Annotated in this window: 40 protein-coding genes, 1 tRNA gene and 12 pseudogenes (1 of these 53 only partly in view); 17 read left to right on the forward strand and 36 right to left on the reverse strand. The window is 49.9% G+C overall.

Annotated elements, in window-relative coordinates; genetic code table 11:
• The 4 genes in view from JCM16496_RS03640 to JCM16496_RS21350 are tightly spaced (at most 28 nt apart) and all read left to right on the forward strand, a layout consistent with a single transcriptional unit that may run on beyond the window.
• Positions 1-467 carry the end of a sedoheptulokinase gene (locus JCM16496_RS03640; protein ID WP_244440223.1) on the forward strand. The gene continues 556 nt to the left of window position 1, outside the view, so the window shows 467 of its 1,023 coding nt (coding positions 557-1,023); its start codon lies beyond the left edge, outside the window; it ends in the stop codon at positions 465-467.
• Between the two features lie 28 nt (positions 468-495).
• Positions 496-756, forward strand: a complete 261-nt coding sequence (locus JCM16496_RS23410) for a hypothetical protein (protein ID WP_244440224.1) — start codon at positions 496-498, stop codon at positions 754-756.
• A 6-nt stretch (positions 757-762) separates the two neighbouring features.
• Positions 763-2,091: a glycoside hydrolase family protein gene (locus JCM16496_RS21345; RefSeq protein WP_128809429.1), complete on the forward strand. Its 1,329-nt coding sequence runs from the start codon at positions 763-765 to the stop codon at positions 2,089-2,091.
• The gene (locus tag JCM16496_RS21350) at positions 2,067-2,834 is read left to right on the forward strand and encodes a glycoside hydrolase family protein (protein WP_128809430.1); all 768 of its coding nucleotides are present in this window, start codon (positions 2,067-2,069) and stop codon (positions 2,832-2,834) included. The genes JCM16496_RS21345 and JCM16496_RS21350 overlap by 25 nt, the downstream gene beginning before the upstream one ends.
• 80 nt (positions 2,835-2,914) lie before the next feature.
• On the opposite strand, the gene JCM16496_RS03650 is transcribed toward JCM16496_RS21350, so the two are convergent.
• The 8 genes from JCM16496_RS03650 to JCM16496_RS03685 form a co-directional block, all read right to left on the reverse strand.
• Positions 2,915-4,015 carry a GntR family transcriptional regulator gene (locus tag JCM16496_RS03650; protein ID WP_025832379.1) on the reverse strand — a complete coding sequence of 367 codons (1,101 nt, stop codon included), beginning with the start codon at positions 4,013-4,015 and terminating at the stop codon, positions 2,915-2,917.
• Between the two features lie 56 nt (positions 4,016-4,071).
• Positions 4,072-4,422, reverse strand: coding sequence for a type II toxin-antitoxin system RelE/ParE family toxin (locus JCM16496_RS03655; protein ID WP_025832381.1), 351 nt, complete (start codon positions 4,420-4,422; stop codon positions 4,072-4,074).
• Positions 4,412-4,681 (reverse strand): hypothetical protein, encoded by a 270-nt coding sequence (locus JCM16496_RS03660; protein ID WP_128809431.1) that lies wholly within the window; start codon positions 4,679-4,681, stop codon positions 4,412-4,414. Before JCM16496_RS03660 ends, JCM16496_RS03655 begins: the two co-directional genes overlap by 11 nt.
• Positions 4,682-4,871: 190 nt before the next feature.
• A complete protein-coding gene (locus JCM16496_RS03665) occupies positions 4,872-5,414 on the reverse strand; it encodes a hypothetical protein (protein ID WP_025832385.1) in 543 nt (180 codons plus the stop codon).
• A gap of 75 nt (positions 5,415-5,489) precedes the next feature.
• Positions 5,490-5,813: a helix-turn-helix domain-containing protein gene (locus JCM16496_RS23035; RefSeq protein WP_209441601.1), complete on the reverse strand. Its 324-nt coding sequence runs from the start codon at positions 5,811-5,813 to the stop codon at positions 5,490-5,492.
• Positions 5,814-6,405: 592 nt separating this feature from the next.
• Positions 6,406-6,840, reverse strand: a complete 435-nt coding sequence (locus tag JCM16496_RS03675) for a DUF6078 family protein (protein WP_025832389.1) — start codon at positions 6,838-6,840, stop codon at positions 6,406-6,408.
• Positions 6,841-6,952: 112 nt separating this feature from the next.
• Complete coding sequence (locus tag JCM16496_RS03680; protein WP_025832391.1) at positions 6,953-8,089, reverse strand: hypothetical protein; 1,137 nt, start codon at positions 8,087-8,089, stop codon at positions 6,953-6,955.
• 149 nt (positions 8,090-8,238) lie between these two features.
• Positions 8,239-9,219 carry a calcium/sodium antiporter gene (locus JCM16496_RS03685; RefSeq protein ID WP_025832393.1) on the reverse strand — a complete coding sequence of 327 codons (981 nt, stop codon included), beginning with the start codon at positions 9,217-9,219 and terminating at the stop codon, positions 8,239-8,241.
• A gap of 164 nt (positions 9,220-9,383) precedes the next feature.
• On the opposite strand from JCM16496_RS03685, the gene JCM16496_RS03690 reads away from it, so the two are divergent.
• Positions 9,384-11,189, forward strand: a complete 1,806-nt coding sequence (locus JCM16496_RS03690; protein WP_025832394.1) for a mechanosensitive ion channel family protein — start codon at positions 9,384-9,386, stop codon at positions 11,187-11,189.
• Between the two features lie 110 nt (positions 11,190-11,299).
• On the opposite strand, the pseudogene JCM16496_RS25210 reads toward JCM16496_RS03690, so the two are convergent.
• The 3 genes and pseudogenes from JCM16496_RS25210 to JCM16496_RS03700 form a co-directional block, all read right to left on the reverse strand.
• Positions 11,300-11,470, reverse strand: a pseudogene (locus JCM16496_RS25210) (WD40-like domain containing protein); the annotation flags it as partial.
• 178 nt (positions 11,471-11,648) lie between these two features.
• Entirely contained in the window at positions 11,649-12,581 is a 933-nt protein-coding gene (locus JCM16496_RS03695) for a metallophosphoesterase (protein WP_025832396.1), read from the reverse strand.
• 57 nt (positions 12,582-12,638) lie between these two features.
• Positions 12,639-15,407 carry a TonB-dependent receptor gene (locus JCM16496_RS03700; protein ID WP_025832398.1) on the reverse strand — a complete coding sequence of 923 codons (2,769 nt, stop codon included), beginning with the start codon at positions 15,405-15,407 and terminating at the stop codon, positions 12,639-12,641.
• Positions 15,408-15,609: 202 nt separating this feature from the next.
• On the opposite strand from JCM16496_RS03700, the gene JCM16496_RS03705 reads away from it, so the two are divergent.
• Positions 15,610-16,959: an ATP-binding protein gene (locus JCM16496_RS03705; protein WP_025832399.1), complete on the forward strand. Its 1,350-nt coding sequence runs from the start codon at positions 15,610-15,612 to the stop codon at positions 16,957-16,959.
• Between the two features lie 130 nt (positions 16,960-17,089).
• Here JCM16496_RS03705 and JCM16496_RS03710 read toward each other — a convergent pair.
• From JCM16496_RS03710 to bamJ (JCM16496_RS03750), 9 genes and pseudogenes are all read right to left on the reverse strand, one after another.
• Positions 17,090-18,336 (reverse strand): annotated as a pseudogene (locus JCM16496_RS03710) (THUMP-like domain-containing protein).
• A 201-nt stretch (positions 18,337-18,537) separates the two neighbouring features.
• Entirely contained in the window at positions 18,538-19,305 is a 768-nt protein-coding gene (locus JCM16496_RS03715) for a M15 family metallopeptidase (protein ID WP_025832400.1), read from the reverse strand.
• 1 nt (position 19,306) lies between these two features.
• Complete coding sequence (locus JCM16496_RS03720; RefSeq protein ID WP_025832401.1) at positions 19,307-20,458, reverse strand: zinc metalloprotease; 1,152 nt, start codon at positions 20,456-20,458, stop codon at positions 19,307-19,309.
• Positions 20,459-20,597: 139 nt separating this feature from the next.
• Positions 20,598-20,726 (reverse strand): annotated as a pseudogene (locus tag JCM16496_RS03725) (Na+-translocating decarboxylase subunit beta); the annotation flags it as partial.
• 222 nt (positions 20,727-20,948) lie between these two features.
• Positions 20,949-21,022, reverse strand: a tRNA-Ile gene (locus tag JCM16496_RS03730).
• A 92-nt stretch (positions 21,023-21,114) separates the two neighbouring features.
• Positions 21,115-21,426 carry a DUF4491 family protein gene (locus tag JCM16496_RS03735; protein ID WP_005830847.1) on the reverse strand — a complete coding sequence of 104 codons (312 nt, stop codon included), beginning with the start codon at positions 21,424-21,426 and terminating at the stop codon, positions 21,115-21,117.
• Between the two features lie 9 nt (positions 21,427-21,435).
• The gene (locus JCM16496_RS03740; protein WP_005830846.1) at positions 21,436-21,900 is read right to left on the reverse strand and encodes an Lrp/AsnC family transcriptional regulator; all 465 of its coding nucleotides are present in this window, start codon (positions 21,898-21,900) and stop codon (positions 21,436-21,438) included.
• Positions 21,901-22,130: 230 nt separating this feature from the next.
• Positions 22,131-22,997, reverse strand: a complete 867-nt coding sequence (bamJ, locus tag JCM16496_RS03745; RefSeq protein WP_025832406.1) for a BamJ family beta-barrel-assembly machinery protein — start codon at positions 22,995-22,997, stop codon at positions 22,131-22,133.
• 18 nt (positions 22,998-23,015) lie between these two features.
• Positions 23,016-23,609, reverse strand: a complete 594-nt coding sequence (gene bamJ / locus JCM16496_RS03750) for a BamJ family beta-barrel-assembly machinery protein (RefSeq protein ID WP_005830842.1) — start codon at positions 23,607-23,609, stop codon at positions 23,016-23,018.
• 182 nt (positions 23,610-23,791) lie between these two features.
• Here bamJ (JCM16496_RS03750) and JCM16496_RS03755 point away from each other — a divergent pair, with 182 nt between their 5' ends.
• Positions 23,792-24,508 carry an SIR2 family NAD-dependent protein deacylase gene (locus JCM16496_RS03755; protein WP_025832408.1) on the forward strand — a complete coding sequence of 239 codons (717 nt, stop codon included), beginning with the start codon at positions 23,792-23,794 and terminating at the stop codon, positions 24,506-24,508.
• 265 nt (positions 24,509-24,773) lie between these two features.
• Here the strand turns inward: JCM16496_RS03755 and JCM16496_RS03760 are convergent, their stop codons facing one another.
• The 4 genes and pseudogenes from JCM16496_RS03760 to JCM16496_RS03775 all read right to left on the reverse strand — a co-directional run bounded on the left by JCM16496_RS03760 (position 24,774) and on the right by JCM16496_RS03775 (position 28,349).
• Entirely contained in the window at positions 24,774-25,520 is a 747-nt protein-coding gene (locus JCM16496_RS03760) for a glycosyltransferase family 2 protein (protein WP_025832410.1), read from the reverse strand.
• Positions 25,513-26,778 carry a glycosyltransferase family 4 protein gene (locus JCM16496_RS03765; protein WP_025832412.1) on the reverse strand — a complete coding sequence of 422 codons (1,266 nt, stop codon included), beginning with the start codon at positions 26,776-26,778 and terminating at the stop codon, positions 25,513-25,515. Before JCM16496_RS03765 ends, JCM16496_RS03760 begins: the two co-directional genes overlap by 8 nt.
• Positions 26,775-27,353: an ORF6N domain-containing protein gene (locus tag JCM16496_RS03770; RefSeq protein WP_025832415.1), complete on the reverse strand. Its 579-nt coding sequence runs from the start codon at positions 27,351-27,353 to the stop codon at positions 26,775-26,777. The genes JCM16496_RS03765 and JCM16496_RS03770 overlap by 4 nt, the downstream gene beginning before the upstream one ends.
• An 83-nt stretch (positions 27,354-27,436) precedes the next feature.
• Positions 27,437-28,349, reverse strand: a pseudogene (locus JCM16496_RS03775) (glycosyltransferase).
• A gap of 31 nt (positions 28,350-28,380) precedes the next feature.
• Between JCM16496_RS03775 and JCM16496_RS23420 the strand changes: the two are divergent.
• Positions 28,381-28,575: a hypothetical protein gene (locus tag JCM16496_RS23420; RefSeq protein ID WP_244440226.1), complete on the forward strand. Its 195-nt coding sequence runs from the start codon at positions 28,381-28,383 to the stop codon at positions 28,573-28,575.
• 156 nt (positions 28,576-28,731) lie between these two features.
• Here JCM16496_RS23420 and JCM16496_RS23425 read toward each other — a convergent pair.
• The 4 genes and pseudogenes from JCM16496_RS23425 to metG form a co-directional block, all read right to left on the reverse strand.
• A pseudogene (locus tag JCM16496_RS23425) lies at positions 28,732-29,289 on the reverse strand (glycosyltransferase family 2 protein); the annotation flags it as partial.
• On the reverse strand, positions 29,286-30,209 hold the full coding sequence (locus JCM16496_RS03790; protein ID WP_025832419.1) for a beta-1,6-N-acetylglucosaminyltransferase: 924 nt from the start codon (positions 30,207-30,209) through the stop codon (positions 29,286-29,288). The gene JCM16496_RS03790 and the pseudogene JCM16496_RS23425, both read right to left, overlap by 4 nt.
• Positions 30,206-31,650, reverse strand: a pseudogene (gene wzx / locus JCM16496_RS03795) (O-glycosylation flippase). The gene JCM16496_RS03790 and the pseudogene wzx overlap by 4 nt, the downstream one beginning before the upstream one ends.
• Positions 31,651-31,742: 92 nt before the next feature.
• Positions 31,743-33,781, reverse strand: a pseudogene (gene metG / locus JCM16496_RS03800) (methionine--tRNA ligase).
• 166 nt (positions 33,782-33,947) lie between these two features.
• On the opposite strand from metG, the gene JCM16496_RS03805 reads away from it, so the two are divergent.
• Positions 33,948-34,799, forward strand: a complete 852-nt coding sequence (locus tag JCM16496_RS03805; RefSeq protein WP_005834354.1) for a PepSY-like domain-containing protein — start codon at positions 33,948-33,950, stop codon at positions 34,797-34,799.
• 208 nt (positions 34,800-35,007) lie between these two features.
• Here JCM16496_RS03805 and JCM16496_RS03810 read toward each other — a convergent pair.
• Positions 35,008-35,447 (reverse strand): annotated as a pseudogene (locus JCM16496_RS03810) (DUF6078 family protein).
• Positions 35,448-35,693: 246 nt separating this feature from the next.
• On the opposite strand from JCM16496_RS03810, the gene JCM16496_RS03815 reads away from it, so the two are divergent.
• The 3 genes from JCM16496_RS03815 to JCM16496_RS03825 all read left to right on the forward strand — a co-directional run bounded on the left by JCM16496_RS03815 (position 35,694) and on the right by JCM16496_RS03825 (position 38,730).
• The gene (locus tag JCM16496_RS03815) at positions 35,694-36,599 is read left to right on the forward strand and encodes a DUF6268 family outer membrane beta-barrel protein (RefSeq protein WP_025832421.1); all 906 of its coding nucleotides are present in this window, start codon (positions 35,694-35,696) and stop codon (positions 36,597-36,599) included.
• Positions 36,600-36,927: 328 nt separating this feature from the next.
• Positions 36,928-37,686 (forward strand): LytR/AlgR family response regulator transcription factor, encoded by a 759-nt coding sequence (locus tag JCM16496_RS03820; protein ID WP_025832423.1) that lies wholly within the window; start codon positions 36,928-36,930, stop codon positions 37,684-37,686.
• 24 nt (positions 37,687-37,710) lie between these two features.
• Positions 37,711-38,730, forward strand: coding sequence for a sensor histidine kinase (locus JCM16496_RS03825; protein ID WP_025832425.1), 1,020 nt, complete (start codon positions 37,711-37,713; stop codon positions 38,728-38,730).
• On the opposite strand, the gene JCM16496_RS03830 is transcribed toward JCM16496_RS03825, so the two are convergent.
• The gene (locus JCM16496_RS03830) at positions 38,717-39,649 is read right to left on the reverse strand and encodes an acyltransferase family protein (protein ID WP_025832427.1); all 933 of its coding nucleotides are present in this window, start codon (positions 39,647-39,649) and stop codon (positions 38,717-38,719) included. The genes JCM16496_RS03825 and JCM16496_RS03830 overlap by 14 nt on opposite strands.
• A gap of 168 nt (positions 39,650-39,817) precedes the next feature.
• On the opposite strand from JCM16496_RS03830, the gene JCM16496_RS23430 reads away from it, so the two are divergent.
• Positions 39,818-40,453, forward strand: coding sequence for a CoA-binding protein (locus tag JCM16496_RS23430; RefSeq protein ID WP_244440227.1), 636 nt, complete (start codon positions 39,818-39,820; stop codon positions 40,451-40,453).
• Complete coding sequence (locus JCM16496_RS24845) at positions 40,363-41,877, forward strand: acetate--CoA ligase family protein (RefSeq protein WP_369346651.1); 1,515 nt, start codon at positions 40,363-40,365, stop codon at positions 41,875-41,877. Before JCM16496_RS23430 ends, JCM16496_RS24845 begins: the two co-directional genes overlap by 91 nt.
• Positions 41,878-41,914: 37 nt before the next feature.
• Here JCM16496_RS24845 and JCM16496_RS03840 read toward each other — a convergent pair.
• The 4 genes and pseudogenes from JCM16496_RS03840 to xerD form a co-directional block, all read right to left on the reverse strand.
• Positions 41,915-43,452 (reverse strand): annotated as a pseudogene (locus tag JCM16496_RS03840) (YifB family Mg chelatase-like AAA ATPase).
• A gap of 37 nt (positions 43,453-43,489) precedes the next feature.
• A complete protein-coding gene (locus JCM16496_RS03845) occupies positions 43,490-44,563 on the reverse strand; it encodes a TlpA disulfide reductase family protein (protein ID WP_025832429.1) in 1,074 nt (357 codons plus the stop codon).
• A gap of 111 nt (positions 44,564-44,674) precedes the next feature.
• Positions 44,675-46,369 carry a tetratricopeptide repeat protein gene (locus tag JCM16496_RS03850; RefSeq protein WP_025832431.1) on the reverse strand — a complete coding sequence of 565 codons (1,695 nt, stop codon included), beginning with the start codon at positions 46,367-46,369 and terminating at the stop codon, positions 44,675-44,677.
• Between the two features lie 136 nt (positions 46,370-46,505).
• The gene (gene xerD / locus JCM16496_RS03855; protein WP_025832433.1) at positions 46,506-47,459 is read right to left on the reverse strand and encodes a site-specific tyrosine recombinase XerD; all 954 of its coding nucleotides are present in this window, start codon (positions 47,457-47,459) and stop codon (positions 46,506-46,508) included.
• 118 nt (positions 47,460-47,577) lie between these two features.
• On the opposite strand from xerD, the gene aroQ reads away from it, so the two are divergent.
• From aroQ to JCM16496_RS03870, 3 genes and pseudogenes are all read left to right on the forward strand, one after another.
• A complete protein-coding gene (gene aroQ, locus JCM16496_RS03860; protein ID WP_005834372.1) occupies positions 47,578-47,997 on the forward strand; it encodes a type II 3-dehydroquinate dehydratase in 420 nt (139 codons plus the stop codon).
• A gap of 20 nt (positions 47,998-48,017) precedes the next feature.
• Positions 48,018-49,472: pseudogene (gene pyk / locus JCM16496_RS03865) on the forward strand (pyruvate kinase).
• 146 nt (positions 49,473-49,618) lie between these two features.
• On the forward strand, positions 49,619-50,248 hold the full coding sequence (locus JCM16496_RS03870) for an O-methyltransferase (protein WP_025832435.1): 630 nt from the start codon (positions 49,619-49,621) through the stop codon (positions 50,246-50,248).
• 8 nt (positions 50,249-50,256) lie between these two features.
• Here the strand turns inward: JCM16496_RS03870 and JCM16496_RS03875 are convergent.
• Positions 50,257-51,491 (reverse strand): annotated as a pseudogene (locus JCM16496_RS03875) (FtsX-like permease family protein).
• Between the two features lie 79 nt (positions 51,492-51,570).
• A pseudogene (rbfA, locus tag JCM16496_RS03880) lies at positions 51,571-51,902 on the reverse strand (30S ribosome-binding factor RbfA).
• Positions 51,903-52,333: the final 431 nt, after the last annotated feature.

A 52,333-nucleotide genomic window follows, 5' to 3' on the forward strand; every position in this document is an offset into this window, starting at 1 on the left:
TCAAGTCATCTTTGTTCGACAGGCTCTGCATTGATGAATCGATATTGCCAACCGTTGTCGGATCAAAAACCGTGGTAGGGCATTACGATGATATTCCGGTTTGTGTATCTATCGGTGATAACCAGGCTGCTTTCTTAGGGTCGGTCAAGGACATCGACCGGTCGATACACATTACCATCGGAACCAGCAGCCAAATCTCCGTGTACTCTGATAAATATATCGAGATAGACGAACTGGATACACGGCCTTTTCCGGGCGGTGGCTATTTGCTGGTTGGGGCACCGCTTTGTGGCGGAATATCGTTTGTCATGTTGAAAGACTTTTTCGGAAAGACTTTGAAACTTTTAGCCGGGACAGAGGCGGATGATGAATATCTGTTCCAACGGATGACCTCTATGGCATATCAGGCAGATTCGGTAGAGAATATCAAAGTGGAAACTCTGTTTTGCGGCACTCGTTCCAACTAATAAACGGGGGAAGATAGAAGGTATCTCTTTGAATAATTTCACTCCGGAGAATTTAATCATTGGATTTGTTGATGGTGTATGCGATAGCTTGTACGACTATTTTGTCTTGATACCGGGCTCAATCAGTAAGGGGAAAACGAAATTGATAGGCTCCGGTAATGGTATAAAGAAGAATCGGCTGATGCAACATGCGCTTGAAGAGGTTTTCGAAAGGGAGCTAAGGCTATCTGACATAAAAGAAGAGGCTGCTTTCGGTGCTTGCTGCATGGCTATGAATAATAAAAAATAGGTTGATATGAAAAATACATTAGGTGTAATTACTTTGAATTTGCTGTTGGCCGGTTGTTTTTCTGCTTGCGGGAAACAACCGCAGGCCGCAGAAGAGAATGGAGCAAGAGTAGCGTTACTAAGCAACCATTGGGATACCAGCACGTCCAATCGAACGATAGCAGAATTGGATGACCGGAATTGGAGTGGCCCGTTACCTGCATTGGAGGATATTACGAAGGGTTTCTCTATCCGTTTCAATGCAGACTTCTCCATCCCGAACAGGGACAGGTGTCTTTTGCAAATCCCGGGAGTGCTGGATGTATGTTTGCGCCAGCACAATCCGCTGGATAGGGACAAGCAAAATTATCCGGCCTTTAAGATGGCCGATGGGTCGGTTCCTGTGTTGGAGGCTGTCATCTCACTCAAGACACCCATGGAGGGGAAAGTGGAAAAAATGCCGGTGGGCATTCCCTTGGCTATGTTGGAAAGCCCCTTGGGAAGGCACGACGTTCTATTGAATTTTACAGGAGCAAGATGGACGATGTATGTAGACGGGCAATTGCTCGATAATGATTTCCCTTTGGGGTATCCTTTGGCAGAACAAATGGACAAGTGGGAAATCAATCCGGATTTTGTCTCAAAGGCAGAGCTGGTTTATCCGGCGGTGGCTCCGGTCCGTAAAGAAGGAACGGCCCGGGGGGATGGGCCTCAAGTGCAATTCTGGACACCTGCCGGCCATAATACGTGGGTGGGCGATGTGGTCAGCCTTTATCATAAGGACACTTATCATCTGTTCTATTTGTACGACCGGCGCGGGCATCAGAGCAAACTGGGCAGGGGAGGGCACTACTTCGAACACTTGTCTACAAAAGACTTCAAGCATTGGACCGAGCACGAGGCTGCGGTTCCTGTCGAAGAGCAGTGGGAGACATTTGGAACCGGCACTCCTTTTGTCTACGATGACAAGCTTTGCATCAGTTATGGCTATCATACCACCCGTATCTATCCGAGGGAGCAGACTACGCTTCCCGAGCTTTACGAGTATTTGGACAAGAAGGGACATACGGGAGCGTTCGACAGGCATCAAATGAGGGGTGTTGCGGCAGGTGCCTCTTATTCTGTCAGCGAAGACGGGGTTCACTTTGCCAAAACCGGTGTGCTGTTTCATCCGTGCGAGAATCCGAGTATCTATGTAGACCCCGAAGGAAGGCTGAAGATGCTTGCCAACTATGGGGCGCAAGGCACGTGGGCGTCCGATTCGGTGAATGGTGGCTGGCATTGCCTGAACGAGAATTTCCCGTTGGGAGGAGACTGCACGTTCTTCTTCCATTGGGAGATTATGATTACATCATAGGCGGATTCACGAGGTTGTGGTCCAAGCGTGCGGAGCAGCCGGACAGTGCGTATAAGGATATGGTGGCATCGGGAGTGGATTTCTATAACGGCCTTTGTGTGCCTACCATTTCGAGGATATTCGATAATCGGTATGTGATGGCCGGCTGGATGTGGATGAAAGCGTGGGGAGGCCCGTTGGTGATTCATGAGTTGGTGCAACTGCCCGATGGAAGAATCGGCACGAAATGGATGGACGAACTGGTGCCGGTGACCCTGAATAGGAAGGTTGCTGTAGAGGCATCTTCTAATCAAGCACAGAATATTCCCTGCCGGTCTTTTTTGCTGACTTTTGATGTGAATCCGACGGCTGCCGACGGTCGGTTGTCTGTCTGCTTGTTGCCGTCGGCTGACAAGGCGCTGCAAGATGCTTGCGAATGGCGGTTGGACAATAAGCGCAGACGGGCGCAGTATTCGTTTGTAACCGCTCGGGCGGATTGCGATGAAAAGACATTGCGCGAGGGCGGGGCACCGCAATCGGGAAGGAACTATGCCATTGAGCAGTTGCCGGATACAGACAGACCGTTTACAGTGCGCATGCTGGTCAAGGCTTCCGATAAGTTTGATGGTACGATGGTGGATACGGAAATTGCCGGTAAGCGGACGATGATTTCTTATCGGGAGAAGTTGTTTGTAGACAGGCTTCAGTTTGCGTGCGATAAGATGGAAATCACAAACCTGAAGGTGATGCCTTTGGCAGAATAATCCGGGCTATCACCCTCGTTGCAACTACCTGTGGCGAGGGTGATTTTTAGTTTATGAGAAATCCGGCACATTCCGTCTTTTTATGGTTTCAAGAATTTGGAAGAATCTCTTATGATGATATCTCCTCTCAGGGATACGCTTACCGGAGGGCGGTTGTAGCATTTGATTTTCCGCATCATCAGTTCGATGCTGACGTCTGCAATCTCTTTGCAGGGCTGGACAAACGAGGTGAGGGAGCACTTCAGGTGTTGCGAGTACTTCATGTCGTCGAAGCCTGTGATGAGCAGGTCGGTTCTTGTCTTATAACCGATTGCTTCCAATGAAGACATCAGTACGGCGGCGGTTGCGTCGTTGGCGCATATGATGCCTGTCTTGCCCCGCTCTATCCGGATGCGGTTGATGAAGTCCATGTTCTCGGGGTTGCCGCAATACTCGTGTTGCAAGTCGAAGGGCAGGCCGTGTTCCTGGCAGGTATTCTTTACGGCCAGGTAGCGGACTTTTACGGAATAGGCGGAGCTGGGCCTGTACAGGAAATAGATGCGTTGGCATCCGGCATCGATAAGATGTTGCGCCATCGTGCATCCGGCTCCGTAGTTGTCCAGGGAGACTACATCGAAAGGACTTTTCTGGGGAGGGGGTACAATGTCCCGGTCTATCAATATCAGTGGGATATTGGCGCGGCTTATTTGGCTGCAGATGGTTTTGTTGATGATATCTGCATCCGACACCCGCTCTAAGGGGGAAAAGAATATGCCGTCTACTTTCCTTCTGATATAGTTGTTGCAGCACGATTCAATCAGGTTTTTTCTTATCTGGGCGTTGCTGGCTGTGGCCCCGTCCCACAGGCAGGTGAACTGCATGGCTTCGGACTGCTTTAATATTTGGTCGTTTATGATCGAAAAGATTTCCGACTCGCCGGCTCCGGGCAGCAGCAGGCCGAAGGTGTAATTGCTTTTAGACTCTTTTTGGTATAATACAACGGTTCCTTTGCCTTTGTTCTTCTGTACCAGTCCTTCTTTTTGCAGCTGGCTGTATACTTTGGCAATCGTCGGTCTGGAGACATCGTATTTTTCGGCCAGTGTGGTTTCTGTAGGGAGCAGTGTGTTGGTGGGGTAAGTCTGGTCGAGGATTGTACTCTTGACTTCCTGGTAGATGCTCTTGTAGTTATGTTTGTTTTTCATATTGTCCTTCGGTATTGATGGCAGGGGGGTGGAGGTAGAGCCGCATAGAGGAGGGCTTAGAGGCCTGCAGATGCCTTGGCTTCGGCAACCAGTTGGCTTATTTCGGTGGCAGAGATGCTGTCGCGTTCTTCCTTGTCGTAGAGGTAGAGCAAGGTGATGTTTCCGTTTTCTTCGTCTATGCGGTAGGTGTAGGTGATGACACGCGCACCGTGGCTTTTACCCCGGTTCTTGCTGCCGATGGCAAGGCGCACTTTATGGACACCGTCGCCAAGGTCGGCACCGGCTTGCGGGTTGGCCAATAGCTCATCTTGTAATCGCTGAAGGTCCTGTTTCAGTGATTTGTACTTTTTACTGAGACGTTTTACTTCCCGTAAAAACGCTCTCTCGGTGACGATATTATAATTCATCTATCAGTTCCTGCAAGGTTTTTTGCTTTATCCCCATCCGTTGTGCACGAAACATCTCAGTCAGTCCTTCACGAATGCCGTCCATCACTTCTTCCTTGCTGATGTATTCGGTTTCCTCCTTTTCTTCGGTTTGCAGGGCTTTCAGTGCATTCTTCAATGTGCGTTGCACTTTCTTCAGCACTTCCGGGCTGTCTGTGGCGAAGAGTTGGCGAATGATTTCGGCCCGTTGCACATCAAGGTTCATGGTTGTTGTTGCCATAATCAAGTTCTCCTATAAATAAAAATTGCCCCTTGCCGGGGTGGCAATGGGCAAAGTTAGTAGGATTTTCTGTATATCCCAAGTGTTCAGTGGATTATTTGTGCAGGATATCGCTTCTGTCTGTTCGGGAACGGATATCTGCTATCCTGACTTCCAGCTGCAACATGGTGATGTATGATGGGGACTTGCCCTATTCTAAAAGTATGACTTTTGCCTTTTGATTATCCATTTTGGGCATAGTAGCTCCTATGGGTGCTCCTATGTAAGTCGGGTCGCAAATTGTGTAGCGCTTGCCATTCATGGAAATGTAGTCTCCGTTTACATTCTCTGTAAAGCAGACGGCGGTTGCCAAGTGTCCCGGATAGTAAATCAGTACGACTTTCAGTCCTAACAAATCGCGGACCAATCGGGAGAATAGGATTGAACGGTCTTCACAATCGCAATACGGGTAATAAAGGGTTTCATCCGCGAAAAAAGCCCTATCGCATCCCCATACTTTGTCATCGTATTCATATACGAAGGCCGTCTGAACGAAATTCAGTAATCTGCTGACGGCTTCATACTGTGATTTTCCGCTGATGGCTTGTTTCAAGGCAGGATAAAGAGTACGCTGGGCTTGTTTGCTCAGTGGTGTATTTGCATACATGGCCCATCGGGTGCCGAAATCATTGTTGATACATGATGTCGGGTATGAATTGAAAAACTGTATCAGGTTTTCATTCGTATTGACCACGGCTCTTACATCTTGGTATTGCTTGGATTGCAGGGTGCGTTGTGCGGACGATTTAACGGGAGCGTCAATAAATTTCTACATGTCAAGCTTGTAACTGAAGAGAACGGTTTTTTCTTTTTCCAGGTCGCTTTCTTCGACAATCTTTACCACAAGATACTTCCCGCATTCTCGGGTTGGTGTCTTTGCAGTGGAATTGGCATCGTGCAGGCAGTTGATGAAGTCGAAATGAAGGGTTTCGGAGATGGCCATAAGCAACTCGATATCCACATTCTTTCGTTTGAAGATATCATAGACATTTGTGCGTGTCTTGTGGATGGCGTTGGCAAATTCAGAAACGGAAAGTCCGCTTTCTGTCAGATGTTGTCTGATTAGTTTGCCTATGTGAATCTCATTTTTCATGTGTGTATGAGTTCTTGCCGGTAGATCTCCGCGGGTGGCATGTAAAAGAGGGTGACTATAAAAAGAGAGCGTGAGACCTGGTTCTGTTCATCAAGAACTGGTATCGGCAAACACCATGGCAAAATGAACGAAGAAACAATACTCTCACGCTGTTGCATATAACACGACATACGTAGCAAATGTTACGTTAGAAGCATACGCAAATCAGAATGAGCGTCACATTGTCTCTATCCTTTACCTTTGAAATTTTGCCGATTTCGTTCTTAGGATAAAACAAAAAACGCTGTCTTTACGTCCGGACCATTTCTCCGGTCGGACTTTGCAAAGGTACGCTTTTTATTTAGACAATGCAACGCTCTGTGAGAGATATTATTTCTTCAAAGGCTGGTTCGTCTTGCCACAGCCTATGGTGCGACCGTAGTACTTGCATGGCAGTACAAGTGTACTTCCATATAAGTACCGCGGTACTTTCGTGCAAGTACTGTGGTATTCTCATTGAAAGAACTCTGATACTGCTACGCAAGTATTCGCGTGTTTTTTCGGAAGGACAGGAGTCCTCTGTCAGGGCGAGTCTTGCAGGTGTACGGATGGGTCAGTCGTTCCAGCTGAGCCGCTCCTCATAGGCATCGAACTCGAGGTCGGGCGACACACCTGCGTGCTTCAGTGCGGCACGTACCGTCTGCTGTTCTTTAGGTGAGAGTGGGCGTTCGCCGCGTCTGCGCTCAAAGTAGGGATTACGACCGAAGCTGGCAATCAGCCGGTTGCTGAACCGGAAGTATTGTTCGGGAAACATCTGCTGCTGCATTTTGGTGAAGCCGCGGGCGTAGGTCACCGGGGCAGCGTTGCGATAGAAAGGGCAATCGGTTGTAGTCTTGGTTTGTGCAGGATTCAGTACCGGTACGGAGATAATTTCTTTGGGCAGTGCTTCCCAGGCCATGGCGCGAAGGCAGTTGGTGGCAAGGGGGCAGTCTCGGTGGATGCAGTGGGCATAATTGCCGGGAACTTCGTTGTGATGAATAAGTGTCATATATTCTTGCTGTTCGGTTTTTCCGTATTAGGTTTATGTCTGATGAGCGGTTTATATTGTTGGCTTTTCCTCTCTAATCCGAAAAGTTATGATGATTTTTTGGATTAGCCGCTTATCCTATCTCCTTCACAAAGCATCTTCTCCGTTTGTGCTGTTCCGTCTTGAAGTACTCCCATTGCGCTTGTACCTTGCCGTTCAGCTCCAGCTCCGGATTACTTTCGGCATACTCGAAGCCCAGCTTCTGATAAACGGGTATAAGGTCGGAGAAGAGCAGTGCATTGACGCCCTTGTTCTGATATTCCGGCTTCACGGCAACCAACAGCAAATCGAGCATCTTGGGATATTTCTTCAAAAAGATGGTCTTTGCCAGGTGATACCAACCCATAGGAAGCAGGCGCCCGTGGGCTTTCTGCAACGCTTCGGCGAGTGACGGCATGGAGATGCCTACGGCAAGCAGCTGGTCGTCGGCATCGGTAATCAATGTCACCATACGCAGGTCGAGGATGGGCAGGTACATCTTGACGTATTGGTCAATCTGCCGTTGGCTCAGTGCAGAGTAGCCGTAGAGTGGCTGATAAGCTTCGTTCATCAGCTCGAAGATGGCCTGGCCATAGTCTTGGGCAATCTTCTTGGCAGATGTGTATTTCTTTACCTTGAGGTTATACTTGCGCTGGATGAGGTCGGAGATGCGCTTGTGCTTGTCGGGTATGGCGTCGGGAATGTAGATTTTATACTCCACCCAATCGGCATCCTTCTCAAAGCCCATGCGTTCCAGATGTTGCGGATAGTAGGGATAGTTATAAATGGTGGCCATGGTGCTGAGCTGGTCGAATCCTTCGATGAGCATACCTTCGGCATCGAAGTCTGTGAATCCCAGCGGGCCTTGTATATGTGTCATTCCCCGTTCTTTTCCCCATTCTTCCACGGTGCGGATTAGGGCATCGGAGACTTCCGCATCGTCGATGAAGTCTATCCAGCCGAAGCGGACTTCCTTCTTGCCCCAGGTCCGGTTTGCCTTGTGGTTGATGATGGCAGCTACGCGTCCTACGATTTTACCTTCCCGATAAGCCAGGAAATAATCGGCTTCACAAAATTCGAATGCGGCGTTTTTCTTCTTGTTGAAGGTGTTGAGCATGTCATCGAAAAGGTCGGGGACGGAATAAGGGTTGTTCTTGTAGAGCAGGTAGTTGAAACGGATAAAGCGCTCCAGTTCCCGTCTTGTGGTTACTTTCTTGATTGTAATTGCCATAGTTGTTCAATATTGAGGTAGCAAAGGTAATGCAAACTGAGGCAGAACAAAATAAGCTTGCTTATTTTTTATGCCGAAGTGCAGCTTGCCTTATTTAAAGAAACGTGATAATCTTTAAAATACCGCGTAGAGTGTCTGTAAATTTGCTGTTAGAGGTTGTATATCAGTACCGCTGTGTAGGCAATGTAGCAGAGAATCAGAATGCTTCCTTCCACCCGGGTGATGATGCGTTTCCCGAAAAAGATACCGAACAGCCAAAGCAGGATGCTGGCTCCTACGAGTACCCACAAATCGAAATTGGTGATGCCCGTCAGGCGCAATGGAGTGATGGAGGCCGAACAACCCAGCACGAAGAATATATTGAAGAGATTGCTTCCGATGGCGTTTCCGATAGCTATTTCGGGGTTTTTCTTCAAGGCGGCTACGATGGAGGTGGCGAGTTCGGGCAGTGAAGTGCCGCCTGCCACGAGCGTCAGCCCGATGATGGATTCGCTGACACCCAATCCGCGGGCTATACCGCTGGCACCGTCTACAAAGAAATTACCTCCGATGATGAGGCCGGCAAGTCCGCCGACGATGTATAGGGCAGACTTCCACGCGGGCAGCAGCCTGATTTCGTCTTCTTCCTGCAGGGGCTCCTTTTCCGGTTCCTTCATGCTTCCATCCCTTTTTGCGATGGCAAAAGTATAACTTAGGAAAATGGCAAAGAAGCATAGCAGCAACAGGCCGTCGGTGATGCTGAGTATGTTCTCGCCACTGCCGTCCAGAAAGACGTCGTTGGCACAAATCAGCAGGGCGACGGACGAAAGAATACAAAGAGGGATTTCGCGTTTCAGCGTATTGCGGGTGATGGCTATCGGGGCAAAAAGGGCCGTACAACCCACAATCACCAGGGTATTGAACGTATTGCTTCCCACCACATTGCCAATGGCAATGTCTGCACTGCCTTTTAGGGCAGAGGATATGCTGACGGTGAGTTCCGGTGCGGAAGTACCGAAGGCGACAATGGTAAGCCCGATGACGATGGACGGTATATGGAAACGTTTGGCAACGGATGCGGCACCGTCTGTCAGCCCGTTGGCACCCAGAAGAATGAGGAGCAGTCCTCCGACAAGAAACAATATATCCATAGGTATGTCAATTTTGAGTACAAAGATAATGCAAACCGAATACAGAACTTTCATGTTTGCATGAAAAAGTTATGTTGATTAGGATAGGAAGTTAAAAACATTCCGTATGTTTGAAGCATTTATTGGGTATATTTGCAACCAGAATTAAATCAAGAAGTTTATATATGAAGGTTATCCGTGCTTTCTGTCTCTGTTGGCTGTTGATGCTGGCAGGCGGAGTGTCAGCTCAGCTGGTAGATAAAGTGCTCAGTGTTTTAGGTGAGGATAGTGTGGGGAGTGTCACAGTGGCAAGGACCGACTCCGATTCGATTCAGCTGTCGCTTGTTCGGCAGGAGTTGGAGGCAGCCCGGCTGAACGAGGCCAACCTGCGGATGGAAATGGAGCAGATGAGGCTGGCGAGCTATGCGGTCGATTCGGTGAAGCTGGCATTGCAGAAACAACGCATTGATTCGTTGCGGGCGGTGACGCCGGGCATTCCGGTGGTGGTGGAGAAGGACACCTTGTTCTATCTGTATGCCAAGCGTGGAGGGCATACGCCCCAACAGCGGGCCAAGGATGTAAGCAGCGTCATCGAAGCATTGGGCACGCGTTTCAATCTGCGTCCGGACTCTGTTTATTTGGAGAGCACGGATATTGTTACGGATTTAATGTATGGCGAGAAGGTCATCGCTTCCTTTACCGATCAGGATGCTTTGTGGGAAAACTGTACCCGTGACCAGCTGGCCGCCAGCAAGAGGCATGTCGTGGTGGACAAACTGAAAGCCATGCAGAAGGAGCATAGCTTGTGGCAGTTGGGTAAGCGTATCTTGTACTTTATCCTGGTGCTTGTGGGACAGTTCTTCTTGTTCAAGTTTACCAACTGGCTGTTCAGAAAACTCAAATTACGCATCCAGAAACTGAAGGATACCAAACTGAAACCGATCTCCATTCAGGATTATGAATTGCTGGACACGCAGAAGCAGGTCAACCTGCTGGTGTTTGTTGCCAACCTGGTGCGTTATGTAGTCATGCTGTTGCAGTTGCTGCTGACGGTTCCGTTATTATTCTCCATTTTTCCCCAGACCAAGAGCTTGGCTTATACATTATTCTCCTACATCTGGAATCCTATAAAGGTCATCCTGAATGGAATAGCCGACTATATACCCAATCTGTTCACTATCTTTGTGATATGCTATGCGGTGAAGTATCTGGTCAGACTGGTGCGTTATCTTGCCAATGAGGTGCAGGCTGAACGGCTGAAGATAAACGGCTTCTATCCGGATTGGGCCATTCCTACCTATCACATTGTGCGCTTCTTGCTTTATGCGTTTATGATTGCCATGATTTACCCTTATCTGCCGGGTTCCAAGTCGGGAGTCTTCCAGGGAATCTCCGTGTTTGTCGGCTTGATTGTTTCGCTCGGTTCCAGTACGGTTATCGGCAATATCATTGCAGGGCTGGTCATAACCTACATGCGGCCTTTCAAGCTGGGTGACCGCATCAAGCTGAATGACACTACGGGCAACATCATTGAGAAAACACCGCTCGTCACCCGTATCCGTACCCCGAAGAACGAGGTGGTGACCATCCCCAACTCCTTCATCATGTCCTCCCACACGGTGAACTACAGCCAGTCGGCGCGCGAGTATGGACTCATCATCCACTCCGAGGTGACGATAGGCTACGACGCCCCGTGGCGGCAAGTGCATCAGTTGCTCACGGAAGCTGCGCTGAGCACGCCCGGCGTGGTGGACGACCCGCGTCCCTTTGTGCTTGAGACTTCGCTCAGCGATTGGTATCCGGTGTATCAGGTGAATGCCTACATCAAGGATGCCGACCGCCTGGCACAGATTTACTCCGACCTGCACCAGAACATTCAGGACAAGTTCAACGAGGCTGGCGTGGAGATAATGTCGCCCCACTACATGGCGACGAGGGACGGCAGTGAGACGACGATACCGAAGGATGACTTGAGGGAGAAAAAACAGTAACGGGGCCGGTTATCGTGCCAGTAAAATCTCTGCAAACGGTACGTAGAACGTAAACATCCTCCATTCCTTTGTCTGGAAATCATAAGTTTCGATGAAGTCGCCTTCACGATAGCCTGCAAACCGTCGGCTTTGACGGTCACGGCATCATCGGGATTGAAGGTCTTTCCGGCATCGGATATGGTGATATTGGTCACAAAAGCGGGTTGTTTTTCTTTGTCGTCGTCACTGCAAGCGGCAAGTAGCAGGCTGATTAGTATCAGGAAGTGTATCTTCTTCATCATAGTTATGTATTGACAAATGTAAATATAGGGCTTTTTCTTGTATTCCTGCGGATAGGCTTTGTTTTTGTCGTATGAGATAGAAAAATCCTCCTACGAAACATACTCTTCTGCTTCGTGGGAGGAAAGTGGTTGTTGGACAAGGTTTTAGGGAGTGTGTCTGCTTGCGTGCTGCTTTAGACTATTTGCTGCGCGTCACCGTGTGCAGTACATTCCCTTTCTTGTCAATCATGCGCAGTTCCAGTGTCTTTTTGCTGGCCGATACAATGGAGAAACCCGGTTCGGGGCTGCAGAATACGGTCCCTTCGATGGGCTTCACCTTGCGGGCGAGCGAACCGGCAGAATTGGTGATATAGTCGATGTCGCTGCCTGCCGTGCGTACATGCTGGAAGTTGTGGATGTGTCCGCAGATGTACATATCCACCTTGTGCTTGCGCAGGATGGGGTCGAGGCGTGCTTGCATGTCGGCACGTTCGCTCTCGTCCTTCGGGGTTTCGGCATAGATGGGATGGTGTCCGGCAACGATAACCCAGTCCTCTTTGGCGGCAGTCAGTACGGAATCTATCCAGGCAAGCTGTTGCTGGTAATCCTGCTTGCAGGCGTCGGGATAGGTCTCGCTTTCGTTGCGGTATTTGTCAATCATCGGGGCGGTGTCTACCCAAAGGATGCGGATGGTAGCGCCGTTGTCCTTGAACGTCTTGGTGTAATAACGGGCGGGCATGGTCCAGCGGCGGCTGATATTACTGTAGTCGAGCACAGCCTGCGTATTGCCGCGGTATTCGTGGTTGCCCAGCAGGGGGAACCAGTCTATCATCAGCTCCGGATGACTGTAAATAAGTTCGTAGTTGGTCATCCAAAGCGGGTCGTTCACGCTGCGTACGCCTTCAAAATGGTGTACATCGCCGGTGGCAAGTACGAATTCGGGGTCTGCGCCGTTCTCTGCCATCTGTCCCATCAGTTCGGCGATGGGCTTTTGGTCGTAGTAGCCGTTACGGCCGAGGTCGTTGGCTACGTAGAAGTTGAACTTCTTGTCGAAGATGGAGTAATCGGTGATTTGGGCAATGGCTGCGTTGCCGAGTAGGGCAATAAACAGTAAAAGGTATATTTTCTTCATTGTCATTATTAAATTGTTGAGTAGTTAATGTTGATAATTTGAGATAGAATTCGTTGTTTAAAAATTAATCTTCACTCCCGCATTCACTTTCACGCCGTAGTATTCCGCCTGCATGGTACGGTCTTTCGTGCCCTGGTAGTAGCGTAGCGGCTGGTTCAGCAAGTTGTTGGCTTCGGCGTAGAAGGTAGTCTTGAACTTCTTTCCGAAGGTATAGCTGGCGTTTACGTCCATATAGTTCACCTTGTCGTAGTAGCGGTCGTAGAAGGTGGTTTCTCCCATTTCGTCGATGAAGTCGGAAGCGAAGTTATAGCTCAGGCGCAGATTCAGGCCGCCTTTCTCAAAGTATAGGGAAGCATTTGCGGTATGCTCCGGCGAGCCGGGCATGCTCAAACCTTTCTCATTCTCGCGTCCTTCGAAGTTGAAGTCTTCCACACGGGAATGGGTGTAGGTGTACGTTCCGTAGAAACCTACACATTTCAGAGCGGGAGCAATGAAGCTGAAGTCGCGCTGGTAGGACAGCTCTACACCTACCAGGTTGGCGTTGCCCGCATTCTTGGGCTGGGTGAAGCGGGTGTAGGTGTTACCCTGGTACTCGTAGTTGGTGCTCACCTGGTCTACGATGAAGTCATCTATCTTCTTGTAGAAGATGCCGGCGCTTATCAGACCGATGCTGCGGAAGTAGTAGTCGGCACTCAAGTCGAAGTTGTAGGAGACGGTAGGTTTCAGTTCCGGGTTTCCGATGGTGATTTCGTTGTCGGAACGCTTGATGTTCACACTGGGCACGAGGGCCGAGTATTTGGGGCGTGACAAGGTCTGGGTAAACGAACCGCGCACTTTGAAGTCATCGTTCACATTCCACTTGGCGAGCAGCGACGGCAGGAAGTTGATGTAGCTGTTGCGCTGACGGTCGGTCTTGCTGGTGAGGTCCTCGTCGGCATCGTAGGTGCGTCCCGTATAGGCAAGGTTAGTGTTCTCTATGCGGAGTCCGGTCATCAGCTCCACGTCTTTTGTCAGTTTTTGGTCGAAGCGGAGGTAGCCGGAAGTCACGGTTTCGCGGGCGTTGAAGTTTCCGGCAAGTTCTTCCTGCACCTGCTCTTTCTCAAAGAGGGAGGCGTTGTTCAAGTCTAAAGAGCCGGTGTATTCCTTGCTGGCGTAGATGCCTGCCTGGTATTTGTTGTTGGGCATGAAGTTCTTGTTGGTCTGGTCCACTGTATTTGCCAGGCTGTTCGTCATGAAGGCGTCTTCGTCCAGAGGAGAGTATTCGTAGAAGTCCACTTCTTTATCCTTGGTCTTGCGCACTACCTTTGCGCCGAACTTCAGCTTGTTGCCGTTCTTGAAAGGAAGCTTGAAGTTGGCAGAGAACTTCAGGTCCTGCTCCTTGATGTCTTCCTGCTGTTCCGTCAGCTCTTTCAGGCTGAATTCATCGTTCAATGTCATAGTAGAGCCTGCTTTGGGGCCGGCAAAGGGTTGGCGTTCGTCGCTCAGGTCCATGTCGAACTTCTGTTTCTTCAGTTGGAAGTCGATGTAGCGTTCGTTGGGACGTTCTTCGCTGGCTTTGGCATAGCTGGCGTGCCAGTCCATGGAGAGGGCGCCGAAGAGGTGTTCGCCGCCAAGGGCAAAGTCCATGGTGCGTTGGCGTTCCAGGCGGGCGTTGCGGTTGTCCGGTGTGCCGGCTTTGGTCTGTATGCGTACGGTGGCGTTGCCGTCGGGGTCAAGGTCTTTCAGCGTGGTGCGGTAGCGGTTCTCCCAGTCGTTGCGGTTGTTGAAGATGCCTTTGAAGGTCAGTTTGTGGTTGGCATTGATATCCCAGTCCAGTGTGGCGGAGTAGCTTTGGCGTTCGCGGGTGACGTAGTATTGGCGGATTTGGTAGTCGTTGACGTACGTCTTGCCGTTGTCATCCTGCTCCCATACAAATTCGGTGTCGTAGGAACCGGAGGGTGAGTTCTGATAGGAGGCCGATACAATCAGGCCGAGTTTGTCGTTGAAGAAGCGGTCGCCATAGGTGAAGCCAAGGTTCAGTTGCGCCTTTTCGCTCACCCAGTTGTAGCCGGTTCCGGCGGTGGCGGCAATGGTGCGCTTGTAGGGGGAGTTCTTGGTGACGAGGTTGATGCTGCCGCCGATGGCGTCGCCGTCCATATCGGCGGTTACTACCTTGTTCACTTCGATGGTCTGAATCATGTCTGCCGGAATGAGGTCGAGCTGTACGTTGCGCGTATCGCCTTCGGCAGAGGGAACGCGGTTACCATTGATGGTGACGGAGCTGAGGTCAGCACTCGTGCCCCGTACTTGCCCGAAGCGCGCCTCGCCTTGGTCGTACTGCACGTTGATGCCGGAGATGCGTTTAAGGGCGTCACCGATGTTGGAGTCGGGGAACTTGCCTACCTGGTCGGCAGAGACTACATTCGTAATCCCCATATTGTTTTTCTGTGAGTTGATGGCACGTCGCTGGCCTTGGAAGGCACCGCCCACTACCACTTCCTGCAGTTCGAGTCCCTCGTTCAGCGTCACGTCTTTCTCCAAAGTGCGGCCTGCGGGGATGGTGATTTTCAGTTCTACAGGAGAATAGCCCACGTAGGTCACCTTTACTGTATAAGTTCCCGGGTCCAGGTTAGAGAATGTGTAGAAGCCGTTGACGTCGCTCGTCACGCCAGTGTGTAGTTTCTCGATGTAGATGGATGCGCCCGGGAGGGTTTGTTTAGTGGCGTCGATGATGCGGCCGCGCACTGTTCCTTGTCTTGTGACATTTGTTTTTTCGTCTGCAATGGCTACATTGCCTGTCGTTGTGAAAAGGAGCGAGAATAAGAGTGCTCTTAAAACCTGTTTCATACTTGTTATTATCTGTTAATAATCTGCCGCAAAAGTAGAGGGTTGGTGTTACACAAGGTTTGCGGGAAATTGAAGAAAGGGTAACGATTCGGTTACAATGTGGTTACACGAGCGGATGAATAGAGAAAAATGTGTATTTGAACTTGATATTTTATAGGAAAAGTGTATATTTGTATCAGTATGAATCAAAGAAAAGTGTGTTATGTTGTACCGGAAGATAGAAAGTGACATCAGAAGCTACTTACAATCAGCCTCTAATAAGGTGCTGGTAGTAGATGGGGCGCGACAGATAGGCAAGTCTTACATTATTCGCCACGCCGGGCAGAGCTTGTTTAAGAATTATATAGAAATCAACATGGAAGCCGATAAGCTGGGCGACCGGGTGTTTGCAGAAGCCAAAACCGTGAGTGACTTTTATCTGGCGTTGAGTGTGGTAGCGGGTGACAAAATGAAAAGTAAGACTGATACGTTGGTCTTTATCGATGAACTGCAAGCATACGACCATTTGCTTACGCTGATAAAGTTCTTGAAGGAGGATGACCGGTTCACCTACATAGCCAGTGGTTCTTTGCTGGGTGTAACGTTGAAAAACACTTCTTCCATTCCTTTAGGCAGTATCGAAGTCAAACATATGTATCCCATGGATTTCGAAGAATTCCTGATAGCCAACGGAGTGGGCGAACTTGTCATCCAAACGATGCGTGCACATTTCATGGAACGCCGTTCCCTGCCCGATGTCCTGCATGCCAAGATACTGGATTTATTTAAGAAATACTTGATTGTGGGTGGGCTTCCCGATGCCGTAAATACATTTGTAGAGGAGAAGAATGTGATGGCTATCCGCCAGATACAGGCCGATATTCATGCTTTGTATGGGATTGACGCATCGAAGTATGAAAAAGAACATTCGCGCTTGAAGATACAGCGCATCTATAGTCTCATTCCATCGAACCTGGAGAATAAAAAGAAACGGGTTGTGGCGAAAGAAATCGAGGGGAAGAAAGGGAAACGGATGGCTGACTATGAAGATGAATTTGATTATCTTATTTCTGCCGGAGTGGCGCTGGAGGTAAAAGCTATCAGCAAACCCAGCTATCCGTTGATGGAGAACAGCGGGAAGAATCTGCTTAAACTATATCTGAATGATGTAGGACTGTTGACCGGCTTATTCTTCAAGAACAATATTCTGGCGGTGATGCAAGATGTGAGGAGCATCAACTTAGGCTCGGTTTACGAGACGGTAGTGGCACAGGAGTTGCGTGCGCACGGATTCAATCTTTATTATTATGACAATAAGAGTCATGGCGAGGTGGATTATCTGATAGATGATGTTGACCATTTGACGGTGATGCCGTTGGAAGTCAAGTCGGGAAAGGACTACACGGTTCATAGTGCGCTCAACCGTTTCTTGGAGGTGGAGGAGTATAATATTCGCGAGGCTTTTGTACTGTCCAATGAGCAGATGGTCTTTCAGAAAGGTGGTATCACTTATGTGCCTATTTACTACATTATGTTCTTCACGCCAGGTACAACGGTAGTCGGAGGGTGGTGACCTTATCGGTTGTTCCCACAAGGCTAATGGTAAGGATGCACGAGATGTGCATCTCAGGCTGTATGAGATGTGCATCTCGAACAACATGAGATGTACATCTCGTGCAGGGAAGGATATAGGGCTTGATGTCTTATCCCATAGTCTGGCAACGGATAAGTACCTTTCTTTCGTCCGCCAGGGTAGTGGCAAAGAGATACGTATCTCCTCCTTCGGCCAGTTTCAGCCGTTTACGCAGTTCGGCAACGGTGGCGGGAAAGTTGCGTACAGTGAGGTTCGCCTTTTTCTCGGCAGCCAGCATCTCTTTCACTTCTTTCTTGCTGAAGCCGCAGGAGGAGGAGATTCGGAACTTGCGGCCGGGGAAGTCGGGAAGGAGGCTGTCCGAAGTGTAGAGGTGGCTGTTGGGATGCAGCTTTTCAACCTTATATAATAAGGAAAGGCTACGGAACGCTCCGGCTTTCAGCACGGAGGTATTCGGTTCGTAGAGGTATGATTTCAGTTGAGGGGTGTAGAGGCATGCGCACTCTTTCTCTTGCCTGCGGGTGAAGACGAGGGTTTGGGGAGCCGGGGCGGAGGTGAAGTTGACACAATGGATGGGGACGTCGTCTGTTGGCAGGGCTTCGCCTTGTCCCAGCAAGAGCAGCAGTTCCTTGCATTCGTTGCCGACAGAAACGATGTGTGCCTGGCGGACCTGTTTCAAATCGTTCATGGCAAGGGTGAGATCGAGCATGGGGGAGAGCTTTATCAGTACGTGCCGTGCCTTCTGGAGCAGCAGTTCTTCCAGGGCGGTACATCGGGTTCACAGTCGCCGATGGCTATGGCCTTTCCGCCGTGTCCGTCGCGGCGGGCAGGGTCTATGAAGATGCAGTCCACGGGTTCCATCTCTTGCAGATGGCGGACGCTGTCTGCGTGGCAGACGGAGATGTGGTTTAGACCGAGGACGGGGAAGTTGTGTGCGGCTATCTGGCAGAGGGCTTCCTGGCGCTCTACGTAAGTGGCATGGCTGAAGCGGGAGGAGAGAAAAGCGCAGTCGATACCGAAACCTCCGGTGAGGTCGGTAAAGGTGCCGGCTGATGCGGGGGTACTGTCCTGCGCGGGATGTTCTTGTTCTGTACGTAGCAGGTTAGCTATAATTTCCGCTTTATACTGTGCCGTTGCTTGGGAGGAGCATTGTTCCAGAGAAAGGTGGGCGGGGTAGAGGATGTCATCGTTCTCCGCCCATGCGGGTATCTTCTCTTTGGCAATCTGCCAGCCGGAAATCTGTGTGATGGCGGCGGGCATGTCTACCGAAGGGTAGCGGCGTGCCTGCAAGGCAAGGCTGCGCACGTCGTCGCGGCGATGCTCGCGGATGAAGCGGAGGGTGTCTTGGGATAAAGGCATGGCTTGGCTTATTTATTCTGATGCAAAGTTATCTCAAAAAGGGCAAAGTGGGGCATAAATTCGCAGCTTTCTGTCTGATTATTCTTCAGACACAGATGACGCTGATAAAGCAGATTAAGAATATTAAAAATCTGCATCATCTACGTCATCCGCGTTAAAGCGATAGCAAATTTAAGTTTCCGGACAAGCTGGGGGTGAGAGTTAAGGGATGACCCGGTATCGCTCCTTTGCTGTCTGCCTGCTGACGCGGTTGAAGTGCCACCATTCGCTGGGTAGCGGGCGGAATCCGGCTTCTTTCATTACCTGCCGGAGCAGCAGCCGGTTTTCACGTTCTTGTTCCGTCAGCTTGCCTTGTGCCACGAGCACGGCTTCTTCTGTGATGTGGGCTTCCCTACCCAGATGGTCTACCGGGGTGCCCATGGGCAGAGGGGTTCCTGCGTCGTCGAGTATGCTGATGTCCACTGCCAATCCGTAGTTGTGCAGGCCGCCGCCGCGTGAGGGGTTGGAGACATAGATGTATTTGGAGGTTCCTTTCACTACGTCCCACATCTTCTGCTGTACGGACAAGGGGCGCGCTGCATCGTAGACGATGAGGCGGTAACCGGGGTGCTGCTCTTTCAGCAGGCGTTGTGCCCGTTTCAGGCTTTCCATGGCATCGGGGTGCAGATAGGCTTCTTTCAGGTCTTCGTACAATAGGGTTCCGGTGAAATTGTCGGCACGGGTGTACATCAGGTCAATGGCGATACTGCTGTCTGCTTCGGCAATATTGACGAAACCGAGAGAGTCCAGGTAGCGGGCTGTCCGGCTTTTGGCCGGAGCCGGAGGGACGGGTGCCGCTATGGTGTCGGCATACGGGATGGTGGCTTCCGTATCCGGGTCTTGTGTCTGCTTTGGCGCTTGTTTTCCGCTACAACCGCATAGTGAGCAGCCAAGCAGCAGATATAACAAGTAAAAGAAATATCGTTCCATCTTACAAGGCATTCTTGGCGGTAAGGATTGATTTCATCAAGGCTATGTCCGAACTGACTTCTCCCTGCATCAGGTATTTGTTTTTCCGTTGGCAGGTGGCTTCGTAAATCTCCTTTGCCTTTGCTGTGTCCTTGTCCCGGTAGAGTGCCAGGGCGCAGAGCAGCCGCTGTTTGGAAGACGTCACATCCTTATATTGCCGGATGTAGGTATCCAGCTCATCGGTATATAATTCTTCTGCCCGTGCGGTCCTCTTTGTCACCAATGCGGTGAAGAGCAGCTCGCAAGCGTTTTCCTTTATCAAAAGTCCGATGACTTCGCGCCTGTGGCTCATTATTTTCTCAAATGCATTGTAGGCGGCTTCCCATTCTTCGCAGTCGAGCAGGCGCGAGGCGCTCATCAAGGCTATGGTGACCTGCAGGGCATCTTTGTAGTTGATGTCTTCCGTTTGGCTGAACCATTCGGCAGGCATGTCCTTAGGACGCATGCCCTCTTGTATCAGTGCGTTGATGCGCAGCTGGGTGACCAATGCCTGCTTGCTCTTGCTGTCCTTGAGAAGCAGGCGCATGTTGTCGGCATCATTGCCGATACCGCCCATCTTCATGGGGATGCCGTTCATCCCTGCAAGGAGAATGCCAATCAGAGAGAGCATCAGAAGGAAGAATTTCAGCAGGTAAGGTAGTCCGTCTACGGTCAGCAGGGGGAGGAAGGCAAGGATGGCGGTCAGCAGGTTGGCAAGCACTCCACCCAGGTTGTACAAGGTGGTCGGGATATCTTCAAGAGGCCTTTCGGGTGGGGTAAGCAGGCATTGGCCTCCCGTTCCGGCAAGGCTGAAACGCTTGATGCATAATTTCCCGTCTTTCCGTATGAAGGTAAGGTTGAAGATGCGGAAGGAGACGAAGCGGTAGCCGGTTGCCAGTCCGCAGACAAGATGCCCGCCTTCGTGCAGAAGCACTTGCAGGAAGATGGAGAACAGCAGAATCAGTATGGCTAACAAGGAAACTCCTACCGTCTCCAGCATGCCGGTTTCGGCAAACTTGCTGCATAAACCATCGAACGAGTCTCCCAAAACCAGGACTCTTACACCTATTACTCCTACAAAGCCGATGCATGCCCCGACCATGAATCCTCCGGCCAATTTAAAAACTTTCTTCATCCTGATATCTTGATAAATGTGTTTGCCGGCAAAGGTAAAGGATTTTATCTGAAATGCAACAACTTGCCCCATGTATCATAAAAAGAAAGAGATTGTGGTTGCCACAACCTCTTTCCGTCACCTAAACCCACTACGCAGGCTACAGATAGGGAATTATAGTAATATAGATACCCGTAATGATGGTCGAAGTGATTACTCCTGAAATATTAGCACCCAGGGCATCTCCCAAGATGAAGGAATTGGGGTTGCCCTTGCTTACTATCCTTCTTAGCTTTACGTTGTAAGTACCATCAGACCGTAGTCCGTCTTTCTTGATTTCTGCGTTGATTGTCAGCATATTAATCCTTTTGTTTATCGGTAAACAAGCGGTAAACAAATGCTGCAAAAGATAGGTAATTCTGTTAGTTTGAGCCAACCTCCACCCATAACGAAAGACAAAAAGAAAAGCGTTAACTGCTTGATTTCTTGCAATTAACGCTTATTTTCTTTGTGGACCAGCCTGGGCTTGAACCAGGGACCTCCAGATTATGAGTCTGTTGCTCTAACCAACTGAGCTACAAGTCCGATGCATCCTTGCTTGGATAGCGGGGACAAAAGTAGCATTTTCTATTGAAATATGCAAGACTTTTGGATAAAATTCCTTATAACCTTTGTCCTTAGAACTTATAAGTCCGTTTTGGATTCTTGGGAAACCAGCCTTTTTTCACTCGTTCTTCCTGCTCGAATATCTCCTTGATGGTCCAGAACGAGGAAAATGCAAAGACGCCCAAAAGGGAGGCTATCATGATGTTCTCCGTATAAAGGGAGGCAATGATGCCGCCGATGCCGAGTAAAAGGAAAATCCACCAGCACTTGGTGCCCCAATAATATTCGGCTTTCACAACTATGGGGTGAAACAAGCCGATGATGAGGAATGTGCAGATACCTATGACAAGGCCCGACAGATGATATTCGTTCAAGAAATCCATTGTTGTTCGTTATTTCTCGGGGCAAATAGGAATCTCCTTCTTGATGCTCTGTTCCAGGGAAATCAAAGTCTCGGTAGCGGTTACGCCAGGAATCTCCTGCATCTTGTTGTTCAGCAAGTCCATCAGATGCTCGTTGTCACGGGCATATACCTTGGTCAGCATGGTGTACGGACCAGTGGTGAAGTGGCATTCTACGATTTCGGGAATCTTGCCCAGCTCGGCAACTACCGTCTTATACATGGAGCCCTTTTCCAGCTTGATTCCTACGTAAGTGCAGGTTCTGTATCCAAGGGACTTGGGATTTACATGATAGCCTGAGCCAACAATAACGCCAAGGTCAATCAGGCGCTGTACACGTTGATGGATGGCAGCACGTGACACGCCACATTCAGCAGCTACGTCCTTGAAAGGGATACGGGCATTTTGGGAAATGATTTCCAGAATCTGCCGGTCAAGATTGTCTATTTTTTCCATAATAGTAAATAAGTAAAGTTCTTGTTGTTATCAAATAGTAAGCAAATATAGGACTTTATTTTAATTTATCTATAAAAAGGGACAGAAAAATGAATAAAAGTGAGGGGTAACGATAAGGCGCGGATTACGCGGAATACACGGATTTAGTTTACCAAATCCGCGTTATTCCTCGTAATCCGCGCCTGAAAGAAGTATCAAGAGGGTTTTGCCCCTCTCTTCGGATTGTTACATTACTTCTCGATACCCAGCAGTTCCACTTCGAATATCAAAGTAGAGAACGGCTTGATTTGGCTACCGGTTTCTCTTGAACCGTATGCCAGGTCGTAGGGGATATAGAGTTCCCACTTAGAGCCGACGGGCATCATGGTGAGGGCCTCTGTCCAGCCTTTGATTACCTGGTTGGCACGGAAAGTAGCAGGTTCGTTGCGCTTGTAAGAGCTATCGAATTCTGTTCCGTCAATCAGCGTACCTTTGTAGTTTACTTTCACCTTGCTGCTGTCGGCAGGAACGGCACCGTTACCCTTGGTGATGATTTTGTATTGCAGACCGCTCGGGGTAGTTACTACACCTTCTTTAGCCTTGTTCTCAGCCAGGAACTTCTCACCGGCAGCTTTGTTGTCGGCATACTTTTCTGCGGTTGCTTTTTCTTTGATGGCATCCATCTGAGTGCGCATGTAATCTTGAGCTTTCATCATGTCCATAGCACCGCCCTTGCCGATGACACCTGCTACGAAACCTGCCAGCAGATTTTCGCGGCTGATGCTCTGTGTAGAGTCGTTGCCGAAGATTTGTTGGTTGAAGCCTTCCACCCATTGCTTGCTGACCATCTGGCCTACTTGCAGACCGGCCATGTAAGCCACGTCTTTCTTATCGATTTTGGCTGCGCCTTCGTTGAAACCTTTTAGGAATTCTGACATCTGGGTTGAGTCAATGCCTTGTTGTGCAAGATACTGGTCCAAACCTTCTGTACGCGCCATACCGATGGCGTAAGATAATGAGTCGATGTCCGTTTTCAAATCAGCTTTCGGACTTTGAGCAGTACAAGATGCCATACCGGCAGCTACTGCAAGAGCCATGAGAAATGTTACTTTTTTCATTTTGCTTTTACTTGTTGTTTATTTAGATAAAATTTTCTGTAATTCGACTTCGAATACGAGCGTGCTGTGGGGGGGAATCATCTCGCCGGCACCCTGCGCTCCGTATGCCAGGTCGCTGGGGATGTAGAGTTTCCACTTGGCACCTTCGGGCATAAGCTGAAGGGCTTCCACCCAACCGGGTATCACTTGGTTTACACCGAACGTGGCAGGCTGGCCGCGCTTGATGGAGCTGTCGAACAGCGTTCCGTCAATCAGTGTGCCTTCGTAGTGGCATTGCACCTGGTCGGTTGCTTTGGCATAGTGACCGACGTTTCCTTCTGTGATAACTTCGTATTGAAGTCCGCTGGGAAGCGTAACAACTCCCTCGCGTTTTTTGTTCTCTTCCAGGAACTTTTTGCCGGCTTCTATGTTTGCTGCGTTCATCTTCTCCTCCAGTTCGGCGAAGTACTTGTTGACGATGTCACGGGCTTCTGTATGGCTGATTGCCGTCTGGTTGCCCTCCAAAACGTCTTTGATTGCTTGTGCAAAGTCATCTACTGCAATGCCTTTGGCACCCATGCTTAAAAGATTCTGACCTATTCCAAGGCCGATAGCATAACTGAATTTGTCCATAAGATTCTTTTGTTGACGACCGGATTGGTTTCTTTTCCAGTCTATTGCAAATTTACGAATGGCAAAAGTACGTCTTTTATTTGAATGATAAGGCTTTTAAGTATTTAATTTTTCTTATTTATATCACAACTTGAACATTCTTCTTATATTTGTCTTACTTTAATAAAGGAAAGGAGCAGAAAATGAAGAACTTGGTCATATTGTCGGGTGCCGGTATGAGCGCCGAGAGCGGCATCAGCACATTCCGTGATGCGGGCGGACTGTGGGACAAATATCCGGTGGAGCAGGTGGCAACTCCCGAGGGGTATGCACGTAATCCGGAACTGGTCATTAATTTCTATAACGAACGTCGCAAGCAGTTGCTCGATGTGGTGCCGAATGCCGGGCATCTGGGCGTTGCCGACCTGGAGGGGGATTTCAATGTAACGGTCGTCACCCAAAACGTAGATAATCTGCACGAGCGTGCCGGCAGCACGCACGTGATACACTTGCACGGAGAACTGACGAAGGTTTGTTCCAGCCGCGACCCTTATAATCCGCATTTCGTCAAGGAACTGGCGCCGGAGGAATATGAAGTAAAGTTGGGCGACAAGGCGGGCGACGGCACGCAACTCCGCCCGTTCATCGTGTGGTTTGGCGAGTCGGTGCCGGAGATTGAGACTGCCATCCGGTATGTGGAGCAGGCAGACATCTTCGTCATCATCGGCACCAGCCTGAACGTTTATCCCGCTGCGGGACTGCTGAACTACGTGCCCCGTGCCGCCGAAGTGTATCTGATAGACCCTAAGCCGGTGGACACGCACGTCATGCGTCCGATACATGTCATTCAAAAGGGAGCTTCGGAAGGGGTAAAAGAGTTGAAGGTGCTGCTTGCAGCTACCCAGCCTCCTTTGCCTTAGGACTTAATCTCCTACGTCTTAGGACTTAGCCCCTCACGGTATAGGACTTAATATGCAGAACATCCGGATGTCTTTCTCCAAAACACCCGGATGTTTTACCCCAAAACATGGGGATGTTTTGCCCCATTACATCCGGATGTTTTAGGTGAAAACATGGGGATGTTTTGGGTACTCACTCCTATACTGTAGGGAGCTGGGTATAGGGGAGATTCCCGCAAGGTATAGGTCTTGCGGGAACAAAGTATATTTGTCCTTGAAATTTGTGCTATTTCTTTATCACGGCCCGTAGTACGAACCAGGCATGATGGGCTACGGTACTCGCCAGTCCGTAATGTCGCGCCATGATGCGGAAGCGTTCGCGCAGGGATGCTTGCCGGTTCTGGGTGGTCATTCCTTCTTCCAGATAGTCGATGAGGGTGAGATGGGTATTGTGCAAGGTCCGTGCTTTCTTCATCACCCGGATGCACCAGTCGAAGTCGGCGGAGAAGCGGTATTGCAGGTCGTAGGGTTCTACAAGGGAAGCTTTGGCAAAGAACGCCTGATGGCAGACCAGCATACCCTGCTTGAAGCTTCGCCAGGTAAGCACTTCCGGGGCGGCGAGGCGGCGCATGCGGATGAAGTGGCCTTCCTTATCTACCAGCTCCGTTTCGCCGTACAGCACGTCGGGCAGTTCGTTGTCGGAGATGGAGTGCACCATCTGCTGCAAGGTGTCGTCCTCGTGGAAGCTGTCGCCGGCATTGAGGAAGCAGAGGTAATCGCCGGTGGCAAGGCGGATGCCTTTGTTCATGGCGTCGTACAGTCCCTTGTCCGGTTCGCTCACGATGCGGGTGATGCGGTCGCGGTAACGGTCGATAATGGAGAGCGTGCCGTCTTTGGACGCACCGTCCACAATGATGTATTCCACGTGGTGGTAGGTTTGCGTGATAACGCTTTGAATCGTGTCCTCCAGTACCGCTTCGGCATTGTAGGTCACGGTGATGATGCTGAATTTCGGGGTGGGGTGGTTATGCATTTCTTCCGGTCACTTTGTTGTAAAGGTCAATGTATTTCTTGGCGACGACGTTCTCCGAATAGTGGGAGACGGCTTTCCGGCAGGCTTGTTCCGAGAGGCTGGGGTAGTCGGGTTCGGTCAGCGTCCAGTAGATGCCGTTGGCAAAGTCTTCCGAGGATTTGTATTGTGCCACGTAGCCGTTGTGCAGGTGGTCTATCATCTCGGGGATGCCGCCCACGTTGAATCCGACGCAGGGAATGCCGCATGCCATGGCTTCCATGATGGTGTTCGGCAGGTTCTCTTCCAGCGAGGGGGTCACGAAGATGTCCACGGCATTGTAGATGTTCACCAATTGGTGTTCGTTGCTGACGAAGTTCAGCGGGTAGACCTTGAATGGAAGCAGGTTTTCCAGTTGTTGCGATTGGTTGCCGAAGACGACGACACCCAACTGTTCCCGGAGTTCGGGATGCTTGTCAGCCAGCAGTCGGCACGATTCTATCAGGTAGTCGATGCCTTTCCGTTTGTCCGTAATCTTCACCGAGCCGAACAACATGAGTTTCTTGTCTTGCGGCAGTAGGCAACGGCTGCGGGCTTCCTGCCGGTTGCGGGGCTTGAAGAGGTTGGTGTTGATGGGGTTGGGGATGCACGTCACGGCATGTCCGCAGAAGAGGGCGCTTGTCCGGGCACGTTCTTCCAGCCAGCGGCTGCAGGTGACGAAGTTGATGTGACGGTTGCGATACAATGCCTGCTTTTTGTGGAAGATGCGGTAGGAAAGGTCACGTTTGCCTCCACCTCCGTGGATGAAGGGGCAGTTGTGGCACTCCTGCTGGTAGTGGGTGCACTCGCGGGCATGGTGACAGATGCTGGTGCAGGGCCACATGTCGTGCATGGTCCAGACGACGGGCTTGCCCGAGGCGAGAATCTTCTCGATGTTCTTCAGCGAGAGCATCCCCTGGTTTATCCAGTGCAGATGGATGACGTCTGCTTGCTGGAATTCGGGCAGTGAGGTGATGTCTGTGCCCGTGTTGGCAATGTCTACGGCAAAGATGTTCTTCTTGTTGAAGCGGTTGGCGCTCCAGATGACGATGCGCTCCCAGACGAACTTCCACACCATGCGCCAGTTATGGTCCAGCGACACAACGGAGATTTGGTCGGTCTGCTTGTCGCGCACCAGCAGCTTGGCTTTGATGCCGTGGTTCTTGAGTGATTCCATCAGACGGCTGGCGGCGATGGCTGCGCCGCCGATGCGTTCGGATGTATTGATAAGTAGTACTCTCATGACTGTTGTTCGTTTCTTCTTTCTTGAATGGCTTTGTAACCGATAGGTTGCTGTTGCGTTATTTTCTTCTGGGACAATTGCGACAGGGCGAGGTAGATGTCGTCAAACTCTCTACGGCTGTCTTCTGAGAGGTCGTTCAGGGCAGAGAGGGTTTCTTCACTTATTTCCTCTAAGGCCTTCATGCGTTGTTTCAAGTCTTCCAGTTCCCGGCTACTGCTGATTGTGGGCAGTTCTTGCCGGATGGCAACGAAAGCTCTCATGATGGCAATGTTTACATAGATGGCGATGTCGCTGTTCAGGATGCCGGATAGCATGGCAAGGCCTTGCTCGGTGAAGGCGTAAGGCAGTTTGCGTGTGCCGCCCCAACTTGAAATCACAAATTGTGACTTCAAGTTGTCCCACTCTTCCTTTGTCAGTTGAAACATGGAATCAGAAGGAAACCTTTTGATGTTTCTTTTAACAGCTTGGTTTAATGCTCTGACTTCTACTTGATAAAGTTCTGCCAAATCCTTATCCAGCATTACCTTTACACCCCTTACTCCGTGTATCCGGTTTTGTATGATTTCTTGTTCCATAGTGTTCCTTTTGCTTCAACTTATCTCCCTTTTGTCGGAAATATGAGACAAAAGTAGTGCTTTTCCCGGAGAAACGGTATCGGTCAGGCTCCGAAATCTCCTTTCAATGTACGTTTTATTCTCCTCAGCGCCTTTGCCCAGAAGCAGTTGGTGCGATGGTAGTAGCGGGCAAAGCAGCGGCGTGCTTCCAGGTTCTCGGTAATCGGCTGATTTTTTTTACGGGTAGCGGCTTCAACCAAAGCGATGAGTCGTACAGCCCACCGCCACCGCAGTTGGTGCCGGTACCGTCGAAACCGTTGTTGCGGACCAATGAACGGCCTACATTCAGTGAAAGGATATCGGCAAGGAACAGACTGGCATTCCAGCGTATCGCCCACGAGTTGTTCTTTCCCTCGGTTTGCTGACGCAGCATGCGGGTGAAGCGGTAGGTGCCGTCGAAGTCGAAAGTGCGGGTCAGCTTGCGTGCCTCCAACTGCTGCAACAGCGCCTTGCCATCGGGGTTGAAGTGCTGCCAGACACGTTTCCAGGTGCCCATCCCCAGCTGCCGGTCCACTTGATGAGGAACGTATCGGGCAGGGTAGGGTCTTGCGTGAAGTCGCATGCCTGGATATGGCCTACACGGGGTTCGTCCTGATAAGTGTCGAGGGCATCGTTCATGAAGCGCAGGAAGTAGGGAGCCACGATGAGGTCGTCTTCCAGCACGATGACCCGTCCGTAGCGGTCTATTTGCGTGGTCACGCCGTCGATGATGTTGTTTGCTAGTCCCCGGTTCTCTGCCCGCTCTATGATTTCGATGGAGCGGAAGCCGCTGATGGTGTGCAGGTAGCGGCGCACTTCGTCCACTTCCGGCTGCCGGCTGTCGTCGCGGGCGGCATCGGAGTAGATGATGAGGGGACTGTCTGCTGCTTCCCGGTTGGCAAGCAGGCTTTCCACCAGTTGCCGGGTGTGCGCGGGGCGGTTGTAGGTGAATAGCAGGATGGGGGAATAGGATTTCATGGTTTCTTCTTTTATATATGAATACTATTTTATGGCAGATACCACCTGCCTGTTGCTTGTTCTTCCGGCGATAGCCGATGACGGCTTTTGTCTCTCCCAAGAGCCGGGCGGTTATTTCCAGATAGGCAAAAGCGCCATTTACTCCCTTTGCTCCATTCTTCAGTCCTGCCTGCAATGCTTTCTTGACGCTTGCCAATACTCCGTAGGCAAAGGCTTTGGGGAATGAGTAATGCAGATTGGCATATTCCGACAACAGATATACCTGTTCCGAACGGAGGAAGGCGGCACGGGTGACAGGACGGTTCTCGCGGTCGTGGCATCCGAATACCGTTGGCGAGTAGCCCACCCGATAGTCGTGATAGTGCAGGCGGTTGATGTAGTCCACGTCTTCCCCGTAGTGGTAGAACAAGGGACAGAAGCCGCCAATCCGCCTCAATACATCAGTAGGTATAAACCAAAAGGCGGCATTGACGAAAGAGATAGGACGGAGGGCTTCGGCAGAGGAGGAGGAAGGCGCAATCTCCGTCTCTTGCAGCTCGGCATAGGCGGCAAATCCTTTCTCCAACCTATCGCCGCTGCCCGTGAGGTGGGTAGGCGAAAGAATGCCATACTCCGGATGCTGTCGGCTGAGTTGTGCCAAGGTGCCGAGGGTGTCGGGGGCAATCCACGCATCCTGGTTCAGCAGGAATACGGCATCATACCCTTCGTCCAGGGCAATCGTCATGCCGAGATTGTTGGCACGCCCGAAGCCGAGGTTCGTTCCGGCTTCGATGAGGCGCACTTCGGGATACCGTTTCTTGATGAGCCGGACCGTGTGGTCTTGCGAGTTATTGTCCACCACGATGACGTCGGCAGGATATTCCGACTGCCGCAGGCTGCCTAAGCAGCGGTCCATCCAACGCTCAAAGTTATAGGATACGATGATGACTAATGTTTTCATGCGTCGGTCTGTTTTAAGTCGGTTGAATTGAGCTGTTCCACGAGGGCGTCCGACGAGCCGCTCACCACCTTCCGGCAGAACATCTTGCCCGATTGTTTTAGGGCAGGCAGGTCATCCAGTGTCATGGTCTTAATCTCCTTGCCATATATTATATAATGTAGGGGCGTCAGCGTAAAGAGCCCTCCGTACTCTTCCGTATGCAGTTGCGCCCGGGCGGCAAAGGGAGAGTTGAACACGATGGTCTGTATGCACAGTTCGCTGGGGACGAAGCTGGTCTTGAAGTAAGACTTCAGCCTGCCGTACTCCTTGCAGAGCACATCGTGCACATAGTGCGTGCAAGGCATGGTCAGTGCCCAATAGTCGGAGCCGAAATAGACCTCCGCCTTGGGATTATCCCCTATCCGCAGCGTGTCTGCCTTACGGATGGGCAACAGCTTCATCAGGCAGCGCGAAGCCACAATCAGCTTGTTCTTCAACCAAAGGTTGTTCCACTTCAAGTCGCGGAAGAAGTGGTAATGCTCTATTTTGGAGCGTTGCTGCCTGTTGTTGCTGCGGCTCAGGTTCATGGCGGCGATGAACTCCGTGTCCCGATGCTCGTTGAAGTAGCGGTGAATTTTTTCATTCGCCCACAGGGGATAGTCTTGCCCGGTGAGGCATACTACGCGGGTATATGCCATGCCGCTGTGAATGACGGCAGCCAACAGTTCTTTCTGGTATTCCACTTGCTCCCAACCTCCCCAGCTCACCCAGTGGCGTGGGACAAACGTAACCTTGCCCCTCAATGCCTCCTCGAACGGCGCGATGTCTGCCTTTGCGTCTATGTGTACATAGAAATCGGCATCATCATCCAGCGCCCTTACCAAACGTGCCAAGTGCGGGGCATCCTTATAGGCGGATATGACATAGGCTATGCGGCTCATATTCTTCTTTTCTTTAAAAGGAATTCGATGCTTTCCTTGAAGATGACGGATTGCAGCTTCCACAATATCAGCGCGTAGAGTCCTGCCACCATCACCACCTTGGCCGCTAAGCCAGATAGGGGTTCTCAATGGGCAGCGTGGCATAATGTGTCAGCGTGACCAATGCGATGGATATTGCCAGATAGGGGGAGATGTCTTTCAGCATATCGCGCAGCGCCAACCCTATCTCCTTCTTGACAAAGTGGAACCAGACAAACAGCCAGCCGATATTGATGGCAACGAAAATGCGCAGCATCCACTCCAGCCCGTATGGGTACATGGCACACGTTGCCACTATTTGCAACAGACTCAGGCTGATGGTGCTCCACATATAGATAGAAGAATGCCCCCGGCTGATGAGCAGGTTGGAGAACAGATTGATGACGGGGATGAATGCCCCCCAGATGCAGAGCATCTGCATGATGTCGGCACTCTCCAGCCATTTCTCCGTAATGGCTATGACAATCAGCTCTTTCGAAACCAAACTCAGTCCCAGCATGGCGGGGAAAGAGATAAAGGCGGTGAAGCGCAACAGCTTTCTGAATACGGCAAGTTGCCGTGCCTTGTCATCGGCAACACGGGTAAAGACGGGCTGTGCAATGCCGTTTATCATGCCCGTAATCGTGGTATGTCCCATGCCGTTCCACTTGTTTGCCTGCGTAAAGTTACCCACTTCCCGTTCCGAATAGAACTTACCCAGCAAGACGGAAAACAGATTGTTATTGATGATGGTGAAGATATTCGTAATGATTATCTTGCTGCTGAATCCTATCATCTCCCTGATGGGTGTAAAGTCGAACCGGAAGCGGGGTCTCCAACGCGAGAAGTAGAAGTTAAGAATCGTCATTACGGTGATGAAAGAGATGCTTTGCAGTGCAATTCCCCAATAAGCGAATCCGTTTGCCGCCAATGTGATGCCCACAATGCCGGAGACTATCAGACTTGAAATAGAAATGACGGTAGTGTCCTTGATTCTGAGGTTCTTGAATAGATATGCCCTCGGTGCAATGCTCATACTGGAAATGACGAATCCCAAGAAGGAAAGGCGGGACAGCGGTATCAGTTCGGGCGTATCGTAGAAGTCGGCAATCAGCGGTGCGGCAAAGAAGAGTAATATATATATAGTAGTGCTGCACATCAGGCTGAACCAGAACACGGCGTTGTAATCCTTGTGCAAAGTCTCCTTCCGGTTGGTCAGTGCCGAAATGAACCCACCCTCCTGCAAGGCGGCGGCAATGGCGGAGAAGATGGTAAGCATCCCTACCATACCATAATCCGAAGCATCCAGCAGACGGGCAAGGACTATTCCGAATCCCAGATTCAACAACTGCTGTATGCCGTTGCTGAATCCTCCCCAGAAGAGGCCTTTGGCTGTTTTTTCTTTGAGTGATGTATCGGACATAGTTTATTGGTTGATAAAGCAACGAGTCAACAAGGCTACGAGACTTTTCTTTCCTCCTTGTAGCCTTGTTAACTCGTTACCTTGTTACTGTTTTATTTCACCTCGCTGCCCGGCTTCACCTCTTTCAGCAGTGAAGTCACCGCCAGCGAGCCGTCATAATTCTCGGCAGAGAGAATCATTCCCTCACTTACCAGCCCGTTCTTGAATTGGCGCGGAGCGAGGTTGGCGATGAACAGCACTTGCTTGCCTACCAGTTCTTCCGGTTTGTAGTGCTGGGCAATGCCGCTGACGATGGTACGGTTTTCCAATCCGTCAGCAATCTTGAACTTCAGCAGCTTCTTCATCTTGGGTACAGCTTCGCATTCAAGCACTGTACCTACGCGGATATCCAGCTTTTCAAAATCTTCGAAGGCAATGGTCGGCTTGATGGGGTTTGCCTTGTAGGTGGCGGCTTCGTTTGCCTTCTTGGTGGCAAGCAGCTTGTCCACTTGTGCCTGGATGACGTCGTCCTCTATCTTTTCGAACAGCAGTTCGGGGGTGCCCAGCTGATGTCCGGCAGGCAGCAAGTCGGTGTGTCCCAGCTCTGCCCAGTCAAAGCTGTCCATGTTCAGCATCTTGCGAAGCTTCTCGCTGCTGAAGGGCAGGAACGGTTCGAAGGCGATGGCGAGGTTGGCAACCAACTGCAACGATATATGGAGGATGGTGGCTACGCGCTCCATGTCCGTCTTGGCAAGCTTCCACGGCTCGGTGTCGGCAAGGTATTTGTTTCCGATACGGGCAAGGTTCATCGCTTCCTTCTGTGCGTCGCGGAACTTGAATACATCCAGCAACTTCTCTACCTCTGCCTTGACGTCGGCAAATTCTTTCAGCGTCTCGCGGTCGTAGTCGTTCAGTTCGCCTGCGGCGGGCACTACGCTGTCGAAGTACTTCTTGGTGAGTTGCAGGGCGCGGTTCACGAAGTTGCCATAAACGGCAACCAGCTCGTTGTTATTACGTGCCTGGAAGTCCTTCCAGGTGAAGTCGTTGTCTTTTGTCTCCGGTGCGTTGGCGGTCAGCACGTAGCGCAGCACATCCTGCTTGCCGGGGAAGTCAACGAGATACTCGTGCAGCCATACCGCCCAGTTGCGTGAAGTGGAAATCTTGTCGCCCTCCAGGTTCAGGAACTCGTTGCTCGGCACGTTGTCCGGCAGGATGTAGCTACTCTGCCTTCAGCATGGCGGGGAACACGATGCAGTGGAACACGATATTGTCTTTTCCGATGAAGTGTACCAGACGCGTTTCGGGGTCTTTCCACCATTTCTCCCATGTGTCGGGCAGCAACTCTTTGGTGTTGCTGATGTAGCCGATAGGGGCGTCGAACCATACATAGAGCACTTTGCCCTCGGCACCCTCTACGGGAACGGGAATACCCCAATCCAGGTCGCGGCTCACGGCACGCGGCTGCAAGCCCATGTCGAGCCAGCTCTTGCATTGGCCATAAACATTGGGACGCCACTCCTTATGGTCTTCCAGAATCCATTGGCGAAGCATTCCTCGTGTTTGTCCAGCGGCAGATACCAGTGCTTCGTCTCACGCATCACGGGCTGGCTGCCGCTGATGGCACTCTTCGGATTAATCAGGTCCGTGGGGCTGAGGCTGGTGCCGCACTTCTCGCATTGGTCGCCGTAAGCGCCTTCGGCATGGCAGTGGGGGCACTCGCCGGTGATGTAGCGGTCGGCAAGGAAGGTCTTGGCTTCTTCGTCGTAATACTGCATGCTGGTCTTTTCGATGAATTCTCCCTTATCGTACAGCTTGCGGAAGAAGTCGGAAGCCGTGTCGTGATGCGTCTTTGAGGTAGTACGGCTGTACACGTCGAAGGAGACGCCGAACTCTTCGAAAGACTTCTTTATAAGCGTATGATAGCGGTCCACCACGTCTTGCGGGGTGATGCCTTCCTTCTTGGCGCGGATGGTGATGGGCACTCCGTGTTCGTCGGAGCCGCCGATGAAGATTACATCTTCCTTTTTCAGTCGCAGGTAGCGGACGTAGATGTCGGCAGGAACATAAACGCCTGCCAGGTGTCCGATATGAACCGGGCCGTTGGCATACGGCAATGCCGAGGTCACGGTGTACGTTTGAATTTCTTTTCCATTGTGTTATTATGTATCTCTTTTGTTATGAACGCTTTTAGTGGCACAAAGATAGCTGTTTTCTGCAAAATATGAGTATTCTTCCAGATTCTTTCCAGATTTAGGCTTCATCTTTGCCATACAAAATGAACAAACTTGGTATTGATAATGTAAAAAAACGAAATGACTATGAAACTGGAAAAGTACTTCTTATTATTGGCGTTAGGCGTGTTTGCCTTTGCCTTGCAAAGCTGTGATGATGACGACAACGACGGAATCTCCGTGCCCGCGGAACTGAGTAATGCGTTGGCCAAGGAGCATCCCAATGCCCAGCGTATAGAATGGGAAACAAAAGGTGCATATTATGTGGCTGATTTCCATGAGGACAATTTCGAAAAGGAGGCCTGGTTCACCAAAGACGGTGTATGGCAGATGACCGAAACCGACCTCCGTTATGCAGACCTTCCCGCTCCGGTGAGAAGCTCTTACGAGAGTAGTACCTATTATAATGTATGGAAGGTGGAAGATGTAGACAAGCTGGAACGTAAGGAAATGGCTGTTGTCTACATCATCGAAGTGGAGAAAGGTAATCAGGAAATGGACCTCTATTATTCGGAGGACGGCATTCTGGTGAAGGAAGTGGCCGATGCGCACAACGGCGGTTCTCCCGAAGATTATCTCCCTTCTGATATTTCCGCTGCCATCAAAGATTTTATAGCAGAGAAATATCCCAATGCCCGCATTGTGGATATTGAAAAAGAAAAGAACGGTATGACGGAAGTCGAAATCGTGCACGGAAGTATCAGCAAGGATGTGATGTTCACCGCTGAGGGTGCATGGGCCTATACTATCTGGGATATCAGTAAGAGACATCTGGAGGATGTAGTGAAGAACGCCGTTACGGCTGCCCATCCCGGTTATGTCATTGATGATGCCGACTTTATTGAGACTCCCGATGGCAGTTACTTTTTGGTAGAGATGGAGCAAGGGGAAAGGGAAATCTACGTAAAGGTGACAGCGGAAGGTGAAATACTGCCATAATCTTATACTGAATACTTCCCTTTAAATCAGCGTATTGTATTTACCGCTTGTTTACCTTCTAATGTAAAGCAGTTTACCATAGGGTGTAACGGCCGTTACTCCATATTGTAACGGTCGTTACACCATAGTGTAAAGCCTTTTACCTCGTAGTGTAAATGAAGTTACCGTTTGGGGTAACCGGAGTTATCATGTGAGGTGACCGGAGCCGTCATGTGAAGTCGTACTCTTCTACATAAGCGTCGAAGTACTCCGCCCGTTGGAGTCCTAAGTTACGGGCAATTGCAATGACTTGTTGCTGCTCGGTTGGTGAGAGCAAAGTTTCCCCTTTCCGCTTCTGATAATATCTTCGGATACCCCATAAGCCGATGAGCCGGTAGCGGAACGTGCCGGACTGGCCGACAGAGATGGCTTCTGCCGTATGGATAAAGCCTTTGGCATAGCGCACTTTCTTATTCGAGCAATAATATTTGCATTTTCCCGCTGTGGACTCTATTGCTTTCGGATTCAGTACATATAGGAAGATGTTGTTTGAGGGTGCATACGTATATGCAATCCGGCGCAGGCAGGTGTCAGTATAAGGCATGTGTCAGTAGCGCATAAGCCGAAGTTATGGGGAACTTTGGAATAATCGAAAGTTTCTTCTTTCATCATTTTTTTGTTTAAAGTTCCGCAAAGGTACAATTAGTTTGGAGATTGATGGGTGCTTCACCTGATATTTGTTTTATCCCGAAAATATTATGTATTTTACGTAACGTGAAATGCGTAACGTAAAACATGGAATCATTCCGCCTTCCGGTTTCCGCATTTCGTCTTCCCCATTCCGCACCCCGTCCGTAAATGCTTCCCGCTTACTTGCCGCAGGACTATATTTGCAGAAAACATTTGCATATTCCCATGAAGACAAACTCTGTGATTCTATTGGTGTTGTGGCTTGCGGCGTGGCCGTTCTGCTGCCGGGGGCAAGGCTATATCAGTTACGACTATCTGCCCGAAAGTTCGTTGAAGGATGACCTCGGCAACGAGTATGGTTCGGGCAGCCTGATGATGGTATCGGGAAGGTATAACCTGCCGCTTTCCGTCAGGCATGACGACAAGGGCAGGCTGGTGGCGTGGTCGGCAACCGTCAATGCTGCCTATGGCGTATTCCATAATAAGGGGCAGGCGCGGGAGTTGAATCCGGACAATCTGCTGAATGCCAGTCTGAATATCTCCCACATCCGTCCCCTGTCCGACAAGTGGAGTATCATAGCCTCTGTGGGCGGCGGTGTCTATGCCCCGTTGGACGGGGTTTCCATGAAGACCCTACTGGCTAATGGCGCAATCATCTTTGTCTATAAACTGCGGAAGAACCTCGACCTGGGCATCGGTGCGGGGTTGACGAACTCTTACGGTATCCCGATGATACTGCCCATGATGTACTTCAGCTGGAGGAATGCCGGCAGGTATGAGCTGAAAGTGGATATGTCCAGCGGCATGAAAGTGTCCGTCGCCACCTGGCTGAACAAGAAGTTGAAGCTGGAACTGACCGCCCTCGATATGGACGGCATGTCTGCCGTGATGGAAGTCGACGGGAAATCGAAAATCTATTCTACCGTCATGCTGAGGTCATACATCAGTCCTTCGTACCAGTTGAGCAGGAGGACGGCTGTTTATCTGGGAGTGGGCGGTAACTGGATACGCGGGATAAGTATGTCGGACCGCAGTTTGAAAGGTTTTCTCAATAACTTCAAGAACGATGAGGACGAGCCCTGCTTCAGACCGACTCTGCGCCTGACGGCGGGATTCAGGTATGGTTTTTAAAAACTCTTCGTCTTGCAGGAGGGGGTGAGGGGTAAAGTCGTATATTTGTAGACGCCTAACAGACGCTTTAAGTATCTGATAGTATCTTAATTCCCCTCCTCCTGGGAGGAGGGGTGCCCGTAGGGTGGGGTGGTAGAGAGCATAATGCAATGAGAGAGAGATACAATCCCTGTGTGACGCTACCACCTCCCCCTGCGGGTACTCACCCCCTCCACCTCCCCCGTTATCGGGGGAGAGCAACCTCCCCGGAGGAGGAGAATTTGAGATACTACTAAGATATCAGTTAATTATCAAAACTTATTTACTATTATAGTACAAACTGATTTTTATGGTAAAGTATTTATTAGTAGAAGATGAGCGCTTCGCCTACGAAGAGCTGAAGCGGATGATGCAACGGCTGCGCCCTGCCTGGCAGTTGGCGGGCTGGGCAGAGAGCGTGGAGCAGGCTGTACTTCTCTTGCGCCAGGGCAGCCTGGACTTGATGATTGTAGATATCCGCTTGTCCGACGGGTTGAGCTTTGAGATATTCGAGCAGTGCCCCGTCGATTTACCCGTTATCTTCACCACCGCCTACGACGAATATGCCATCAAGGCTTTCAAGGTAAACAGCATCGACTATCTGCTGAAACCCATTGAAGAAAGCGACCTTGAAGCAGCCTTGTGCAAGTTCGAGCGTAACAGTACCCTCCGTTCTGCGGCTCCCGAATATCGGCAACTGGAACTCGGCTACTTGGCAGCCAACAAGAAGAACCGTTTTCTGGTGCAGGTGGGCGATACTTTCCGCTACGTAGAAACTCCGGATGTCGCTTTCTTTTATAGTGAGGATAAGCTGACTTATCTGCACCTCTTCTCCGGGAAACGGTATATCATCAGCTACTCGCTGGACCAGTTGGAGGGAATGCTGGATAGGGATGTTTTCTTTAGGGTTTCAAGGAGCTGCATATCCAATATTAGGTCCATCCGGAAGAGTTCCAGGTACTTCGGCAGTCGCTTGAAGCTTTACTTCGAGCCGGAGTGCCCGCACGAGGTATTGGTGAGCCGCAGTCGCGTGGCCGATTTCTTGAAATGGGTGGACGGAGTGGTATGAGTTATAAGCTATGAGTTATAAGTTATGAGGCATAAGAGGTACATATTCCTTTTTATACTGACGGTTTCCGTCTCGCTCTTCGTCTTTGGATGTGTGTATAATGTCATCAGTGGCAATCCGTGGCATACGGGATTCATGGTTCATTTCTTTTTGAACCTCCCTTTGTGCATCGGCTTGGGGGGTATCGACTTCCGCATTATCAGCCTTGTATATAGAAGGCTGAAGCATCGTGGCAATGCCGTAAGGATTTTAGTGGATGTGGCGTTGACCACTTTGCTGGCTGTCTTCCTGACATTCCTTCTGAATGTTTTGTTGACGGGTGGGCATAGGGATGTGTGGCATATTCTGATAAACTCCCTGCCGGTGATTCCGTGGAGCTGGATTATCGTCCTTCAGATGGAGATATTCTTCTACAGCCTGCAACGTTCGGAGATTGAGACACGCTTGGCGGTTGTGGAGAAGGAGAAGGCGCTTTACCAATTAGAGGCGCTGAAAAACCAGATTAATCCTCATTTCTTATTCAATAGTCTGAATGTCCTTGCCTCCCTTGCTTATCAGGATGCCGAAAAGACGAACCGGTTTGCCAAGAAGCTGTCTACGGTGTACCGTTATCTGCTCACTACGCATGGCAGAGCTACGGTGACCGTGCAGGAAGAACTGTCGTTCGTAGAGTCGTATTTATACCTGGAGCATATCCGCTTTGGCGATGCGCTGCATGTGGAGATAGAAGATGATTTGCGGAATCATCATTGTCTCGTCATTCCTGCCAGCATACAGATGCTTGTGGAGAATGCCTTGAAGCATAATATCAGTACAAAGAAGTCGCCGCTGATAGTCCATATATCCATAGGAAACGAAGGGATTACGGTACGCAACAATCTTCAGTTGCGCAACTATGTGGCCAGTAATGGAGCGGGATTGAAGAACCTACAACGGCAGTATGCCCTATACGGCACGCTGGTGGAGATTCTTAAGGACGAAAAGGAGTTTGTGGTGAAACTTCCCTTTGTGGGTGGAGACGTGAACCGCCTCAACACAATATAGTACTCTTCCCGAAGAAGAATCTGGAAACGTGCATCTTGTCCATAGCCCACGCCATACCCATGCAGCCGCTCAGCGTGAAGGCGGTGGCAGTGACAAGGAACAGCATCCCCGTAGGGTCGAAGGCGAATATAGGTAGGAACGCCTTGGACAGAATGGTGAAAATGGGTGAGAAAAGGAGTATGACCAGCGTATTGCGCCCTATAAAGAAGGAAAGCCGTTTGGCTTGTGCCGGCAGATAGCCGTAGGCTGCCAACAGCAGGCTGATGGAAAGCCAGGTGATGGCGACTCCTGCCAGAGTCCCCCTATCCAGATTGTCGGGAAAGCAGCATAGTATTACGAATGGGACAATGGCGAAGGTTGTGGCGCGAAAGACTTGTGTAAAACGAAGCCCGCTTTGGCTCACTATCATGCCGATAAGGAAATAGAGGGCATTGGAGAAGTTCATCAATCCTCCCCAATAGGAAAGGGCAAACAGGCAGACACCGGCCACAATCAGCCGGGAGACAACCGACAGCCGTACATAGCGGAATGTGATATAATAGATGAGGCTGCACAGAATCAGTGTATGCAGATACCAGTAAGGCCCCATCGGATGGAGGAATATCTTGTCGAGCAATACGGTAGGAGTAATGGCATCCACCCTTTCGCGTATGGGCAGGAAATGCGACATCACCGTATAGGCCGCCTCCATGCAGGCATACGGAATGAAAATCCATAGGAACTTGCGGAGAAAGCTTCGGGCATCCTTCCGGTTATTGGCCAGATAGCCCGAAATAATCAGGAAAGCGGACATGTGGAACGTATAGACGATTTGTTTCGCATACGGATACTTGTCGCCTATGTATACAAGGTGGAAGATAATCATCAGGGTGATGAAGATGCATTTCAGATAATCTATCTCTTTGACACGGCTTTCCATATAGGGTAGTTTTCTGCATATTGTTATTGATGGCACAAATATATATACTTCCGTAAACTTATTTATATTTTGCAAAGGGATTAAGCTTATTTTCTCTTTTACCGATTGCTTTTATGTATGGAAAATGTATATTTGTGCATGAATCATTAACTTAATGTAAAACAGACTATGATAACAAGCCAATTACTTCACCCGGCCAGTATTGTGGTAGTGGGGGCATCCAACAATGTACACAAACCCGGAGGGGCTATCCTGAAAAATCTGCTTAGCGGCGGATATGCCGGTGAGCTTCGTGCCGTGAATCCGAAAGAGACCGAAGTGCAGGGTGTTGCTGCCTTTGCGGATGTGAAGGACATTCCCGATACGGACCTTGCCATCCTTGCCATACCTGCCGCGCTTTGTCCCGATGCGGTGGAGGTGCTTGCCGCGGAGAAGCAGGTGAAGGCGTTCATTATCCTTTCTGCCGGTTTTGGTGAGGAGACCCATGAGGGTGCTGTGCTGGAAGACCGCATACTGGAGACGGTGAACCGGTATGGAGCCTCTCTGATAGGCCCCAACTGTATCGGTTTTATGAACTCGTGGCATCACAGTGTATTCAGCCAGCCCATCCCGCAGCTGCATCCGCAAGGGGTAGACCTGATTTCCAGCTCCGGTGCCACAGCGGTGTTCATATTGGAGAGCGCCGTGACCAAGGGATTGCAGTTCAACTCTGTATGGTCTGTGGGCAATGCCAAGCAAATCGGTGTGAGGATGTGTTGCAATACATGGACGAACACTTCAATCCGGAAGCGGATTCCAGAATAAAACTTCTTTATATAGAGAGCATCGGTGACCCCGACCGTCTGCTGTTTCATGCATCTTCGCTCATCAAGAAGGGCTGCAAGATTGCGGCCATCAAGGCGGGCAGTAGCGAAAGCGGCAGCCGGGCGGCGAGTTCGCATACGGGGGCCATTGCCAGTAGCGATTCGGCAGTAGAGGCCTTGTTCCGTAAGGCGGGTATTGTACGTTGCTATTCGCGCGAGGAGCTGACGACCGTAGGTTGTATCTTCACGCTGCCGGAACTGAAAGGGAAAAACTTCGCCATCATTACCCATGCCGGCGGTCCGGGAGTGATGCTGACCGATGCGTTGAGTAAGGGCGGACTGAACGTCCCCAAGCTGGAGGGACCGCTTGCCGAGGAGCTGAAAAGCAAGCTCTTCCCCGGTGCGGCTGTGGGCAATCCCATCGACATCCTTGCAACAGGCACACCCGAACACCTGCGCCTCTGCCTAGACTACTGCGAAGAGAAGTTTGAGGAGATTGATGCCGTGATGGCTATTTTCGGCACGCCGGGGCTGGTCACCATGTTCGAGATGTACGACGTGCTGCACGAGAAGATGCAGACGTGCAAGAAACCGATTTTCCCGATTCTTCCCTCCATCAATACGGCAGGAGCCGAAGTCGCTGCTTTCCTGGCAAAAGGCCATGTGAACTTTGCCGATGAAGTGACCCTCGGCACGGCACTTTCGCGGATCATGAATGCCCCGCGGCCTGCCAATAATGAAATCGAGCTCTTTGGAGTGGATGTTCCCCGTATTCGCCGGATTATAGATTCCATTCCTGCGGACGGTTATATTGCCCCGCACTATGTGCAGGCATTGCTCCGCTCTGCAGGTATTCCTATTGTGGAGGAGTTTGTTTCGGACAACAAGGAAGAAGTGCTTGCCTTTGCGCGTCGCACGGGATTCCCGGTGGTGGCAAAGGTGGTGGGGCCGGTGCATAAGTCGGATGTAGGCGGTGTTGTGCTCAATATCAAGAGTGAACAGCATTTGGCATTGGAATTCGACCGTATGATGCAGATTCCCGAAGCCAGTGCTATCATGGTGCAGCCGATGCTGAAAGGGACGGAATTGTTTATCGGTGCCAAGTATGAGGAGAAGTTCGGACATGTGGTACTCTGCGGCCTGGGCGGTATTTTTGTGGAGGTGCTGAAGGATGTGTCTTCCGGTCTTGCACCGTTGTCCTACGAGGAGGCCTACTCCATGATTCACTCGTTGCGTGCCTATAAGATTATCAAAGGTACGCGCGGGCAGAAGGGTGTGAACGAAGATAAATTTGCCGAGATTATTGTACGGCTTTCCACCTTGCTGCGCTTTGCAACGGAAATCAAGGAGATGGATATCAATCCATTGCTGGCGACTGAAAAGCAGGTGATAGCGGTGGATGCGCGTATTCGGATAGAGAAATAGGGATTAGGGATTAGGGATTAAAGGGGCTATCCCTTTTTCACCCTGCCCAGTCCTCCCTATCCAGATTCCTATATCCGATAGCTTCCGCCAAATGTGCCGGCTGTATCTGTTCGCAGCCTTCCAGGTCGGCGATGGTGCGTGATACTTTCAATATGCGGTCGTAGGCGCGGGCCGAAAGGTTCAGCCGGTTCATGGCAGTTTTGAGCATGGCAAGTCCTTTGTCATCCGGACGGGCGTGGCGGGCAAGCAGTTTACTGTTCATCTGGCATTACAATATATGCCGGGAATGTCTGCATACCTTGCTTCTTGAATTTGTCGGGCACGTATCACACGCTCGCGTATGGTGGCGCTCGATTCGCCGGGGCGGGAATCTGCCATCTCTTCAAAGGGGAGTGGGGTGACTTCAATTTGCAGGTCAATACGGTCGAGCAAAGGTCCGGATATGCGGTTTAGGTACTTTTGTACTTGTCCGGGACTGCACACACAAGCCTTGGTGGGATGCGTGTAATACCCGCATGGGCACGGATTCATAGAGGCTACCAGCATAAAACTTGCCGGGTACTCTACATTGCATCGGATGCGTGACACGGTAATCTTCCTATCTTCCAGCGGTTGGCGAAGAACCTCCAATACGTTGCGGCTGTACTCTGGCAGTTCATCAAGATATAAAATACCGTTATGTGCCAGACTGATTTCACCGGGTTGGGGGAAACTTCCTCCACCGGTCATCGCTACCGTAGAGATGGTGTGGTGAGGGTCGCGGAACGGGCGTTTCGAGATGAGCCCACCGTCTTTGCCCAACTTTCCGGCAACAGAATGAATTTTGGTCGTTTCCAGACTCTCTCCCAAAGAGAGGGGAGGAAGTATGGACGGCAGACGCTTGGCAAGCATGGACTTACCGCTGCCTGGCGAACCGATGAGAATTATGTTGTGGCTGCCCGAAGCAGCTACCTCCAAGGCTCGTTTTACATTTTCCTGCCCTTTTACTTCTGCAAAGTCGAAATCGAAGTTGCTCTGCTGGGAATAGAATTCCTCGCGGGTGTTGACTGATGTAGGGGTTAATTCCTGCGTGCCATTGAAGAATTCTATAACCTCCTTGATGTTTCCCACTCCGTACACTTTCAGATTGTTCACTACTGCCGCTTCGCGGGCATTCTGTTGTGGTACAATCATACCTTCAAACCCCAGCTCTCGGGCTTTAATGGCAATGGGGAGTGCTCCTTTGATGGGTTGCAAGCTACCGTCAAGGCTCAGTTCACCCATCAACAGATAGCGTCCCAGCTTATCGGACTGGATGACTTCGTTGGCGGCAAGTATACCGATGGCTAAAGGTAAATCGTAAGCTGCACCTTCCTTGCGGATGTCAGCCGGTGCCATGTTGATGACGATATTGCTGGTAGGCATCCGGTAACCGTTGACCTGCAAAGCAGATATGATACGTTGATGGCTTTCTTTGACCGCAGAGTCCGGCAAACCGACTAAATAGAACATACAGCCTCTGGAACTGTTGACTTCAATGGTGATGAGGGTTGCGTCAATACCTTGAACAGCCGCTCCAAAAACTTTTATGAGCACGTTTTTAGTGATTAGGGGTTAGTGATGGCAGGATAGGCTACCGTCGGTTTTGTTTTTTGAGTTTCTTTTCACTCTCTTTCTTCTCTTTTTCCTTTTGCTCTATCTCCTCCAGTTTCTTTTTGATGTCTTCCTCGCTCATATTCTTCCCTTCAATTTTTCCGGAAGGGCTAAGGAACAGATTGGCAGGCAATGCTTGTATGGCGAGCTGTTTGATGGGCGCTGTGTTCCATCCGGAGAAATCACAACTCTGTTCCCACTTTAGGGTATCTCTTTTGATTGCTTCTTCCCATTCCTTTCTGTCGATATCCAAAGAAATGCCCCAGAGTGCGAATAGCTTGTTCTTTTCTTCTTTCTTGTAAATCCGGCGCAGGGCAGCGTTGGCTTCCATGCTTTGCGGGTCCCAAGATGCCCAAAAATGTATCAACAGATATTTATCCTTAAAGCTGGTACGGCTGATTTGTGTGCCTTTGGCATTGGGCAGGTTGACGTAAGGGATGGTTTTCCCGACGGATACCTTCTCTTCTTCTTGGATAAGGTCAAGCAGTTCGTCCACATACGGGCGGTCTTTCAGGCCTCCGGTCATGTGTTCTGTCATTTCTTTGATTAAGGAGAAGTCCGGTTGCGGTTTTTGCACGAAATATTTCTCCAGCAGATAGATACTTACCAGTGAAGAAGGATGGCTGTTGATGAAGGCTTCTGCTTTTTCTTCCAATGCTTTCTCCGAGGGAGTACTCAAACCTTTCAACTCTTTCTGAAAGGCGGTCAATTCTTCATTGGGAACATTCCCCGTGATTTCCAGTGAAGTAAGTCCGGCGGCAGAACCTTTTATCTTTATGTTGTCTCCTTTGTCCAGGTAAAGCGGATATTCCGTACCGTCACTGAATTGCAACCATGTAGAGGCAAGTGTGTCGGTGGTGAGGGTTGCAGAGAACTTGTCATCCTTGACAAGCAGAGTGTCCATACGGTTATAGAACTTGTCCGTACCATATATATAAAGGGTATCATTCCCCAGCCCTTTGATTTCACCATTTAGGTAGACTGAATTTGTATTTTTGCTGCCGCAGGCAGACAATATAATAAGCAGAAGGTATGCAAGATAGATTTTCTTCATTCCGGTTCTTTTTCTGATACTTCGTCGCGAAAATACTTCTTTTTGGTGTGAATAAAAAGAAATGCCCGACATATTTCTATGCCGGGCACGTTCTTTTCAATCTAACCTTTATTATTTGATGATATTCATAAAGTCAGTGTTAGTGAAGTATTTGGCGAATTCCAGGTCAGAAGCAGCCTTCTTTGCCAAAGCCGGTTCTTTTGCAATGGCATTTTTCAAACTGCTGGTTACCATAGATGTATTGTTGGTTCTTGCGCCAAGTACAGCCATCAGGTAGTCAGTATAAGCGTCCGGTCTTTCGATAGCAGCCAGTGTGTTCTTAGCCTTGTTGTAGTCTTTAGCCAGGATTTGTGCCAAAGCAGCGCTGTTAGTCTTAGTGTCGCCAAATGAGCTGACAGCCTTGTCGTACTGTCCTTGAGCAACATACAGATTACCCAATGCCTCGTTCAGTTCCTTAGAACCGGAAGCCTTGCTCAGATAGCTTTCTGCTGCAGTTCTGTCGCCCTTAGTCAAGGCAATCAGACCGAGATTCATATTTGCTTCAGGAGCATCCTTGATGGAGAGAGCTTTCTTGAAGTAGCTTTCAGCCTTGTCGAGGTCGCCAGCCTGATAAGCCAGTTTACCTAAGTTATTGTAAGCACGGAAATCGTTCGGGTAGATTTGAGTGGCTTTTGTGAAGATGGCTTCTTGCTTGGCAGCATCTTTAGTCAAAGTGGTGGCATACAGCAATTCTTCGATGTTCAGCTGCTTGGCATCGCTGTCGGCGAGGTTTGCGATTTCTTCGTCAGACTTACCGATGATTTCGTAATTCAAAGTCAGGCGAGAGCGGCGTAGTTGCGGCAGGATTTCGTCAGCAAGGGTTTTGTAAACAGAAGAGATGTTCTTGATTTCCTGTTCTCTTTGTTCGGGGTCTTGGTACATGGACAGTACGCGGAGAATCAACTCTTTGTCTTGGATGTTTGATTTGGAAACCAGTTCCTGGAAGCCTTCCCAGTCTTGAGCTGTATACTTGGTGTCTACTGCGGCATCAATCTTGGCTTTCTTCAGGTCTCTGTTGATGAGTTTTGCCGTGTTGTCCTGACGGTTTTCAGCCAATCTTTCGTTCAGACCTACACCACCATCGGGAGAAGCGTATGCAGAGATTTCGATGTTGCTGATTTTCTTGTTTTCAGCTTCGTTGATAGTCTTCACTTCTTTGCCGAATTCTTTGGCAGTCTTCAGTTCGCTTGAACGGATGTTTGCTTGCTGAATCAAGAACATGATGTTGGCGTCATGCTTTTCTTTGATGATACGTTGGAAAGCGTCGTCACCATTGGCGGGGTTGGCGCTGCCCAATGTTTGTTCCAGCATCTCGGAAGTGGAGATTACACCATCGGCTACTTTTACGGCAGGGATGGTGACAGTCTTTTTGCCTACTGTGGCCTTGAATTCCAGATAGAGTTCAGATTTGGCCATTTCCGGTACATAGTCGAAGGATGTCTTCATAGTGTAGTTGCCGCCCATCTTGTAAGAGATAGTCTGGTCGTTACCTTCTACTTTTTCACCCTGGAATACAGCCGACTGGCCTTTAGCTTCGCCGCCGTTCCATTTCAGCACGGGAGTCACTTCTACCACAGCCTTCTTGTTGAAGTACTTTTCAGGGAATTTTCCGTTGATTGTAGCGGGAACTTTACCACCTACAGCTTCCAGAACTTGAGGGGTTACGGTGAAATAATCTGATGACAATTCACCCATCTTTTTGCTGCACGATGTCATTAATGCAACAACCATTGCCATTAAAAACGGCAGATACAATTTCTTAGTCATTTTAGGTATAAATTAATTGTTTGTAATTGAAATTTGTCTATTTCATGTTAGTGTGCTGTTTTGGCATGGACACAACAACGCAAAGATATTAAATCCTATTACAGTTTGTTAACTCGCGCAGTAATTTTATCATAATTTAATGAATTTCCCGCTCTTTGCGGTACTTTATATTGCGGGGATGATGTTCTATGATTTCACTGCGCAATCTGTGCCGGTCAATATGTGTGTAAATTTCTGTTGTAGCGATAGATTCGTGACCCAGCATACTTTGTATGGCGCGCAGGTTGGCGCCTCCTTCAAGCAGGTGGGTGGCAAAGGAATGGCGGAAGGTGTGCGGGCTGATGTTTTTGGTGATGCCAGCCTTCTCCGCCAGTTCCTTGATGAGATGGAATACCATGATGCGCGAGATATTTTTGCCCCAGCGTGCCAGGAATACATAGTCCTCGAAGTCCTTCTTGATTTTCCAGCCTCCATTGCGGTCCACGAACCAGTTCCTTATCTCCTTGATGGCACGGGACGATATGGGTACAAGGCGCTGTTTGCTGCCCTTACCTTCTACCTTGATGAAGCCTTCGTCGAAATACAAGTCGGAGATTTTCAGGTTGCACAGTTCCGATACCCGCAGGCCGCAACTGTATAGAGTCTCGAGGATGGCGCGGTTGCGTTGCCCCTCGTTTGTGCCCAGGTCGATGGTGGAGATGATACGGTCTATCTCCTCCACCGTCAGTACTTCCGGAAGCTTGAATCCGATTTTGGGTCCCTCCAGCAGTTCGCTAGGGTCTCCCTCCAGATAGTCGGCCATGACGAGGAAATGGAAGAATGACTTGATGCCCGACAAGATGCGTGCCTGCGAGCGGGGATGGATGCCGATGTCGTGCAGTCCGGAGGCAAAATGCTGCAAGTCATCCAGGGTAGTGTCAAGGATAGCGATACCCTCTCCTTCCAGAAAGTGTAGCAGCTTCTGTAAGTCTGTTTGGTAAGCATCCACTGTATTGGGTGAGAGTGCTTTTTCCAGTTTCAGATACTGGTGGTACTTTCTGATTATCAGCGTTTGTTTCTCCTTATTCGTGGATTTTTCTTCTGATTTCATTTCTTTTTTCTACCTTTGCTTCGCGAAAATAGGCTGCATTTCAGCAAATTGCAAATAAATTTGCATCTGCTTTCGGTTTGCACTATCTTTGCACCGCAAAGGTATAAAAAATTGTGTTATGAGGATACAGATTATTAACGGCCCCAATATAAATCTCTTGGGCAAACGTGAACCTTCCATTTACGGCAGCGTTACTTTTGAAGACTACCTTGCCGAACTCCGTAAGAAATATGCGGATGTACAGATTGACTATTTCCAGTCCAACATTGAGGGAGAGCTGATAGACAAGATTCAGCAGGTAGGTTTTGATGTGGACGGCATCATTTTGAATGCGGGTGCTTACACCCACACGTCCATCGCTCTGCAAGATGCTATCCGTTCGGTCACTTCTCCGGTGATTGAGGTGCATATCTCTAATGTACATGCCCGCGAGGCTTTTCGTCATGTGTCCATGATTTCCTGCGCCTGCAAAGGTGTCATTCTCGGTTTCGGGCTGAACTCCTACCGTCTGGCCATGGAGGCGTTAAAAGATTATTAAATAAAATAGGTATATAGATTATGTTATTGAAGCAAACGAAGATTGTCGCAACGATTTCTGACCAGCGCTGTGATGTTGATTTTATAAAGCAGTTGTTCGATGCAGGTATGAATGTTGTACGTATGAATACTGCACATCTTGGCCGTGAAGGTGCCGAGAAGTTGATAAACAATGTGCGTACGGTTTCCAACCGTATTGCCATCCTGATGGATACGAAAGGGCCGGAGGTCCGCACTACTGTCCTTGCCGAGCCCATTCCTTTCAAGGCGGGCGACCGTGTGAAGGTGGTTGGCAACCCGGAGCAGGAGACTACCCGTGAATGTATTTCGGTCTCCTATCCCCATTTTGTCAAAGACTTGGATGTGGACGGCCATATCCTAATTGACGACGGTGATTTGGAGCTGATTGTTGTGGAGAAGACTCCCGACTATCTGCTCTGCGAAGTACAGAATGAAGCTACCCTGCAGCCGCAAGAGTGTCAACGTTCCGGGTGTCCGCATCAACCTCCCCTCGTTGACCGAGAAGGACCGCAACAACATCCTCTATGCCATCGAGAAAGACATCGACTTCATAGCCCACTCCTTTGTGCGCAACAAGCAGGATATCCTCGACATCAAGACGATTCTCGATGCCCACAACAGCGATATCCGCATCATCGCCAAGATTGAGAACCAGGAAGGTGTGGACAACATAGACGAAATACTGGAAGTGGCAGACGGCGTGATGGTGGCTCGTGGCGACCTTGGTATCGAAGTCCCTCAGGAACGCATTCCCGGCATCCAACGTGTACTTATCGCAAGTGTATTCTTGCCAAGAAGCCGGTGATTGTTGCCACACAGATGCTCCATACCATGATTTCCAATCCACGTCCCACCCGTGCGGAAGTAACGGATATTGCCAATGCCATCTATTATCGTACGGATGCCTTGATGCTGAGTGGTGAAACTGCATACGGAAAATATCCGGTGGAAGCCGTAAAGACCATGACCAAAGTTGCCGCGCAAGCGGAAAAAGACAAGTTGCCCGATAATGATATCCGTATTCCGCTGGACGAGAACAGCAACGATGTGACTGCGTTCCTTGCCAAACAAGCAGTAAAAGCCACTACCAAACTGAAAATCCGTGCAATCATCACCGACAGTTACAGCGGTCGTACAGCCCGTAATCTTGCCGCTTTCCGTGGCAAATATCCGGTGCTGGCCATCTGCTACAAGGAAAAGACCATGCGGCACCTGGCACTTTCATACGGTGTGGAGGCTATCTATATGCCCGAACTTGCCAACGGACAGGAGTATTACTTTGCGGCACTTCGCCGTCTGTTGAAGGAAGGCCGCTTGTGTCCTACGGACATGGTGGGCTATTTGAGTAGTGGTAAGGCAGGTACAAAGACTTCCTTCCTCGAAATCAATGTAGTGGAAGATGCCTTGAAGCATGCAGAAGACAGTGTGCTACCCAATAGTAACAGATACTTGTAGGATAAGGGATTAAGGATAAGGGAGTAGGGATTAGCGGTTAATGATTAATTAATAATTGTGCGTAGAACCACCCCCCTAATCCCTACCCCTTATTCTTAATCCCTAACCCCTAATCCCTTATCCCTAACCTATAATCCATTGACAAAGTGACGATTGACGAATACATTTTGCAGCACATTGACGATGAGGGCGATTATCTGAAAGCGCTCTATCGCGACACGCATGTCAAGTTGCTCTATCCCCGCATGGCTTCCGGACATTTGCAGGGGCGTATGCTCAAGATGTTTGTCCGGATGATTCGTCCCCGGCAGGTGCTGGAGATAGGGACTTATAGCGGATATTCCGCACTTTGCATAGCAGAAGGACTGCCGGAGGGCGGGATGCTGCATACGTTTGAAATCAACGACGAGCAGGAGGACTTCACCCGTCCGTGGCTGGAGCACTCGGCTTATGCCGATAAAATCAGGTTCTACATTGGCGATGCCTTGGAGCTGGTACCGCAACTGGACCTCACTTTCGACCTTGCCTTCATTGACGGAGACAAGCGTAAATACATAGAGTATTATGAAATGGTGCTCGCCCGCCTTTCCGACGGTGGATATATCATTGCCGACAATACCTTGTGGGATGGCCATGTGCTGGAAGAACAACCCCATCGCACGGACCTGCAGACAATCAGTATCAAAGCCTTCAATGACTTGGTGGCGCGGGATGCGCGTGTGGAGAAAGTCATTCTTCCCCTGCGTGACGGATTGACGATTATCCGCAAGAAGTAACTGTTTTTTTATTTTTTTCTCAGCAGCCGCTTGCTGAGGTATCTCACCGGATACCATACGGACAAGAAGCCTACAGTGATGACCGTTAAGAATACCAGAATAATATCCGTGGCATGTACACTTACCGGATAAGCGTCCACTACAAAACTTCCATTGCCTCCCCCCAATGAAATCAACCCGAAACGTTGCTGCAGAAAGCACAGCAACAATCCTAAAACGATGCCGGAGAGGGCGCCGAATACAGAAATCATCCTGCCTTCGAACAAGAAGATGCGCGCTATGAGCTGGTCATCGGCACCCAGATTGCGCAGTGTCTCCACGTCCTCCCGTTTGTCCAGTATCAGCATGGACAGCGAACCGATGACATTGAAGCATGCGATACCCAGAATGAAGGTGAGGAAGAGATAAGAGATGAGTTTCTCTATTTCCATGATGCGGAAAACATCGGCTTGCTGCTCGTAGCGGTTCTGTACAATGAACCGGTCGCCGAGAATGCCTGCTATTTTCTTTTGTACGGAGCCGATGTTGGAACCGGGTTTCAGTTTCATCTCGATGGCAGAGACTTCCGTGTCATAATTGAACAGACGGCGGGCAAAGTCGAGTGACGTCAGTATGTAGCGTGAATCGTATTTTTGCTGGTTGACGGCAAAGATGGCGCCGGGCGAGAAGAGATACTCCCGGTTGAAAGCCGCAGTGGGGTTGGCTATGTTTACCCGTACGTTCCGTTTGGGGGCATAGACCTGCAATGGGTCCACGAACTGAATGCCGGTGCCCAACTCGGATATAAGTTCCACACCCAGAAAACCATAGTCCACCACCGAGTCGCTCAGTAGGAACTTTCCCGTCCCATAGAGTAAGCTGTCGATGGATGTAAGCTGTTCGAAATTGTCCTCCACTCCCTTGATGACGGCCATTGCCTGACGGTCCTTGTACTGCACCATGCATTCTCTTCCAGTGTTTCCGTCCACACGTCAATCTCGGGCAGGGCGTGTACTTGCCGGATGCACGCTTCGTGCGGGTCGAAAACCTTACCTTTGCGGACGGTAATCTTCAGTTCCGGGTCGAAGGCTGTGAAAAAGCCTGCCACCATGTCCTGAAAACCGTTGAATACGGACAAGGTGCATACCAACGCCAACGTAGCCAATGCCACTCCACACACCGAAATACCGGAGATGATATTAATGGCATTGTGCTTCTTCTTGGAGAAGAGGTAGCGGCGGGCAATGAAGAAGGGAAAGTTCATTGTTAAGGATTAAGGGATTAAGGATTAAGGATTAAGGGATTTCACTATCTATTAATCCCTAATCCTTAATCCCTAATCCTTATTTTAAGAGTTCGTCAATTCGTTCCAGGTAGTCCAGTGAGTCGTCCACGAAGAACTTCAGTTCGGGGATAATGCGTAGTTGGTGGCGTACGCGGGTACCAGTTCAAAGCGTATGGACTTCATGTTTCCGTTGATGTTGTTGACTATTTCTTCGCTTTTCTCCGAGGGGAATATACTGAGATAAGCGCGTGCCACGCTCATGTCGGGGCTGATGCGTACGGCACTGACGGAAATCAGTATGCCGGGCATGGACTTGGTTTGCAACAAGAAGATATCACTCAGTTCCTTCTGCAGGAGACGGGCTATTTTATTTTGTCTGGTAGTTTCCATACTGTTCATTTTTTTATGCTGGGGTGCAGCCTGTTTTCACGTTAGCAAAGTTACTGAAATATATCGTTCTGCCGACTGTTTATAGCTTTTTTTTCATGTATTATTGACTTGAACCGTTTTTACCCGGGAGGGTGGAAACGGTTTTTTGCGCATCTGACCGGGCTTTCGTGTCTCTTGCATAGGCTTTCGTTGTGTGTTACATAGGCTTCTGTTGTGTTTTGCACGGTGGTTTGTCTTGAGAAGCCTTTGGGTTTATCAAGTGTTCACTACCGTGGCACGCGTTGTTCACTACAGTGGTACGCCTTGTCCACGGTAGTGAACAAGGCGTACCACAGCCGTGGGCTTTCGTCTATATATAGGAGTTGATAGAACAGACATAAGGGAATGACAGAACAAACATGAGGGGATAACGGAACAGACACATAAGCACC

The sequence above is a fragment of the Bacteroides rodentium JCM 16496 genome (assembly GCF_000614125.1).
Taxonomy (GTDB): Bacteria; Bacteroidota; Bacteroidia; order Bacteroidales; family Bacteroidaceae; genus Bacteroides; species Bacteroides rodentium.

Coding starts and splice junctions, on each gene's coding strand:
- JCM16496_RS03760 (WP_025832410.1), bottom strand. CDS start 25,520: ATGCATAACCACCCCACCCCGAAATTCAGCATCATCACCGTGACCTAC.
- bamJ (WP_005830842.1), bottom strand. CDS start 23,609: ATGGACAAATTCAGTTATGCTATCGGCCTTGGAATAGGTCAGAATCTT.
- JCM16496_RS03655 (WP_025832381.1), bottom strand. CDS start 4,422: ATGAATTATAATATCGTCACCGAGAGAGCGTTTTTACGGGAAGTAAAA.
- JCM16496_RS03685 (WP_025832393.1), bottom strand. CDS start 9,219: ATGGATATATTGTTTCTTGTCGGAGGACTGCTCCTCATTCTTCTGGGT.
- JCM16496_RS03695 (WP_025832396.1), bottom strand. CDS start 12,581: ATGAAGAAAATATACCTTTTACTGTTTATTGCCCTACTCGGCAACGCA.
- JCM16496_RS03690 (WP_025832394.1), top strand. CDS start 9,384: ATGAAGGTTATCCGTGCTTTCTGTCTCTGTTGGCTGTTGATGCTGGCA.
- JCM16496_RS03720 (WP_025832401.1), bottom strand. CDS start 20,458: ATGAAGAAAGTTTTTAAATTGGCCGGAGGATTCATGGTCGGGGCATGC.
- JCM16496_RS03740 (WP_005830846.1), bottom strand. CDS start 21,900: ATGGAAAAAATAGACAATCTTGACCGGCAGATTCTGGAAATCATTTCC.
- JCM16496_RS03815 (WP_025832421.1), top strand. CDS start 35,694: ATGAAGACAAACTCTGTGATTCTATTGGTGTTGTGGCTTGCGGCGTGG.
- JCM16496_RS03830 (WP_025832427.1), bottom strand. CDS start 39,649: ATGGAAAGCCGTGTCAAAGAGATAGATTATCTGAAATGCATCTTCATC.
- JCM16496_RS24845 (WP_369346651.1), top strand. CDS start 40,363: ATGGTCTGTGGGCAATGCCAAGCAAATCGGTGTGAGGATGTGTTGCAA.
- JCM16496_RS23035 (WP_209441601.1), bottom strand. CDS start 5,813: ATGAAAAATGAGATTCACATAGGCAAACTAATCAGACAACATCTGACA.
- JCM16496_RS03660 (WP_128809431.1), bottom strand. CDS start 4,681: ATGGCAACAACAACCATGAACCTTGATGTGCAACGGGCCGAAATCATT.
- JCM16496_RS03705 (WP_025832399.1), top strand. CDS start 15,610: ATGTTGTACCGGAAGATAGAAAGTGACATCAGAAGCTACTTACAATCA.
- aroQ (WP_005834372.1), top strand. CDS start 47,578: ATGAGGATACAGATTATTAACGGCCCCAATATAAATCTCTTGGGCAAA.
- JCM16496_RS23430 (WP_244440227.1), top strand. CDS start 39,818: ATGATAACAAGCCAATTACTTCACCCGGCCAGTATTGTGGTAGTGGGG.
- JCM16496_RS23420 (WP_244440226.1), top strand. CDS start 28,381: ATGGCAGATACCACCTGCCTGTTGCTTGTTCTTCCGGCGATAGCCGAT.
- JCM16496_RS03765 (WP_025832412.1), bottom strand. CDS start 26,778: ATGAGAGTACTACTTATCAATACATCCGAACGCATCGGCGGCGCAGCC.
- JCM16496_RS21345 (WP_128809429.1), top strand. CDS start 763: ATGAAAAATACATTAGGTGTAATTACTTTGAATTTGCTGTTGGCCGGT.
- JCM16496_RS03845 (WP_025832429.1), bottom strand. CDS start 44,563: ATGAAGAAAATCTATCTTGCATACCTTCTGCTTATTATATTGTCTGCC.
- JCM16496_RS03805 (WP_005834354.1), top strand. CDS start 33,948: ATGAAACTGGAAAAGTACTTCTTATTATTGGCGTTAGGCGTGTTTGCC.
- JCM16496_RS03735 (WP_005830847.1), bottom strand. CDS start 21,426: ATGGATTTCTTGAACGAATATCATCTGTCGGGCCTTGTCATAGGTATC.
- JCM16496_RS03680 (WP_025832391.1), bottom strand. CDS start 8,089: ATGGCAATTACAATCAAGAAAGTAACCACAAGACGGGAACTGGAGCGC.
- JCM16496_RS03650 (WP_025832379.1), bottom strand. CDS start 4,015: ATGAAAAACAAACATAACTACAAGAGCATCTACCAGGAAGTCAAGAGT.
- JCM16496_RS03715 (WP_025832400.1), bottom strand. CDS start 19,305: ATGGAACGATATTTCTTTTACTTGTTATATCTGCTGCTTGGCTGCTCA.
- xerD (WP_025832433.1), bottom strand. CDS start 47,459: ATGAAATCAGAAGAAAAATCCACGAATAAGGAGAAACAAACGCTGATA.
- JCM16496_RS03825 (WP_025832425.1), top strand. CDS start 37,711: ATGAGGCATAAGAGGTACATATTCCTTTTTATACTGACGGTTTCCGTC.
- JCM16496_RS03700 (WP_025832398.1), bottom strand. CDS start 15,407: ATGAAACAGGTTTTAAGAGCACTCTTATTCTCGCTCCTTTTCACAACG.
- JCM16496_RS03790 (WP_025832419.1), bottom strand. CDS start 30,209: ATGAGCCGCATAGCCTATGTCATATCCGCCTATAAGGATGCCCCGCAC.
- JCM16496_RS03755 (WP_025832408.1), top strand. CDS start 23,792: ATGAAGAACTTGGTCATATTGTCGGGTGCCGGTATGAGCGCCGAGAGC.
- JCM16496_RS03770 (WP_025832415.1), bottom strand. CDS start 27,353: ATGGAACAAGAAATCATACAAAACCGGATACACGGAGTAAGGGGTGTA.
- bamJ (WP_025832406.1), bottom strand. CDS start 22,997: ATGAAAAAAGTAACATTTCTCATGGCTCTTGCAGTAGCTGCCGGTATG.
- JCM16496_RS03850 (WP_025832431.1), bottom strand. CDS start 46,369: ATGACTAAGAAATTGTATCTGCCGTTTTTAATGGCAATGGTTGTTGCA.
- JCM16496_RS03675 (WP_025832389.1), bottom strand. CDS start 6,840: ATGACACTTATTCATCACAACGAAGTTCCCGGCAATTATGCCCACTGC.
- JCM16496_RS03820 (WP_025832423.1), top strand. CDS start 36,928: ATGGTAAAGTATTTATTAGTAGAAGATGAGCGCTTCGCCTACGAAGAG.